Raw genomic sequence first — 57,671 nt, 5'->3', positions numbered from 1 at the left:
AAATGACACCCTAGCCATGGCGGATGTTGTACTTCCTGCTACAGGTTGGTCTGAAAAGAATGGCACAGTAACGAATTCAGAGCGTCGTATTTCTCGACAACGGAGCATTCTCTCAGCGCCTGGCCTTGCGAAACATGATTGGCAAATTATTTGTGATGTTGCCAAAGCTATGGGATTCGAGCAGGGCTTTAACTATGCCCATCCATCTGAAATATTTCGAGAGCACGCGGGCTTAACAGCTTATCAAAACGCCGGCAGTAGAGCCCTAGATTTATCTGCATTACAGAATATAAGTGAAAAAGAGTATGACAGGTTAAAGCCAATTCAATGGCCAATAACCCAAGACAATCCTGAGGGAACCGCTCGTTTATTTGCTGGTGGTGAGTTTTTTACCGCGTCTAAAAAAGCCCAATTCATAGCCTTACAACCTAAAGCGCCAGAAGTCACCACAAGTGAAGCCTTTCCTTTTGTCTTGAATAGCGGTCGAATTAGAGATCAATGGCATACCATGACGCGAACGGGCAAAACCGCAGAATTAACTGGCCATATTGATCGCGCTTTTGTACATATGCACCCGTTAGACGCTAAATCTAATGGCATTAGTGAAGGGGATTTTGTGGTACTAAGTTCCGCCATTTCCGCTAAGTACTTAGAAACTAACAGCACTCAAAAAGTCGTAATGCCCGTCAAGTTGCAGAAACAACAGCGCCGCGGAGAGTTGTTTGTCCCCATTCACTGGAGTGCTTCAAATTCATCTAGTTCAGCAGTTGCAGCGCTTTATTCCGATGCAACTGATGATATCTCAGGGCAACCCGAGTTAAAACACACTGCTGTTAACGTTGATTTATGTCACTTCTCCGCCCACGGCCAATTGTTTAGTCGTAATAAGCTGAATCATAATTTATTGAATCAGATAGCTGAATATTGGACTGAAGTCCCCATCGAGCAGGGGAGTTTAATTTATTTTGCTACAAACCATGCTGACGTGGCCTCTGAATTGCAAATAAACTTACCATTGTGCACGGAATGGTTTTCATCTCAGCACAAAAGTGATGGTGGTGAGATAAGAAATACGTTTGCTCTTCGTGATAGCGTAATAGATTTAGTTTTATTTGCGGATGCTAATGCTCCAATGATGGATGTAAATTGGATTAATAGCCTGTTACAGCAATCGACATTAGATGACCAACAAAAGTCTGCTTTATTGCGGGCAACACCTGATCCTGCATTTGCCCAAGGAAGGTTAGTTTGTAGTTGCTTTAAAGTCGGTGAAAACACCATAGTCGATGCCATAAAACAAGGTTGCGACTCGGTTGATAAATTAGGTGACAAGCTTAAGTGCGGCACCAATTGTGGTTCATGTAAAACTGAGTTAAAGCAGCTAGTCAAAAGTCATATTTTTGGGGAAAATATAACCATCCTCGATGCTGAACTTAAACCTTTGCAAACTGGCACATAACATGTATTTTACGCTCCTAAATTTAGACTCTTTGTCATCCCAGCACTCATTATAATAATCATAGCTGGCTAAGGTAGATTACTCGAATGAACGAACAACAGGACTTTAAACACTTTATCCGTATCATTGGCAGAGGCCAAAGAGCTGGACGCACCTTAACTCAGCAAGAAGCATTTGATGCCATGACTATGGTTATTGAAGAGCGCGTGACGCCAGAGCAAAAAGGTGCATTTTTGATGTTGCTGCGAGTCAGAGAAGAAACATCTGAGGAATTAGCGGGTTTTACTCAGGCGTTTAGACAACATACTATTGCTGGTCTAGATGCTTTACATGTTGATTTAGACATGGGCTGTTACGCGGGAAAAAGACGGCAGTTGCCTTGGTTTTTGTTAGCGGTATTAGTTTTAGCACAACAAGGAAAACGTATTTTTCTGCACGGCACTACAGAACCGGATTCAAAGCGACTGTATTTAAATGAAGTGTTGCCACACCTAGGTTTTGAAGTCGCAACTTCTCCACAAATGGTCGCTGAACAGCTAGCAAGTCACGGGTTTAGTTATATGGGATTAGAACAAGTTAATCCACAACTCGATAAGATCATTCAATTACGCGCACAATTCGGACTGCGTTCTTGTGCAAATACCCTAGCGCGAATTCTTAACCCGTCAAAGGCAGAGCATAGCCTTCAAGGGGTTTTTCATCGTCAGGTGGATGAGAAGCATCGACTAACATCGGCATTATTAAACGATCCAAATATGCTTTGTTTTCGAGGCGAGGGGGGGGAAATTGAATTTAACCCCGAGCGAGATGTAGCTTTACATATTTGTCGAAAAACTGAATCTAAAGTGGTCAATGTCGCCGCGTTTAATGAAACTCGAGTAACTAAACCTCGTCAACTTGTCCCTAGTGAGCTAATAGATTTTTGGCAAGGCAAAGAGAATACCTATGCACATGATGCGGTATTGGGTACTTTGGGGATTATGCTTGTGTTGATGGAAAATCTTGAATGGCCAGAAGCCCTTAATCAAGCCAAAGCTTTATGGTCAATGCGCAATAAGAGCTGGCCTGGCACCACTGAGCAAAAAACAGTTGCTAAGTCGTTATTTGATACCACAGGTAAACATTACGCTCATTAGTTGTGCACAAATTTGGTGCGTTTGCACAAATAATATTGGAATTTACGTTAGTTTATTAAATGAGTAACCCTAAGTGATTGATTCTAATGGTTGCATATTTATGGTGTGGAGATTGCTGTGATAATATTTACCCATAGTAATCCTTTCAATTTAAAGCTGGAAATGTGTTTTGGCGAGTAATAAAAATACTAAAAATTTAGCTCAAAGCGCAAAAAAATTACGAATTCTGTTAATTGATGAAAATACCCATCGTGCAGAAATTGTAACCTCTGCGCTGGGCAATTCTCGTTATGAAATAAGTCATTTAGCTAGTCCTTCAGGTACTTTATTAAGGCAAGTGGATCAACTACAACCAGATATTATCGTTATCGATATTGAGTCACCTAGCCGTGACATTCTGGAGAGTTTGCACACTATTAAAAATATTGATCCCAAGCCTGTAGTTATGTTTTCCAGTGAAGAAGATACCGATACCATCAATCAAAGTATTGAATCTGGCGTAAGTGCTTACGTGGTCGGTGATCTCGAGCCTCATAGGGTGAAACCTATATTAGATGCAGCTGTTGCTAGATTCCGTGAATTTCAAAAATTGAAAACCGAACTAAGTGATACTAAACAGCAACTTAATTCCCGAAAAAATATTGACCAGGCTAAACGTATACTCATGAAAAATAGAAATATCAGTGAAGACCAAGCGTTCCATACCATGCGTAAAACAGCAATGGATACTGGTCAGAAATTAGATGATGTGGCCAAAACCATAATATCGATGTTTAACTCGTTGTAATGTAAAGCATGATGAAACTTGAAAAAACACAATTAACCCTTGGGTTTAGCCCCCTAACTGATTGCGCGCCTTTTGTGGTCGCCAAAAATTTAGGATATTTTGAACACTGGGGATTGGACGTTACCTTGCAGAAGCAAAACTCATGGGCAACCTTACGTGACAAGTTGCACGCGGGTGTTTTGGATGCAGCACAGATGCTTGCGCCTATGCCTATTGCCAGTACCTTAGGGCTGGGAGTTGCACCGATTCATGTCGTCACCCCTATGGTTTTGAGTCAAAACGGTAATGGTATAACCTTGTCTGAAGCCTTGGTTCAAGAGCTTCTATCGGTAAACAAAATCTTTCAGCTAGAGTTTCCTTTAGATGCCAAGCTACTAAAAAATGTAATTGATTATCGAATTCAGCATAATAAAAGCAAACTCTCATTTGCAACGGTATTTCCTTACAGTTGCCATCATTATCAACTCAAAGATTGGTTATTAAGTGGTGGGATTACCTTTGACGATGTAAATATTAGTGTTGTGCCGCCAATCAATATGGTTGATACAATGCTAAGCGGCGATATCGACGGGTTTTGTGTTGGTGGACCTTGGAATGCGAAAGCCGTTCGTGGCAGTTTCGGCGCAACAGTGGTGACATCTTCTGATATATGGCAAGACTGCCCTGAAAAGGTATTGGGTTTTTTGTCGTCATTTGTGGAAACTAACCCTAATACAGTGTTAGCCGTTTGCGCCGCTTTAAAGCAGGCCTGTATTTGGCTTGACTCTGTGCCTAATCGTTTTGAAACCGCGGTAATGATGAGTCAACAAGGTTTCTTAGGTGAGCCTTTAGAAGTCATCACCCCTTCTTTGTTAGGTAGCTGTTTGACCCAAGCGAAACTTTCTCCACGTTCAGTGCCTTCGTATAATCAGTTTTCTACCACTGTCGATGGAAATGACGTGAATAATCCGGATGTTGAATATGGTCAGTGGCTGCTTCAAAAAATACAAAGCAGTGGACAGACACCCGACGGTATCGAAACCAACGGCTGTATTGAACGTATTTACCGAAGTGATATCTACGCTCAAATTGCGCCACTTTTAGAAAAACTTGATTAAAAGCTTCTCAAGATAAAAAGCTAAAAGTGGATGGAGAGCACTTTTATGAGGCAATAACATTGTGCAAAATGCACTACAATGGTTTTCTAGGAGTGCCACTTAATAGGTGATTTTCCCTAAGTTATTGATATTAATAAATAATAAAAGTTGGCACTAGTCGTGCTTTATATCGCTCGAGACAAAGGCTTAAAGCAAAAATAATAATCTAAGCGTTGTCCATCTAACATAATATCATTTGTCTGCACAGTCGCAGTTATTTGATACGGCAAAGTAGCCCACGTGAACTTCAAGTTTTTGGAGTTGACGTGGGTTTTTTTTTGGAAAAAATTCGGAGTGGATTATGTCTCGAACAAAATGGTCGGATACTGTTATTACGTTGCTATCGTCGATTCGTAAAACAATGATTTTAGCCCCAATAGCCGCAGTGATTGGTAGCGTTGGTTTGCATGCTCAAGAGGTGGGTTATCCAGAAAAAGAAGAACTGAAATTTGGATTTATTAAATTAACCGATATGGCTCCTCTTGCCATTGCTTACGAAAAGCAATTTTTTGAAGATGAGGGGCTATATGTCACTTTAGAAGCGCAGGCGAACTGGAAAGTTTTACTTGATAGAGTCATTGATGGTCAATTAGACGGTGCTCATATGCTTGCCGGTCAGCCCTTAGGTGCAACTATAGGGTATGGCACTCAAGCCGATATCATTACCGCTTTCAGTATGGATTTGAATGGTAATGCAATTACCGTTTCTAACGATATTTGGCGTCAAATGAAAGCCCATATTCCCCACGAAAATGGGAAACCTGTACATCCTATAAAAGCCGACGCCTTAAAACCTGTCATTGATAGTTTCAAAGATGCCGGTAAACCGTTCAAAATGGGAATGGTATTTCCGGTCTCAACCCACAACTATGAACTTCGATATTGGTTAGCCGCAGGTAATATTCATCCGGGGTATTATGCGCCCCATCAAGGTGATACTAGTGGACAGATTAATGCCGATGCCTTGTTATCAGTTACTCCGCCTCCACAAATGCCTGCCACTATGGAAGCCGGCACAATTGAAGGTTACTGCGTTGGTGAACCTTGGAATCAGCAAGCCGTATTTAAAGGTATTGGGGTGCCGGTCGTCACCGATTATGAGATTTGGAAAGATAATCCAGAGAAAGTATTTGGTGTCAGCAAAAAATGGGCTGAAGAGAATCCAAATACCCATATTCGTGTTGTCAAGGCGATGATTCGAGCTGCTATTTGGTTAGATGAAAACAATAATGCAAACCGTCCAGAAGCTGTGAAAATTTTAGCTAAAAGTGATTATGTTGGAGCTGATGCAGAAGTCATTGCAAACAGTATGGTTGGAACCTTTGAATATGAAAAAGGTGACAAGCGTGAGGTTCCCGATTTCAACGTATTCTTCCGTTACAACGCCACTTATCCATTCTACAGTGATGCCATTTGGTACTTAACGCAAATGCGTCGTTGGGGGCAAATTAGCGAACAAAAACCTGACTCTTGGTATAAAGATATTGCCAAGCAAGTTTATCGTCCAGACATCTATGCACAGGCTGCTAAAGCACTTATTGCAGAAGGCAAGGCTGACGCAAAAGATTTTCCTGAGTTTGCCACTGAAACTGGCTACAAATCCCCTCAGAAACACTTTATAGATAACATTGTTTATGACGGTACTCAGCCAAATGCTTATTTGGAAAAATTCACTATTGGGATTAAAGGTAACACTAAGCTGTAAGGCTTAGGTTAACCGGACGGAGAACGAAAATGTCTAAACAAGCCGCTATTCCCATGATCACTGAGAAGGAATCGAGGATTGATTTCGCGAAGCTAACTGGATGGCTGAAAACAATTATGTTGCCGGTAATTGGGCTAGTTGTGTTTATTGGCCTATGGAATGTACTAGCTAAAAATATTGATACGTCATTGGGGCAGTTCCCAGGTACCACCGCTGTCTGGCAACAGGCAAAAGTGTTAGTAGATGAACATTATGCGCAGCAAAATAAAGCCGAAGCTTTTTACGAACGCCAGCATAAACGTAATGCTGAAAGGGTGGCCAAAGATCCCAACTATCAACCTAAGATTCGCGCTTTCACCGGCGCACCCACTTTCTTTCAACAGATTTGGACAAGTCTTTATACCGTTATGATCGGTTTTTTAATGGCATCACTGATTGCGGTTCCCTTAGGTATATTATGTGGATTAAGCAGATCTTCCTATGCTGCAATCAATCCATTAATTCAATTGTTTAAGCCCATTTCGCCTCTTGCATGGTTGCCTCTAGTCACCATGGTTGTAAGTGCGGTGTATGTTTCCGAAGACCCAATGTTCGCGAAGTCTTTTATTACCTCAGCGGCAACGGTGGCTCTTTGTTGTCTATGGCCAACGCTAATTAACACCGCTGTAGGTGTGTCGAGTATCGATAAAGACCTTATTAACGTGAGTAAGGTACTGCGCTTAAACCCTTTGCAGCACGTGATAAAAATTGTCATGCCATCCTCAATTCCCGCTATTTTTACCGGCTTACGTCTTTCATTAGGCATTGGCTGGATGGTGTTGATTGCGGCTGAAATGTTGGCGCAAAACCCCGGGCTTGGAAAGTTTGTTTGGGATGAGTTTCAGAATGGAAGCTCTGAATCTCTAGCTCGTATCATGGTTGCCGTGCTCACTATTGGCATCATAGGTTTCATACTTGATCGATTGATGTTGCAACTTCAGAAATGGGTAAGTTGGGATAAATCAGCGACTTTACGCTAAGAGGAAATGAACATGACATTTAAACATCAACTTGAACTAACCCAAGTAGCAATAGATTTTCCCACGCCTAAAGGGCCTTTTACTGCATTGACAGATGTGAACTTAAAAATTCAAAAAGGCGAATTTATATCTTTAATTGGTCACTCCGGATGTGGTAAATCCACGGTATTAAACCTAATCGCTGGATTGTATCAGGCCACCACTGGCGGAGTGATACTTGAAGGACAGGAAGTGAATGAACCCGGTCCTGAAAGAGCAGTGGTATTTCAAAATCACTCGTTACTTCCATGGTTGTCAGCTTATAAAAATGTTGAGTTAGCCGTAAAGCAAACCCAGACCGGACGCTCTAAAAAGGAAATTAAAGAATGGGTCGAGCACAACCTTGAACTCGTTCATATGAGTCATGCTGCAGACAAACTACCGTCGGAAATATCTGGTGGTATGAAGCAGCGTGTGGGAATAGCCCGAGCATTAGCAATGGAACCTAAAGTTTTATTAATGGATGAACCTTTTGGTGCTCTAGATGCGCTAACCCGCGCACATTTGCAAGACTCAGTGATGGAAATTCACAGTCAGTTGGGCAATACCGTAATTATGATCACCCATGATGTGGATGAGGCGGTGCTTCTTTCAGATCGCATCGTGATGATGACTAATGGCCCAGCGGCAACTATCGGCGAAATTTTATCTGTAGATTTAGAGCGACCACGAAATCGAATTGAGTTAGCTGATAACCCTCAGTACAACCATTATCGACATGAAGTTCTCAAGTTTTTATACGAAAAACAAAGAAAGGTCGAGTCTGTGGAAGCCCATCGTAAAAGTAAAGGGGCCAACGGACTCGCTGGAAGCTTAAAAACAGGTTAAGACAAAATTTAAACACATCAACCTTTAAATACCATGTAAACCACGACCTAGGTTTGTGCTAATGAGCTTATTAGCCAGCCAAGGTCTCGGCAAAGTCATGTCTAAAATAAGAGAAACGACGATGAAATCTATAGCAAAAAAACCACTTAATGTTGCAATTACTCTAGCGTTAATGAGTGTATCTAGCCTGTCTGTAAATGCCGCAGAAACCGTGACTGAAGCTATGGCAAATGGCACAGCGAACGCTAATTTTCTATTGCGTTATGAATCGGTTGAGCAAGACAATGGGGTGGAAGATGCCAGTGCCCTTACCTTGCGCACTTTGTTGAGCTATAAATCAGCTAGTTATAAGAATTTTTCAGCCATGATTGAAGTGGAAGATACTCGTATAGTATTAGGGCAGGGCGATTATACGGTCGGACCAACAGGTTATAACTCGGGGATTTATTCCGTGATTGCTGATCCTGAGCATACCGAACTTGATCAAGGTTATGTCCAATATTCTACAGACGAATTTACCGCTAAGGTTGGGCGTCAGGTTATTACCATGGACAATCATCGTTTTGTAGGGCATGTGGGCTGGCGTCAAGACCGTCAAACATTCGATGGTTTAAGTTTCGATTACAACCCAACTAAAGGGGTCTCATTAAAATACGCTTATTTAACTCAGCGCAACCGAATTTTTGCTGAAGCCGCCGATTTAGATGCTAAAGACCATCTACTTAATGCCTCTTATCAGTCATCTATTGGAAAAGTAACGGCATATGGGTATCTACTTGAAGTTGATAACAATGTGGAAAATTCATTAGATACCTTTGGTATACGCTTTTCAGGTAATAGCTTAGTAGGTGATACCAAACTTATTTACACTGCTGAATATGCAACTCAAAGTAGTGATTCAGCCACTACTAGCTTTGATGCCGACTATTTGATGTTAGAAGCCGGCGCTGTCTTTTCAGGTGTTACAGCAAAAGTTGGTTACGAACTATTAGGGTCTGATGAGGGTAACTACGGATTTTCTACTCCTTTGGCAACCTTGCATAAATTTAATGGTTGGGCTGATGTCTTTCTAGGCACGCCTGCTCAAGGATTAGTTGATTTATCGGTATCTCTATCTGGCAAAGTGGCTGGTGGAAGCTTGATGGCAACCTATCATGATTTTGAAGCAGACGAAGCTACAGAGTCTGTCGACGATCTTGGTAACGAAATTGACCTACAGTATACCTACAAAGTGTCGGCTAATTATTCCATGGGAATTAAGTACGCAAGTTACTCTGGAGAAAGCGGTCGCGCAGATACAGACAAACTTTGGTTGTGGCTTGGTGCGAAGTTTTAATTAGAATGCACTCTTTTGTGAAAAAGTTAGTAATAGCCAATATCAAAATAATGCTTCTATCTAATTGTTATTAGGTTAATCTGGCTATACTAGTTGCTATTATAAATTACTGGCGCACCAAATTGGTTCATGTTGATCGCATTTGGTGCATTAAATCGCCGAGAATGAGTTGTTAATTCACCTTTTCAACGAAAGAACAGGCACTTTAGGGGCATCATGCATATGGCATGAAAATCGCTTAGATAAGCAACTAGTATTGCAAGTTTGAAAAATACCATAATCTTTGATTATATTCAGGAGGACACAATGTCAGTAGAAAAGGCTTTAGACCTTATCAAAGAAACCGAAGCGAAATTTGTTGATTTACGTTTTACCGATACCAAAGGTAAAGAACAGCATGTTTCAATCCCATCTCATCAAGTAACTGAAGACTTCTTTGAAGAAGGTAAAATGTTTGATGGTTCTTCTATCTCTGGATGGAAAGGCATTAATGAATCTGACATGGTACTTATGCCTGATCCAGAAACAGTCGTTCTAGACCCTTTTGCAGAAGAAACACAAATTAACGTTCGTTGTGACATACTTGAGCCTTCTACTATGCAAGGTTACGACCGTGACCCACGCTCTGTGGCTCGTCGCGCTGAAGAATATTTAAAATCTACTGGAATTGGTGACGAAGTTTATATCGGTCCAGAGCCAGAGTTTTTCTTGTTTGACGACGTGAAATATAGCACTACTATGTCAGGTTCTTTCTTCAAAATTGATGCTGAAGAAGCTTCTTGGAACTCAGGCGCTGAGTTTGAAGGCGGCAACATGGGTCACCGTCCAGGTATCAAAGGCGGATACTTCCCAGTACCTCCAGTTGATTCATCAAATGATACTCGTGCTGCTATGTGTCTTGTTATGGAAGAAATGGGACTAACTGTTGAAGCTCATCACCACGAAGTGGCAACAGCAGGTCAAAACGAAATCGCTTGTTTGTTTAACACTCTAGTTAAAAAAGCTGATGAAGTTCAAATCTATAAGTATGTAGTACACAACGTAGCTCATGCATATGGCCAAACAGCGACCTTTATGCCTAAGCCTCTAGTAGGCGATAATGGTTCAGGTATGCATGTTCACCAATCAATTAGCAAAGGCGGTAAAAACGTATTTGCTGGTGACAAATATGCTGGTATGTCTGAAGACGCCTTGTTCTACATTGGTGGTATTATTAAGCATGCTCGTGCTATTAACGCATTCACTAATGCTTCTACTAACTCTTACAAGCGTTTGGTTCCAGGGTTCGAAGCACCGGTAATGCTAGCATATTCTGCTTGTAACCGTTCTGCATCTATCCGTATTCCTCACGTGAACAGTGAACGAGCTCGTCGTATCGAAGTACGTTTCCCTGATCCTACAGGTAACCCATACTTGTCATTCACTGCAATGTTAATGGCTGGTCTTGACGGAATCAAAAACAAGATCCACCCTGGCGATTCTATGGATAAAGATCTATATGACCTACCTGCAGAAGAAGCGGCTGAAATCCCAACTGTTGCAAGTTCATTAGAACAAGCGCTAGAAGCTTTGGATAGTGATCGTGAATTCTTAACTGCTGGTGGCGTTATGACTGATGACATGATTGATGCTTATATTGAGCTTAAATCTGCAGAAGTTGAGTTACTTAACTCTTCTACTCACCCAGTAGAATTTGGCATGTACTACAGCTGCTAATTGCTATAGTTATTGTTTTTTATACGAGCCCGCATTATTGCGGGCTTTTTTTTGTTCTGGAAAAGGCTACACTCTAAGGTATGAAAAAGACTATTGTGATTCCGCTGTTGTTATTTACCGTCGCTGCGACGGGGGAGACGCTATACAAAATAGTAAACTCTGACGGTTCAATAACCTATACGGATACGCCGCAAAGTGGTGCACAGCCACTGGACTTACAGAATAGCAACAGTACAGTCATGCCTTCGTTAACAAATGGGGGAGCAAGGAAACAGACTAAAAGAACTAAGATAGAGTTTCCTGAGTATCAGCTTAAAATTTTATCTCCAGCTGATAAAGCTACTGTTCGTAATAATGCAGGTAAAATATCGGTTAGCGCACAACTCGAGCCAGTAGGTAATGGCAAATTCGAAATCTACTTAGATGGTGAGCTAGTGCAAACCAGTCCAGCCCCTTCTTTTCAACTACAAAATGTGGTGCGAGGAGAACATTCAATTCAAGTAAAATTTATTCACCATACAGGCAAGATCCTTGCATTGTCTAAACCTAGAGTGTTTTACATGCACCAGGCTTCGACGTTAATCAATCCAAATTAAACGTTTTAGAAGCCTGTAGCATGCTTCTTAATTGACATTGACTTTAACGGGTGAATGTTGTGCACTTATATGGTGCAATAATGTGATTGGGTGAAATTTCTTTGAGTGAACAATATAAACACCTTTTGGAAAGCTTAGCTACGGCCGTACTCGTATTGGATAAAAACCTATCTATCCGTTACGTCAATCTGGCTGCGCAGTCGATACTCGAATTTGGAGAAAATCAATTACTTGGTTTTCCTTTGACTCAATTTGTTTCTCATTCCAGCTTAACTTTTGCACGCTTGGAAGATGCAATTGAACGAGACCAAGGGTTTTCTGATGGCGAAGTTTTATTTGCTTTTGCCGATGGTCGACACGTATTAACTGATGTGACAGTTACATCATTTGAATTTGAACAAAATCCCGCTCTATTGCTTGAGATTAAAGTAATAGATCAGCAAAAACGAATTAGTCAAGAAAGTCAGCAGTGGGCTCAACTCCAAGCTGCTAGAGAGTTAATTAGAGGCTTAGCTCATGAAATTAAAAATCCACTCGGTGGAGTGAGAGGAGCAGCGCAATTACTCGAAAAAGAGTTACAAAGTCCAGATCTAAAAGAGTTTACCCAAGTTATTATTGGCCAATCGGATAGATTGCGAAATTTAGTCGATAGGTTATTGGGGCCGAATTCTTTACCGAATTTTGATTGGGTCAACATACATAAAGTTTTAGAGAAAATTCGCACCTTAGTAAAACTGGATGCAACCCATAATATTCACATAGAACGAGATTACGACCCTAGTATTCCCGATCTGTACTTAGACCAAGATATGTTGCAACAAGCGGTTTTAAATATTGTTACCAATAGTATTCAAGCTTTGGAAGGAAGTGCTGAAAAGCCCGAGATTATTATTCGAAGCCGAATCAAACGTCGATTTACAATACATGGCGTAAAGTACCCGTTAGTTGCACAAATTAAAATTATCGACAATGGACCTGGTATCCCAGTAGAGCTTAAAGACACCCTGTTTTACCCAATGGTAACTGGGAAATCAAATGGCACAGGCTTAGGACTATCCATTGCACAATCTTTGGTGGACCACCATAAAGGCAAAATTGATGTCGAAAGCTGGCCCGGTCATACCGCATTTAAAATTTATTTACCGATAGATAAAAAGGACGTAATTTAATGAACGCTGAACCAGTATGGGTCGTAGATGACGATAGCTCGATTCGTTGGGTATTACAAAAAGCGTTGCAATCGGCGCAGATTCCTTGTTTTAGTTTCGAGAATCCAGAAGATTTACTTTTGCAATTACATTCTGGTCAACAACCAGAAGTCATCGTTTCTGATATTAAAATGCCGCAAATGGATGGAATGACTTTGCTGCAAGAAGTGCATCGCCATTTTCCTGATATTCCAGTGATTATCATGACCGCTCACTCCGATTTAGATAGTGCGGTAAATGCCTATCAAAGTGGCGCTTTTGAGTATTTACCTAAACCTTTCGATATTGATGAGGCGGTGAACTTAGTACAGCGCGCTTTAGCGCACTCAAGGGAACAAAATTCACAAAGGCAGGCAGAACCTGAGGCAAAAGATACCGAAATCATTGGCGAAGCACCGGCAATGCAAGAAGTCTTTCGTGCCATTGGTCGCTTATCACGCTCTAGTATTAGTGTGTTAATCAACGGTCAATCCGGTACTGGTAAAGAACTAGTCGCTCAAGCATTGCACCGTCATAGTCCACGTAAAGCGAATACCTTTATCGCCCTGAATATGGCGGCCATTCCCGCTGATCTTATCGAGTCTGAATTGTTTGGCCATGAAAAGGGGGCTTTTACCGGTGCGCAATCTGCTCGGCAAGGTAGGTTTGAACAAGCAGATGGTGGCACACTATTTTTAGATGAAATAGGTGATATGCCTCTGGATGTGCAAACGCGACTATTGCGCGTGTTAGCCGATGGACAGTTTTACCGAGTTGGTGGTCACAATCCGGTAAGTGTTAATGTTAGAATTATTGCCGCAACCCATCAAAACTTAGAACAACGAGTTGTTGATGGAAAATTTCGAGAAGATCTCTATCACCGTTTGAATGTGATTAAAATTCACATTCCTACCTTAGCGCAACGTCGTGAAGATATTCCTCTGTTGGCTAGGCATTTTCTTAGTAGTGCGGCGAAAGAATTAGAAGTTGATGCCAAGTCTTTGAGTAAAGAAGCGGCTAATGTACTTTCGCAGTTATCCTGGCCTGGTAACGTAAGACAATTGGAGAATATGTGCCGCTGGTTAACCGTAATGGCCAGTGGACAAGAAATCTTAATTAATGATTTACCACCGGAAATTAACACCCAGCCTGCAAACACCCAATCAGCCAATCAAGAAGGTGATTGGAAAACACTACTTGCTAGTTGGGCTGATAAACAACTGCATTCGGGTCGTCAAAATATCTTAGATGAAGCCACCCATGAATTTGAAAAAATTATGCTAGAAAGAGCACTGCAATATACCAATGGGCATAAACAAGATGCCGCTAAAAAGCTAGGTTGGGGCAGGAATACCTTGACGCGTAAGTTAAAAGAACTAGACCTTTAACTTCGAGGGTTTTCAACAAAAACTAAAAAAGGCGCTTTCAAAAAGCGCCTTTTTAATCGAGCAAACTAAACCAGATAACCTAACCTTATTTACCGATTAAGCGCAAAAACTCGTTTCGAGTGGCTTGGGAGGTTCTAAATGAGCCTAGCATGACTGAGGTAATCATTGATGAGTTTTGCTTTTGCACGCCACGCATCATCATACACATGTGCTTACCTTCCATGACAACACCCACACCTTTCGCACCGGTAACTTCCAAAACTGCATCAGCAATTTGTTTGGTCAATCCTTCTTGTATCTGTAACCTACGAGCAAACATATCTACAATTCGTGCAAACTTCGATAACCCAAGTACTTTACCATCCGGTAAATAAGCAATGTGACAGCGGCCGATAAACGGTAGCACGTGGTGTTCGCATAATGAATAGTATTCGATGTCTTGGATGATGACCATTTCGTCTGTATCGGCTTCGAAAATGGCTCCGTTTACCACGCCATGAATGTCTTTTTCATAGCCATCGGTTAAGAACTGCATAGCTTTCGCCGCTCTTTTGGGAGTATCAATCAAACCTTCTCTGGCGGTGTCTTCTCCTAAAAGTTGGAGAATGCTTGCATAATGATCTTGTAGTTCTTGTGACATCTATTCGTGGTCTCGTTTGCATTATTCTGACTTGTTCAGAATGCCGAATTTCGTTAGGTAGCCCAGCATCATAACATTATGTGGATGCTAGAAAAACCAAATACATTAAGTAACTTTCACCCAGCTGAACCCAAGTAGGGTAATTACAATGCGACCTTAGAAAAGGATTTGTATTTAGGTTATTCGCTACTTAACTCAGTTTCAGGCAAGTCATAATGGGGGAGTTGTTTGTTTGGCTTTGACTTATTTTGTTGAACAATAAAGTGCTCCATCCAGCGCATCAATCGCATGCTGTAGTCTAATTTTGCAGGTGCTAACGCCAACCCATGGGCTTCATTAGGGTACAAAACAAGCCTTACTGGGGCATTCGCATTCGACTTAAAATAGCGATAAAGTTCTTTTGATTGACTCGGTGAAACTCTTGTATCTTCACTACCGTGTAATAGCAAAAGAGGCGTTGTTGCATTTTTAGTATGATAAATTGGACTGCGCTCTAAATACCATGTCCAGTCTTCCCAAGGTGCAACTAACGCGTGTAGTTTAAGCATTTCTGTTGGAATGTCCGTAGTACCAAATTTTGAAATTTGATTGGATACACCCATTCCCGAAACACTAGCGGCAAAATAATCATGCTGCTTGGTTGCTGCCCAAGCAGCAGCGTAGCCACCGTAAGATGTGCCTGTTATGCCTACGCGCAAAGGATCAACATCGTACTCTTCGATTAAAAAGTTGCGAGCATCTAATAGGTCGTCAAATTCAGCTCCAGCATAGTCTCTTTGACCCAACTTAGTAAAAGCAACGCCTTTTCCCGTTGACCCTCTGTAGTTAGGTAAAAAACTATAAAACCCTTTGCTTGCAGCATAAGCGACAGGGTAGGAGTAACTATTATTCCATCCCAAAGAAAAATGCGCCTCTGGACCACCATGTACAAAAATAATGGCCGACGATGTCGGTCCAGAATCATCTAATGGAGCAACTAAAATCCCATCGATAATGGTGCCATCTCTACCTGTATAATAGACTTCAGTCTGTTTTGGCAACGCCCTATCTTTCAACCAAACATTCGAATTTGTCATTCTTTTATTGCTATGTTTGGTCTTAATAAATAGCTCGTTTGGGTGCTCTGGAGAGTCGGCTAAGTAGGCAATATTGTATCCTTTGCTATCAACACTTATGGCACTGATTTTACCTTCGTGTTTCACTCTTACTCTATATGCCTTCTTCAGATCTTCGATATCTTTGTTGGCAATAAAAGTGCTTAGATTTTGAGCCCCAATAAAACCTATAGTTGTTGGATTAAACCAATTAATTGCAGTGACGTGTCCTTCAAAGTTAGGCAGTATATTCACAGGGTTAGGAGATGATATTTGGCTTAACCAAAGCCGACCCTCTGCGGGGTCAGACTGATCTTCTGCGCCAATAAATGCATAGTGGCTTCCATCTGGAGAGACACTAATTTCGCCCACTTTACCACGATGGTGATTGGTAATCTGAATTTGACCACTTGGTTTCAATACTGAAATTGCACTCTCCATCACTACGTCATCAGCAAACGGACTAGGGGAGTGATGTAATAATATTTGTTCAGTTTGAGGGATCCATTTTGCACTCAGAACGTGACTTTGGTTGTAAAGTAACTGAGCATTTTTGTTTTGATTGAGTAAACTCACTCGCCACAAAGAAGCGTTTTTAGCAGACTCACCAAATACGTTTGCGTTGAATCCTGCTTTGCTTAACTGCTTTTGCTGTTTCTCTTCAGACGGGTACCCCCAGACAAGTGCCACATCATTATTTTGGTTTATATCAAACCCTTTAATATCGGTTTCACCGGCATAAACTTTTACAGGCTCATCGTCACCTATTGCAATACTGTATAAGGATACGGTCTTATCGTCTTGCATTTTTCCTAAGAAATATAAAGCGTCACTATCTTTATTCCACTTTACATGACCTAATTGTCTGCCACCTGATATTACAGGTGAGATTCTTCCTCTTTTAGAAACGACATAAAGCTCTCTTAAACTGACTAAATCAATGCCATCATAGCTGTCATCTGGCAAATTTAAAGTGATCGCCGTCAAACGCCCATCGGGGGAAAACGCCACAGTCTTCACTTTACGTATCTGGTTTAAGTCTTCTAATGACAACGGGCTTTTTGCGCTTACAGGGAAAGCGCAAGATAAAATAACAAACAAAAAAACCAACTGTTTCAAATTCACTCCATGACTACTTTAAGTTTTAGGCTTAAAACTAAGCGCTAAAAACGTTAACTATGTTAACAGGTTGTTAATCTGGTTAACATTGTAGAAGTTGAAACTGGAGTTTGTAAATTAAAAATACATAGTATTTTGTTATAGGGATATATTCGTAAACCCTATACGACAGGGATTAAGTCGCTAATTTGTGGCGAAATTGAGTCAGTGTGGAGGTTAAAAGTCTTTGTATTTTTTCTTTAGTGAATCGCGGATGTTGTGAAGGTAGTAGTCAAGTTCTTGTTTAGCTTCTTCGTAAGCATTGTTATATTCAACCGAATCAGGGTTATCACGAAGTAACTTAAACGCAGAATCCGTTTTATTTAAAAGCATAGTGAGTTGCCGATTGCTGACATCCATTTTGTCTTAATTCCAATCCTCTATTACTAACTGTCTATATATTGGCTAATGAAACAGCGTAAAGCAAATATAATCGATAGTTTACATTTCCCCAATATTAGAATGCTTTTAGCACCGCTAAAGCCACTATGGCAAATAACACCAACACTGGAGCTTCATTTAAAAACCGATAAAAACGAGATGAGTGAGGGATAATATCTTTGGCAAATTTTTTCAACTGTAAATAGAGATACCCATGATATCCATAAATGAATATGACTAAGGTCAATTTAACGTGTATCCACATTGATGCCGCAAACCAAGCTCTACCATGCATATAAATTAAAATAACGCCAAAAATCAGAGTTAGCACCGCAAAAGGGGTAACAAAAAACCATAGTCTTCGTTCCATGATCTTAAATTGATCGCGTACGTCTTGGTTGTTAGTTTGTGCATGATATACGAATAACCTAGGTAAATAGAAAATCCCAGCCATCCAAGCAATCATAAAAAAAATGTGTAACGCTTTTATCCAAAAAAATAACATCTTATGCCTTCTTAAACTTGTTAGAACTTTTCCTGATGTAAATATGTACGCAGGCTGTTCCAGGTAATTACTCCGACAATACTCGAGGGGGTAGTCTCGTATACATATACTGCGCCATCTCGATTAACTTGCAATATTTCGTAAACTTCGGCCAACGTCGATTGACTTGGAACGCCTTCCATATCGAAGTACGCTAATGGAGCACTATTGTGGTTTAAACTTAATTCGTATTGTACCAATGAATACTGCACATCAATTTCGAACGAAGATCGCAGCACCACTGGATGATTAGGAGAGGTGTCTAAGAACTCCATTATGTGCTTGTCTGGTGCATCGATAAATAATTTATATTCAGTGTCCATTACTGCCAATACACCGGTTTTCTGTAACGCTTCTCTGATGGGAGAAATACTATATGGTAACTTTTGATATTCTAACTGACGGATAAATATTGAACGGTTTCCGAATAGTTGCGTAGAGGTTACATAAGCAGGCACAATGACCAACATCGCGGGTAATATGATATCTGCATTGTAAGCCAATTCCATAATCGAAGATAAGGCTGCAAGTGGTGCGTGCAGAACAGCGGTTAACATGCCAGCGATACCAAGTAACGCAAAGCTATTATTGTAATCAATATTTTCTGATAAAACGAAGCCCAATGGAATGGCAAATACTGCACCAGCAAGCATGCCAATCACATAAACTGGACCAATCAGCCCGCCAGGGACACCTAGGCCAATGGCCACCAATGCGAGTATAAATTTGGCGACTAAAATAGCCACTAGCATGCTTGTGGTTTCACCGCTTACAAAGGAGTGGGTAGTGTCTAAACTTGCGCTTAGGGACTCAGGCAAAAAATAGCCAAATATTGCTGTGATAACCGCTGCTATCAAGATCCGCCATATCATTTTGACAGGTCTAAACAGGCGAATTACGTTCATCAGTTGGTTATTGAATACAGTGGCCAGACAGCCTAGAGAAATTCCCAGAATAATTAAATAGGGGTAATGCCAGTGGTTAATATATTGAAAAGATAAAAAAGATAACTCGTGAACTTGCCCAAATACCACCCGGGTCATCAGTGAACCGCATGCTGCGGCTAACATTACCGGTATAAACAAATGGATACGGTATTCTCTTAATACTACCTCCATTACAAAAATAACGGCGGCAAAAGGTGTGTTAAAAGATGCGGAAATTCCAGCAGCGATACCGCAACCGGATAAAATACGAATACTATTGTAGGGTAGTTTCAAGCCGTGTCCGATAAAACTACTGCCAGCGGCGCCTAAGTGCACAGAAGGACCTTCTCGACCAACAACAAACCCACTGGCTAAAGCAATCATGCCGCCGAAAAATTGATTAATGGTTGTGCGAAAGGGGATATGTCCGTAGCGCTGCTTGAGTCGATGGATTACAAAGGGGATGCCCATTCGGTAGTGTTTAAAGCCAGTTAAAAAGGCAAATAAGATTATTAGCAGCGCACCGCCAATGGGTAAAGCAAAGCGTAGGTAAGGATTTAGATCAGAGAAACGGTTTAATTCGTCTAAAAAACTTAACTGTAACCATTCAACACAAAGCCGAAATAAAATGATTAATGACGCAGCACTCATCCCGCCCACTATGCCCAATATACATAGTTGAATTGATGTGCGAGGATTCGCTAATTCCTGTCTGAAAGATTTTAATGTCATTATGTGTTGGGCTTATACTTTCAATGGGTAATAATGGTGTTCGGTATTCATTTTAAGATGCACCCTTAGGCCAAAATTAGCTTACCACAAGTGCTTGTAAACAATGATAAAATTATTTTAGGAAATTTACCTTTTGATACCAGATGAAATTCGTAAAACTTGGAGCGCATTTAAATTTTATTCAGTTTTGCTGATCTTATTTATTTGTACCGCTTATTTTGCATTTACCTATGGCAATACTCACTTCGAGAGTCAAAATGCAAAAATTAGTACCCTTGAACACACAATTGAGAACCTATCACTGGATAATCAACGTTTAAATAAGCAGTTAAACATTCTTGGCGTGGAGTTAGAGGTACAAAGGCTTGCAGTGAAAAAATCTCAACTTACCCTTGAGCAGGGGTTGGCAAAAGAAGCAAAACTAAAAGAGGAAATTAAATTTTATCAAAGAGTCATGGCTCCAGAATTGGAACAAGATGGTTTTGTGATTGAAGCTTTCGAGGTTAAGAAATCAATAAGTGAGCGAGCTTACTGGTTTGAATTGGTGTTGATGCAACAAAACAAAATTAAAAATGTGGTAAAAGGCTCCATTGACGTCACAATTATTGGTAGTGAAGACGGCGAACCTAAGCAATATAATTTGTCTGATCTGGTCACTAAAGAGTCTTCTAAATTGAGCTATAGCTTTAAGTATTTTCAAACCATTCAAGGCGAGCTTATTCTACCTAAGAATTTTTCAGCTGAGAAAGTGTTAGTAAAAACCCAGGTTTTTCAATTTAAGCGAAAGCGTGGCGAGTTAGAAAAAACCTTTGACTGGAACATTGAAAAAGCACAAAGCAGCACAGAATAGTTGATTAGATTAGTCAGGTATTAGATAATTAACCCATAGATAGGGTATTTCCCCTGTTAGTAAAGGTAGAGGTAATATATGTCGGTAGAAATGGCGGTGCCAATTGAATTTTCTGAAGCCGCTTCCGCAAAGGTTCGTACATTAATAGAAGAGGAAGAGAATCCTAATCTTAAATTACGAGTCTATGTAACTGGAGGAGGTTGCTCTGGCTTTCAATACGGTTTTACATTTGATGAAAAAGTAAATGAAGGCGATATGACTATCGATAAAAACGAAGTCACATTGGTTGTCGATCCCATGAGTTTACAGTATTTGGTAGGCGGAACTGTAGATTACGTTGAAGGCCTTGAAGGTTCACGCTTTTTAGTGAACAACCCTAATGCAACAACGACTTGCGGCTGTGGTTCTTCATTTAGCGTTTAATCCCAAAGCAAATTAAATTAACAAGCCAGCATTAAGCTGGCTTTTTTGTGTGCACAAAGAAACTATCTAACCTAGAACTTAAGTGCGTCGCAGGAAATGAGTCATTAAGCATATTTATATGGGGATGTTGGGCTGCTGCAGGTTTTAGGTTTTCATTTTTGCCGATGGCCATAAACCTTTTCAGTCAATTCCGTTTCAATTCTTTCTCAATATCCACTCTATAAAGCACAGAGCAAACCTTAGTCTTCTTATTCTTCGCGGGCTCTCATCTTATTCATTTCATTAAAACTTTTTAAAATAGATTGTTAGGTGAAAAGTTTAAGCTAACTATGAAATTTTTTTATCTAAAATTAGTTCTAAATACACTGTTCTGTTTTACAAATATCAATTCGATGTTGATTAATTTGTGTTAAAAACAATAACTTACTTTTTATTGAGTTGTTTAGCTTAGTGTGAGCTAAAATTTAGGTTACGAAGCATCTTTGTTGTTTGAGCCAAAAGGTGACTTGATATTCATTTTAGAAGTCGGAGAGTTAGATATGTCAAAAAGCAAGTGTCCAGTTATGCATGGTGGGGCAACAGAGAGCAATATGTCAGTGATGGAGTGGTGGCCTAAAGCCCTAAACCTAGATATTTTACATCAGCATGACTCTAAAACGAATCCTTTAGGGGAGGAGTTTGATTATAGGGAAGCCGTTAAAACCCTCGATGTTGAAGCCCTTAAAAAAGATATGCATGCATTAATGACTGACAGTCAAGCATGGTGGCCCGCAGACTGGGGACACTATGGTGGTTTAATGATAAGAATGACATGGCATGCGGCAGGAACATATCGAATCGCCGATGGTCGCGGTGGCGCAGCTACTGGTAATCAGCGTTTTGCACCATTAAATTCATGGCCCGACAATGCTAATTTAGATAAAGCTCGCCGCTTACTGTGGCCGATTAAGAAAAAATATGGCAACAAACTAAGCTGGGCTGACCTAATTGCCTATGCAGGTACTATCGCTTATGAATCTATGGGATTAAAAACCTTTGGTTTCGGTTTTGGCCGCGAAGATATTTGGCATCCAGAGAAAGACATTTATTGGGGAGCTGAAAAAGAATGGTTAGCGCCTAGTGGAAGTGAAGGTTCTCGTTACTCGGGGGAACGAGATCTAGAAAATCCTTTAGCTGCCGTAATGATGGGATTAATTTATGTTAACCCTGAGGGAGTTGATGGTAATCCTGATCCATTGAAAACAGCTCATGATATGCGCGTTACCTTTGAGCGCATGGCAATGAACGATGAAGAAACCGTTGCCCTAACTGCCGGTGGGCATACTGTCGGTAAAACCCATGGCAATGGCGATGCTGCAATCTTAGAAGCGGATCCTGAAGGCGCTGGTTTTGAAGAGCAAGGCTTTGGCTGGATGAATAATACCAAGCGCGGCATTGGTAGAAATACAGTAACGAGTGGTATTGAAGGGGCTTGGACTACTCATCCAACGAAATGGGATAATGGCTTTTTCAAGTTGTTACTGAATCACGATTGGGAGCTGAAAAAAAGCCCAGCAGGTGCTTGGCAGTGGGAGCCTATTGATATTGCAGAAGAAGATAAGCCAGTTGATGTTGAAGACTTGACCACTCGTTTAAATCCAATCATGACAGATGCTGATATGGCGTTGAAAATGGATCCTGCGTATCGTGAAATTTCAGAAAAATTCAGTAAGGATCAAGCCTACTTTTCAGAAGTATTTGCCCGTGCTTGGTTTAAATTGACCCACCGTGATTTAGGGCCTAAAACGCGTTACATTGGTCCGGACGTTCCCAAGGAAGACTTACTTTGGCAAGATCCTACCCCTGCAGGTTCAACTGATTATGATGTTGATACGGTAAAAGCAAAAATCCTTGAAAGTGATTTAAGTGTTAGCGATATGGTGTCTACTGCTTGGGATAGTGCCAGAACCTACCGAGATTCAGATAAACGTGGTGGTGCTAATGGCGCTAGGATTCGACTTTCTCCGTTTAGAGATTGGCAAGGAAATGAGCCTACACGGTTAGCAAGTGTACTTAGTGTGTTAGAAGGTATCGCGGCTGAAACAAGTGCCAGCGTTGCTGATGTCATTGTTCTTGCTGGTAATATTGGCGTTGAGCAGGCAGCTAAAGCCGCCGGTTATGATGTCGAGGTACCATTTTCGCCAGGCCGTGGTGATGCAACCTTAGAAATGACAGATGTTGACTCTTTTGACGTGCTAGAGCCGTTACATGATGGCTTTCGTAATTTCTTAAAAGCAGATTATGTAGTTACCCCTGAAGAGTTACTGCTCGATCGTGCTCAACTACTAGGTTTAACTGCACCTGAAATGACAGTGTTAGTTGGCGGTATGCGAGTAATGGGTACAAACTTTAATGGCACTAAGCACGGTGTGTTTACTGACAATGAAGGTGCCCTAAGCAATGACTTTTTTGTTAACTTGACCGACATGAATTATGCGTGGAAGCCGAGTGGTAAAAATACATATGACATCTGTGATCGTCAAACCAATGCTGTGAAGTGGACAGCAACAAGAGCTGATTTAGTCTTTGGCTCAAATTCGATTTTACGTTCTTATGCAGAGGTTTATGGGCAAGATGATAGCAAAGAGAAGTTTGTGAAAGATTTCATTAGCGCATGGACGAAAGTTATGAATGCCGACCGTTTTGATATTTTAAGTTAGTATTTAATTTTTATTGTTAAGCCCCAATGCTTTTGCATCGGGGCTTTTTTTGTTCCTCAAAGCTGGCAAAGCACTTAGATTAAACGAAACTTGAAGTGTCTTTTTTAGAACTTTTATTGTCTACGAAACGTAAAAGCGTAATTAGATGAAAATAAACTGAGTTAAAACAGTGGTTGTTGATTTCGTACATATTTCGAAACGATTTATAATTGGTAGTATCTTTTTCAAAGTAGTAACGTTAGCGCCAATGGACAAGGAGGTAAAATGTCAAACCTGCTAACTAAAATTCGACGCCAACCGGCGTGGATAGCGTTGTTTATTTTCATACTTTTATGCTTGTGGATTGCCTCAGGGCACCTTTCTGCTCAGCAGGATGAAGGCAAAAAAGCAGTGCGTGAAGAATCGCTTACTAAAGTAAAGGTAGATACCCTATATGCCGAGCATGTTAACCGAGAAGTTAGCATTTATGGACGTACAGAACCTGATCGTATAGCAACACTGCGTTCTGAAGTTAAAGGTCAGGTAGTGGACATTTACGTTCAGGAGGGGCAAGCAGTCAAACAAGGGCAAAAGATTTTGCGCATGGATGGAAATGATCTGAATGCCTTGTTGCGATCAGCAAAATCGATTCTTAAACAGCGTGAAATTGAATTAGGTGCTGCCCAATCTTTGGGAAAAAAGGGTTTTCAATCACAATCAGCTTTAGCCCAAGCTGAAGCCAATGTTGAGCTAGCAAAAGCTGAAATAGAACGCTTAGAATTAGCTATCACCAAAACAACCATAGTTGCGCCTTTTGATGGTGTACTAAACAGCCGTGAAGTGGAAATTGGCGATTTACTTAGAGACGGCGATACCATTGCGACTGTAGTAGATTTAGACCCTCTCATTATTTCCGCCGATGTAACAGAAAACTGGATTCAAAAGATTTACCTTGGGCAAGCAGCAAATGGCCGATTGACCACTGGGCAAACCCTTACTGGCAAAATTCGATATATCTCCAGTATTTCAAACCAAGGCACCAACACCTTTAACCTGGAAGTGGCAGTGGCTAACCCCGAAGGGGCGTTGTTGGCTGGAATGAGTACTGAATTAAACATTCCCTTGCAACAAGAGCGTGCAATTAAAATTACTCCTGCGGTAATGGCCTTGGATGAAGAAGGTAACCTAGGTGTCAAAATAGTTGAAGGTGACATCGTTAAGTTTGTGCCCATTGATATTGTAAAAAGCGATAGTCAAGGGGTTTGGTTATCAGGGTTAGGCGAACAAGCGCGCATTATTACTCGCGGGCAAGGATTTGTCCGTGATGGTGATAAAGTTGAAATTGTCGATGACATAACATCTGAAAAGTAGCAGTACTATTTTCCCATGAAAAATATCATAACGGCTTCAATCGACCATACGCGCACTGTATTAATGATCTTTGTATTGTTATTAGTTTCTGGTGCAGTCACTTATTTAAATATTCCTAAAGAATCGAATCCGGATGTACCGATTCCATTTATTTACGTTTCTATCGTCCATGATGGTATCGCCCCTGAAGATGCTGAACGCATGCTTGTTAAGCCGATGGAAAGAGAGTTGCGCTCCATTGATGGCCTAAAAGAAATGAAAGCCACCGCTGGCGAGGGATTTGCCAGTATAACCATGGAGTTTGTTGCTGGTTTTGACTCCAAAGAAGCCCTAGCGGACGTTCGTGACAAAGTCACTGTCGCACGGGCTAAATTACCCGATGAGACTGAAGAGCCAACGATTCATGAAATTACCATGGCGGGTCAACAAGCCGTGTTAACCGTGGTGCTATCTGGTCCAGTGTCGGAAAGAGCGTTAATTACTACGGCTCGTGAATTACAAAATGGACTCGAAGGCATATCTGAGGTGCTCGAGGTCGACATCGGTGGTGATCGCGAAGATCTAGTCGAGATTATTGTCGATCCCTTGTTATTAGAGTCTTACGGCCTTGACCAAACTGAAATCTTAACGCTCTTATCGCGTAATAATCGCTTGGTTCCTGCAGGGACTATGGATACCGGTGTGGGCAGTTTTGCAGTGAAAGTTCCTTCTGTATTCGAAAGTGTTAAGGATGTATTAGAGCAACCCATCAAAGTGGATGGTGACAGAGTAATTACCTTTGAGGATGTGGCTCAGGTGCGCCGTTCCTATAAGGATCCGTCGGGATTCGCACGCTTAAATTCCCACCCTTCAGTTTCAGTGGAAGTCAAAAAGCGCCCCGGTGAGAACTTGCTGATTACCGTAGAAAAGGTAAAAGCCTTTGTTGAGCAAGCTCAAAACTCTTCAGTTTGGCCTAACAGCGTGTCGGTAACCTACACAGGTGACCAGTCAATTAATATTAATATGATGCTGGGTGATTTACAGAATAATGTCACCAGTGCCATCGTTTTAGTGGCGATTGTCATCGTTGCTATATTGGGAGTGCGCACCGCCATCCTTGTTGGCGTATCTATTCCGGGTTCATTTCTCACCGGTATTTTAGTCATTTCTTTGTTCGGTTATACCTTGAATATGGTTGTGCTCTTTTCGTTGATTATGGCCGTGGGCATGTTAGTGGATGGTGCCATAGTTGTAACCGAATATGCCGATAGGTGTATGAGTGAAGGTCAGGATAAAAAAACGGCTTATAAAAGTGCTGCACTACGCATGGCTTGGCCGATAATCGCCTCTACAGCCACTACGTTGGCCGCATTTGCGCCCTTAATGTTTTGGCCGGGCATCATGGGTGAGTTTATGAAGTACTTACCTTTTACTTTGATTGCTGTTTTAACCGCGTCATTGCTAATGGCGTTGGTATTTGTTCCTACTTTAGGAGCAGCTTTTGGTAAACCAAGATACATCAGTAGCAAAACTAGACAGCAACTTGAGCAAGCAGAAAATGGTGACATTAGTACCCTCGAAGGTTACACCGGTCGTTACATCCGTTTCCTTTCAGTAGCTATCGCTCATCCCCTAAAAAGCGTATTAATTGCGGTTGTCTTTGCGGTAATCACTTTTATTCTTTATGCATCATCGGGTTTAGGTGTGGAGTTTTTCCCCAAGGCGGATAGCCAAGGCGTGAATATCACAGTGCGTTCCATTGGCGATTATTCGGTTTACGAAAAAGACAGTATTATCAAAGAAGTGGAAGCAAAATTAATTGATATGCCAGAAATCGAAACCTTGTACTCACGCTCAGGTGGACAAGATCAAATTGGTACCCTTAGGTTGAACTTAGTGGATTGGCATTTGCGAGTACATTCTGATGAGGTATTGAAAGAAGTTCAAAACCGCATTGGCAATATGGCTGGACTTGATATGGAAGTTGCTCCCGATCAAGAAGGGCCACAATCAGGTAAAGATTTACAAATCGAAATTTCCTCTCGGTTCCCTGAGTTACTCAATGATGCGGCAGTCAAAATTCGCAAAGCCCTAGATGCAAATGATAAATTTACGTCCATTGGCGACACCACTGCAAAACCTGGTATTGAGTGGCAATTAAAGGTAAATAGAAGTGATGCTGCGCGATTTGGGGCGGATGCAACCTTGGTGGGAAATACGGTGCAATTTGTGACGACAGGTTTACGAATTGGTGAGTATCGACCCGATGACGTCGACGATGAATTAGATATTCGTGTCAGGTTTCCCCGCACTGACAGATACATTGGAAAGCTCGATGAATTAAGACTCAAAACGGCAAATGGTCTAGTTCCCATCAGTAATTTTGTTGAGCGCACAGCGCGCCTGAAAACCGACTTAATACGCCACGTTGATAGTAAACGAGTACTGCGGGTTGAAGCCAATATGGTACCGGGTGAATTATTAAGTATTGCCCTGCCTGAACTGCGAGAGCAGTTACCTACACTGAATTTAGATCCTAGAGTAGAGATAACCATTAAAGGTCAAAATGAGCAACAAGATGAATCTCAAGCCTTTTTGATGAACGCTTTTTTGATAGCTTTGTTTGTAATGGCTATTATCCTGGTAACTCAGTTTAATAGTTTCTATCAGGCGTTTTTAATTTTAAGCGCAGTTATATTTTCAATTGTTGGTGTAGTGCTGGGCCTGCTCATATTCCAAAAACCTTTTGGCATTGTAATGTCTGGTGTGGGGGTTATCGCGCTGGCTGGTATAGTGGTGAATAATAATATTGTACTTATTGATACTTACAATATATTGAAAAGCGAAGGGCTGAAATCCACTGAAGCTATATTGCGAACAGGGGCACAACGTTTAAGACCAGTAATGATGACGACAGTAACAACTATCTTAGGTTTATTACCTATGGTGGTAGGAGTTAATATCGACTTTATTGGCCGTAATGTTGATATTGGTGGGCCTTCTACCGAATACTGGTCTCAGTTGGCTACTGCTGTTGCTGGTGGATTGGCTTTTGCTACTGTACTTACTTTAGTGTTGACTCCATGCATGTTGGCGTTTAAAGATAATCTTCGTTTATCTTCTAACAAACCCCAGAATTAAATTCGAAAAAGTTATCTTGAGTCGGCGGAGTATTGTTCTTTAGAGCAGGTAAAGTGAGGTGTAACACCTCACTTTTACAGTAGGTTTGAGCTAAAATTCTCTTAGTTTAATTTAGACTGGTTTCTTTCTTTGAGTTCACTGTCGAAAACGTCAGGAAAAACCACAATTCCTTCTTCATCTGGATTTGGGAATACCGCAATATTGACCCCATCTCCCTCTAATCCTCTGGTCCAGCGTTCAAACCAGTCTGACAAGGTAATTGCTTTAGGTGTGCAATCGGCCCAATCTCCGGTAGCCCAATATTTAGCAAACTCTTCTGATGGCCAAACGGGTACACAGTCTTCATCTTCACTATTTAACATGACGCAACCGTGCTCGTCAGTGAGGATCCAAATTTTTTGGTTAATCGTTGCCTGAGTTAATAGATAGGCATGGCGTTTTTCTGGGGACATTTGAATAACATCGTGAAATTGCGAAGGCATAAATATTTCCTTTTTTAAGGCAGAAGTTAGCTACAAGAAAAATTCAAATTGATGATAAATAATTAAAACAGGTCAAACAGAATCAATGGATTAAGTAGCATTATGAATATGCAAAGACTTATATCACTAAAACCCATAGTGATACTAGTATTTAGGCTTGGAATTATGCACCTATATGCGCGGCTATTATTAGGCTATGAGGTGGGGTTGGGGGGTAATCAAGCGGTGTGATGCAAGTTAATTGGTTAAAGCTTTAATATGGTAGTTATTTTTAAATTAGTTTATTGATAGTAAGCGCTAACTACTGGATGGCTTTGAGGGATTATTTTCGTTTATGTTTTTGTCCTGCTCCCCAACCTATTATACCGGCTCCAATAATCGCACCTATCCAAGCAAACGGCATTATTTGCGGGTTGAGCTCTTTAGCAAATACGATTGTGAGCATTGACGATGCACATAACAGCCAGCCAAATAACTCTATTTTATTGAAATATTTAGTGACGAAGTTGGGTTTGTTGTCTGGTGGTTGGGTCATCTGAGTTACTTAGTTAGGACAAATAGAAGTTGAGAGAGGGAATATGCCATATTTTCCCCCTTAGAATAACACTTTTGAGTAGATTAATTTTAGGCAACGCAGCAATTATTGCGGCCTAATTCTTTCGCTTGATACATTGCACGATCTGCACGACCAAGCCATTCGAAGGCGGTTTCATGGGGAGCATATTTAGCGGTCCCAACCGATATAGTGATGTTATGCTTTGCTAACCAGCCTTCATTTTCAATGGAAAAACGGAATTCTTCGGCTAATTTTATGGCTTCTTTTAGGGGCGTGTTGTCGGCAATAATGACGAACTCTTCTCCGCCAAAACGATATAGTTTGTCGGTCGAACGAATACGCTTTTCGATGGTCTCTACAAATACCCTTAAAATGTCATCACCTTTAGCATGACCATAAGCGTCATTAACCTTTTTAAAGTTATCTAAATCCATCAATATTAACGATACAGGCAAACTTTGCTCTCTTCTTTGAAAAGCAATGACCTCCAGCAATTTTTGCTCCATAGCTCGTCTGTTACCAGCACCTGTTAAAGGATCGCATGTCGCCAATTCTGTTAATTGTTGCTGCTGTTTACGCATTCTATCTGAAAATGCATAGCTAAATAGCAATGTCGCTGTGGCAGTAACATAGAATTCTAAGGCTAAAAATATAGTAAGTTGCTCGCGTAGCACATATCCAATGGAGAGTAGAATCAAGATACTGTAAATAGCTGCCATGTTGGCGGGTAATAAGAAAAACACCGCAGTGAGAGCCGGAAAAATCCACATCAATTGACTGATACCTTTGAGCAAGACAGTCACAAAAACAACAAACATGGATACAAAGGCGAGGATGCGGCCAGGTAATTGGGTTTTATGGGTTCGATAGACATAAACAAAAAGAGAGCCCAAAGCGAGAACCGCAAATAAATCTAAGCAAGCGACTGCCCAATCTGACTCCATGATTCGATAGATGGCAAAGGGCAGTACGCCGATGGAACTTGCGCCGCTAAGTGTCAGAATAATGCTTTCTTCAGCACTACGCTTTTTAATGGGGGCCGAATGCGTAATCATAATTTATTGCATCCTCCGTAATGCTTAACCCATTTAATGATTCTTTGCTTAAATTTAACACAGCATAACAAAGTATCAGACGACTACTTATGATTATTTACACTAAATTAGATAACTTTAATAACTATCTATAAGGGGAATGGTGCATATATGAGCAATTAAATACGCCATTAATAACCTTTACTCCATTCCACTAGATTCTGGAGCTTTTGCTTGGTTAAAAATAAATGCAAATTTTGTAGAAAAACATTAGAAATTTCCTGCGGTTTAGAGACTGCAGCAGTATGCTGAGTGATATACAGGTTGTCTAGCTGCCAAAATGGATGTTCTTTTGGCAATGGCTCTTCAGTAAATACATCTAGAACCGCAGCCTGTATCTGATTTTGCGTAAGGGCATTATACAAAGCATTTTCATCAATAACTTGCCCTCTGCCGGCGTTAATTAATATGCACTGGGGATTAAGTGAAGTTAAGCACTCCTGGTTGATTATATTTTCAGTTTTGTTGGTATGGGGCAGCAATACAACTAAGTAATCCAAGCGATGGGCAAAGGTTTTTAGATGTTTAAGTGAATAAAATTCATCAACACAATCAAGACTACGAGGGGTTTGAGCGATTCCAAAGACCTCCATTCCGAAGTGCTTTGCCGTTTTGGCAACTTCTATTCCAATCGAGCCCATTCCAAGAATGCCAATGGTTTTGCCCTGTAACGGAGTACAGTTTGGTTGAAACCAATTCTGCTGTGATTGCAATTCTTTAAAGGTTTGAATTTTTCGCGAAAAATACAACAAATAACTAAAAACATATTCTCGCATTTGCGAACCAAAAACATTTTTTATACCGGTTAATTCAAAGGTTTGCGGGGCTTTATCGATAAAAGGTTTAATGCCAGCCCAAGTCGACTGAACCCATTGTACATTCGGACAATAGGGAAGTGCAGCGATACTTAGTTCAGGTTCGCCTAATATAATGTCAACCCTGTGACCATTGGCAATTAAGGCGGGGTCTTTTGGACAAATTTGCAGGTTAAGATCGGTTATTTTGGCCAGTTCAATTTGTTCTACATAATCCATTGCGTCTCGGCTACAGATCAATATATCAGTCATTTTGTCGTCCTATAGTAAACTTAACTTTCCTATTTATATACAATTTACTCAAAATTATATTTGGAGTTGTGTTTATTTTGCCTTATAAAATTACTTATTATTCGTCCAATGGAAATAAATAACAGCTTGGTACGCTGTTAGATAAAAGGTAATCTTATGAATAGTGAACAACAAGCAAAACAAGCCAAATTACTTTCTCCAAGACGCAATACCAGTGAAGCAGTCAGTATTGATGAACTTGCCAATGAACAATTAGCGCATTTTGGTATAAAGCCTAATTCAGACTATGGTAAAGCATTGTTTGCCGTCGCCAAACATCTTTACTTAGCGCAAGTTGATGTCAATAATCTTTGGACCATAACCAATGAGACCTTAGACGGTTTAAGCAAAGAAGATAAGTTAGCCTATTTTAATGCTAAAAAGTTTCTTTCATTTCAAATAGCTAAAATACTCGATACTCTACAAAACCCTTTTAGGGCGACTTATCAGAGCATGACTCAGCAATCTGGCTCGCAAGTTTCTAAAAGCCACTATCCATTGTTCGATAATATTCCGGCACTATTTTCAGCCACGCCGGTAATCGTTCGTACTGCGACTTATGTTTATGCTTGTACAGAATGGGTGGATGATGCTTTTCACGGCAAAGAGTTTACCCATCAAATATATTCAAGGTTACTCAATCCTACCAATATATCATTAGCTAATGCCATCGTTGATTTAGAAGCGGGTCCGTATTCAACAGATTATTTAGCGTGGAATTTCAACTCTGGTATGGCAGCTATAGACGCACTGCTTTCCAATGTCCTTTCCCATTCGGATATTTTAATTGTTTCACGCAACGTTTACGGCGGGGTTTATCAACTGCTACATGACTATTTTGCCCGTGAAAATAGACTGGATATTCAGCTTGAGTGGTTTGATGGTTATAGTGCAGAAGACTTTTCTATGTTTATTGAGCAGGTGAAATGTAAACATAAGCTCAGACTAGAAAGCCATAATTTACACGTTTATTTGGAGTCACCCTGTAACCCCCATGGCCTGATACTAGATGTCGCTGGCATATGTGAAATAGCTCATCAAAATAATCATTTAGTAATGTTAGATGCAACCTTGGCGACGCCCATTTTACACCAACCCCTGCAACAAAAAGACAAAAGTAAACGACCCGATTATGTGGTGCACAGTTATACCAAAGATATATGTGGCACAGGAGCAACTACCGCGGGAGTTGTGATTGGCGAAGGCTATCGCATGTTTCAACCCAAAGGTAGTAGCGTTGATGGATTTGACTGGTCTCAGACGATGTTTTGGGACGTGTATTATATTAAAGGTGCGTTTCTAGATTCGGAAAAAGCCTTTGATGTATTAAGTGGTATGAAAACCTTAGAGCAAAGAATCATGAATAAGGTGATCAATACTCAAGTGTTCAGTCAGTTTTTAGCCGCTCACCCGTTATTTAATGTCAATAGCCATGCATTGCCGGATCATCCCAATGCTGCATTACGTGAAGAGCAAATGCGACACGGTTGGCCATGTGCACTATTCACTATTGATCTTGAAAAAGCAGGCTTGAGTAGAGAAGTATTTGTACGCTTCTTCGATGCTCTGGAGCCGGCTTTTAGTCATCAGGTAAGTATTGGCCAAAACAACACTATTATTCTGTGTCCAGCATTGACCTCTCATTCGGAGTTATCTGCAAAGGAGCAGAAAAAAGGAGGTATTCATCCCACAACCATGCGCATTGCCATGGGAACCGATAATGTAAAAGCGCTGATTGCGCATATGATAAATAGTGCCAAATTACACATAGATCCTAGTGTGGCTAATTTTAGTCAGCAATTTATGAGCGCAGATAAAATCGATGAATTGTATATGCAAATAACAACTAAAGTGTGCCAACAACACTACGCTTCAGGGCCTAAAATGCAGGCGTTGATTGATCAATAATGGCAGTTAGGGAGAGGTATGGTTAACGGTAGCTTTACCTTTTCCTATGTAAAATTAGGCAAGGTTTGACTGACTTGGTGTTCGTATACCAGAGCGGTTTCCACATGACTCACCTCTTGTCTTGCGGTAATCGCGTTAAATATGAAGTCTCTAAGGTGAATGGAGTCTGCAACTGTGACATGCACAAAAAAATCATTTTCTCCTCCCATATGAAATACATTTAACACTTCAGGCATTGGGAGCAGAGATTTCTGGAAGTTATCCACTGTAGCGCGGTTATGATCTTTCAAACGCACCGAAATCATTGCTTGAATATGTCCACCAAGGGCATTTAAGTTAACTTGCATATTCATGGTTTCGATAATGCCATCTGACTGTAACTTTTTAATCCTTTCCAAACTTGAAGACGGTGCTAATTTTACTTTCATGGCGATGTCTTTATTGGTTAAACTAGGATCCGCATACATGGCAGCCAAAATGTCTAAGTCTATTTTATCTAAAGTTCGTTTTGGGTTTTTCACGTTATATCTGCAACTTAGTTGAGAGTGGTTAATGGGCAGGAAAATAGCCGCCTAAAACAGCAGGGCGACTAGCGCCGGTAACCGAAGGCAAATTCCCTGGCATATCTTGATTGAAGGCATAGGCTAGCCAAGCAAACGCCACGGCCTCAACACTATCTGCGGAGATGCCTAAATCGTCTGTTGTATATAGATCAGTTTCAACTAATTCGTTTTCTATACACTCCATTAAGAAGTCATTCCTTGCACCACCGCCACAAACGAAGACTTCTTCAACGCCTTGAATTTGATTAACTTGTTGTGCAATAGAACAAGCTGTCAGCATGGCAAGGGTGGCTTGTACACATTCACTGGAAACATTTTTAGCGTAGTCAGCAAGGTGTTGCTCTAACCACTGCAAGTGGAATAATTCTCTGCCGGTACTTTTCGGTGCCGGTAAAGTAAAAAATGGTTCATTAAGTAATTTTCGCAAAAGTTGTGCGTCGTGACTTCCTTTTGCTGCCCAAGCTCCATTAGCATCATAGGCCTGATTCAGGTGTTTTTTACACCATGCATCCATTAACGTATTGCCAGGTCCGGTATCAAATCCCACTACAGGTTGCGTAGCATCATTTGGAATATGGGTAATATTCGCAATGCCACCAATATTAAGAATGACCCTTGAATGATGAGAGTGACGAAATACGGCTTGATGAAATGCTGGAGTTAAAGGCGCACCTTGGCCGCCTAGCGCAATGTCTTTGCGTCTAAAGTCAGCAATAACATCGATACCTGTTAATACGGCTATACTATTTGGATCGCCGATTTGTAGAGTAAAACCATGATTACCACTGGGATGATGTCGAATGGTTTGTCCGTGGGAACCAATGGCTGCGATTTTGGAGGCTGGTATTTCGTTTTTTAACAAAATATCATTGACTGCATGGGCGAAAACTTCTGCCACTTCGCGGTCTGCGTGTCCCATAGCTACTATTTCATTGGTAGCACTGGCGCACAATGAGTTTAATGTGCGCACCAACTCAGGAGGATAGTCATAGGTTTGGCAATCTATGATAGTGGGTTTAATTTTAGAAAAGTCTACTAGCGCTACATCAACACCATCCATACTGGTGCCAGACATCAAGCCTACATAAAGGTTTGACATAATGCTCCTAATCCTAACGGTTCATTGCAAGCATAATTCGTTTTGTGTTGTTTAGTTGACTCACTCGTTTTTCTGCAATCTTTGCAAATTGCGCCGCTTCCGATTTTGCGATTGGCTGCGCTTTAGGTAAGGTAACAGTGCGCGGGTTCCTATGTACTCCATCCACCAAAAATTCATAATGTAAATGTGGGCCTGAAGCTAGTCCAGTTGAACCTACATAACCAATTACCTGTCCTTGTTTCACTGTTTGCCCTTTTTTTACGGCTCGTTTGGTGAAGTGCAAGTATTTGGTCACATATTTTTCACCGTGCTGAATAAACACGTGATTGCCATTGTATTTGTCATAGGTTGAACGAATTACTTTACCGTCACCTGCGGCAATGACAGGCGTTCCTTTGTTAGCAGCATAATCAACACCTCTATGCGCTTTCCAGCGTTTCTGAACTGGATGGAAACGTCGTTTCTTAAAACTTGAACTTATGTATTTAAAATTGACGGGGGCACGCAAAAAACTCTTGCGCATGCTTCGTCCTTCAGGAGTGTAGTAGTTACCATCGTCATATAATATGGCAGTGAACGCTTCACCCTGATTGATAAATTCTGCAGCAACTATTTTTCCGCTTTCAACATATTCGCCGTCGACAAAATGTTCTTCGAATACCACGTTAAAGCTATCACCTTCACGCAAGCCTAAAGCGAAGTCGATATCCCAACCAAAAATACCCGCTAAACTCATAATATGTTTTTCAGATAAGTTGGCTTTTACTGCAGCATTCCAAAAGTTATTTTTTATTTCACCCTGGGCATAATTTAAACGTGTGTCCAGCTGTTTAGTATCAATGCTACTTGCAAAACTATTGGTTTCTTGACGTTTAATATTTAAGGTTTGCGTAGAAGAAAGCTCGTAGCTTAAAGATTCAAGTTTTCCTTGATCGTCGATTAATAATTGCAAACTTTGACCGGGGCGCATTTTCAGTAGTCTTTTCGCGTCTTTGCCTGCATTACTTACATAATAGGTTTCTTGAGGCGTGAGTTTAGCGCGTTTAAAGATTTTCGCTAGGGTGTCGCCTTTAGTCACTTTAAATGTTTGCCATTGCAAAGGCTCATCATCTAAAGCTTGTGCTAATTGTTTCGGGGTATTAATAGTAAGCGGCACGTCGTAGCGTTTGCCCACTTCTAAAATTTGACTGTTTTTGGATGCTTTAGCGGATTCAGTCGGAATGAATAACAAGAGTAAGAAGAATAACGCAAAGCCAGATAATAAGGCTTTGTGCTTGGTTGGTAAGCGTTTTAAAGTTCTTTGTACCACTGTAACGAATGTCTCTGATTAGTTAGCTAAGTTGAGAATATAACGATTTTAGTTACTTTTCTAGTTTGAGGTCAAAAAATAACCAGTTATATGAGCATGTTACAGGATACATGATTATATAAAAATATACAGAATTCCTTTCACTATCGACTCTGCATGGGTAAAATGCGCGGCTGATAAAAACTAATGTGTGAAAATTGAGGTAGCAAAATGACAAATTGGCAGGACGCAATTCGTGAGATTAAGCGCGGAGCGGACGAAATTTTGATCGAAGAAGAACTCATTGCCAAGTTAAAAGAGGGCAAACCTCTAAAAATTAAAGCTGGCTTTGATCCTACTGCACCTGATTTGCATCTAGGTCACACCGTCTTAATCAATAAACTTCGAACGTTTCAGGAGCTAGGTCATGAGATTATTTTCTTAATCGGTGATTTTACCGGCATGATCGGTGATCCAACTGGTAAGAATGTAACCAGAAAGCCACTGAGTCGAGAAGATATTATCGCCAACGCGGAAACCTATAAAGAGCAAGTGTTTAAAATTCTCGACCCTGAGAAAACCACTGTAAGGTTTAATTCAGAGTGGATGGATAATTTAGGCGCAGCGGGTTTAATTAAGCTGGCCGCAAGACAAACTGTCGCTCGCATGCTAGAAAGAGACGACTTTAAAAAGCGTTACAATAATGGCCAACCTATCGCAATTCATGAATTTTTGTACCCACTAGTACAAGGTTGGGATTCAGTGGCATTGCAATCTGATGTAGAGCTAGGTGGTACCGACCAGCGATTTAATTTGCTGATGGGACGCGAGCTACAAAAATCTGAAGGTCAGTCACAACAGACAGTATTAATGATGCCATTACTTGAAGGTTTGGATGGCGTACAAAAGATGTCGAAATCATTAGGGAATTATATTGGTATAACCGATACACCTAACGATATGTTTGGCAAAATCATGTCTATCTCCGATGAACTCATGTGGCGTTATTTTGATTTGCTAAGTTTTAGACCCCTTGGGGATATTGCACAATTGAAGGAGTCTGTTGAGGCTGGAGCTAATCCAAGAGATATAAAGATTGAGTTGGCCAAAGAAATTATAGCCCGCTTTCACTCTCAGGAAGCTGCCGAAGGAGCTCATCAAGACTTTATCCAACGTTTCCAAAAAAATGCCATTCCTGACGATATTCCCGAAGTTACTGTAGCTGGTGAAGGCGAAGGCATGCCCATCGCTAATCTATTAAAAGAAGCGAACTTAGTGGGCTCTACGTCTGAAGCTATGCGTATGATTAAACAAGGTGCTGTTAAAATTGATGGTAATAAAGTCGAAGATACGCGCTTATTAATCTCTCGCAGTAGCGAAGGGGTTTACCAGGTAGGTAAACGCAAATTTGCGAAAGTAACCGTAGATTAAATTTTAGCTACCTATTACTAGGCATAATCGCTAATTAGGCACTCACTAGTAACATCATTATTGTTGTTAGCTAGTGAGCGCTGAGTTATCTAATCTCTAAGTGAAGCGAAAGCGTAGTAAGCGCCGAGTCCAGCCCGTCGAAATTTAGCAAATGGAAACTTTGGAAGCTGGCTTTGCCAAAATGGCAAGTCTGGCAGACTTTCAGGTTCACAAATACTTTGAGCTAAACGTTTTCCAGCCAATGTGGAAAAGGCCAGTCCAGAACCACAATATCCCATTGAATAATAAATACCTTTGTCGTCACTGTGATTGATTCGAGGATAATTGTCGTAAGTGGCGCTAACCCAACCACTCCAAAAATGTTCAACCTCAATTGTACTTAACACTGGAAAAGTATTCTTCAGGCCGTCTAACAAACGCTTTTTGAAGGTGGGTTTATCGGCATTCTTACCTTGAATAGCGCCACGACCTCCAAATAGAATTCTATTGTCCGGTAATAGTCGATAGTAATATTTCATTCTGCGTGTATCCATTGCCATCAAGCCAGTTTTAAGACCAATACTGCTAAGCTCAGAGTCGGTTAGGGGGCGAGTTACAATGATGCTAGATAGCACCGGGAAGTGACGTTGATTAACGAGCTTGTGCATTTTAGTGCCAGTATACCCATTAGTGGCAATAATCACCTTTTCAGCGGTCACTCGACCATTTTGAGTATACAGGCAATGATGATTAGACTTCTGTTGCCACTTTTTGACCGGCGAGTTTGAGAAAACTTTAACACCGGCTTTACTTGCCATTTCATAATAGCCTAAAACTAATTTCATGGGGTTAACGGCAAAGCTTTTGTCAAAATAGATACCACCATACATGTTGGCACTTCTCAAAAATGAGTTACTGACATCTTGGCTGCAAATAAACTGAACGGACTCACCATAACGTTCACTTAATTTATCGGCCTGCTTCCTTAATGTTTCAACTTTGGTTCTCTTGTGGGCCAGCTTTAAGTAGCCGCCAGCGGTTTTGTCACAGTCTATGTTTCCCTGTTCGATAAGATCGTTAACAGTGTCAATGGAAGTCATGTATTCCTGGAAAACACCTTGAGCTGTGGCTTCCCCCCATTTATTTTCCATATCGAATAAAGATAGCCGACCTGTTCCAGGCAAAACAAAACCTGCGTTGCGACCACTGCATCCCCAACCAGGATCATTGGCATCAATTACTACCACTGATTTGCCATAGTTTTTAGCTAAGTGATATGCGGAAGAAAGGCCGGTATAGCCTGCGCCGATAACCGCAATATCAGCTTGTATATCATTGACTAAAGGTGTGGTTTCTGGAAATTTTTCGATACTGTTTGCCCAATAGGAATCTGGGTATTGTTGATAAGATTTGGGATATGGTTCAACGATAGGATCATACATATTTGATTAAATACTTATTGTCATGTGTCGTTTACAAAAAATTGAGTTTCAAACTACTAGGGAGAACACGTACATTAAGATCAAATTATTTGTCTTATTTTTACGTGTCAGCAAACTCAAGAATAAAAGTGCTAGAAATTTAAAAGCATCTCAGCGGCAACGCATTCACAGGAGTCGTTGCAAATTGGACATATGTAGCCATCTTCAATACAGCTAGATTGCCATTTTCCAGGATGCCGCTTAATTAACTTTCCGCCACATTTAGAAAAATACCTAAATGCGCTATTGCCTGGGCTTGCAAGCCAAATGTGTGCCAGACCGGCCGAAGCTCCTTGTTCTTGTGCTTTTTGAATGGATAAGGAAAGTAATTTTGAACCAATACCTGCCCCACGGTAGTTGCTATCTACGGTATTGCACTTGAAGTAACAAACTTGCTCTGCAGGAGTATTCCATTGTTGTGGTGTACACCATTCATCAGGTTGCCAATTGTTTGCAGCTATTGTTAGTCTGAATCCAATTAGTTTGTCTCCTTTTAGAGACACGAAGCTTGCGTTTACGTTATTTTGAAAGGATTGAGTGAAGAGTTTTTCTAAGCCTTCCTCATTGAGATAATTGTCTCCATGAACGTGATTACCTAATGCTAAAACGCGTTCGAAGTGACAGGGTTCTAGGGAACAAAATTGAATATCATGGTTATTGATTGGTTTCACTGGTGGACTCTAATTGTTTTAACACTGAGTGAACGAAACTGACACATTGTTGATAATCATCAAAAATTCTATCGTCTAACGATGTTGGATTATTAGCATCCTCGCGAATACGTCGAATTTGTTCCCTTGATAAAGCGGTTCCCATGCAATAAGCATCTACTACGCAGCCCGCTTGTTCTGTCTTTTGATGAGTTAAATGGACGACGCCAGTGGCATCATCGGTGTAGGCCTGACACGCCGAAAAGTCGCCGACATATGCAAAATATTTATCCGGTATGGAATCTAAGATTTTGCTCAGGTCACGGTCGTACTGAGTAGCTAATTGAACGCCAATGGGGCCAGTGACAACACCAGTTAATATCCTGTCTTTGTAGGATAAGCTGTAACTCGCATATCTATCTCTTCCTGAGTATACCGTCATCATTTCTCTTTGGGTTATAAGTTTCAGATTTCAGTATGCTAATAATAGCACTTAACAAGAGTTTTCAAATAGGGGATGTATGGAATTAGACTAAAGTTGGTTAATAACTGACTGTTATTTAGTGTTGCAAATAACAGTCAGTCGGCGTGTTCTTATGTTCAAAACCCTTAAAGCTGAGATTAATAACGGTAAGCATCGCTTTTATAAGGGCCACTCTGGGGAACATTGATGTAATCTGCTTGTTGTTGGGTTAGTTTGGTGATTACCCCACCAAAACCTTCCACCATATATCTGGCGACTTCTTCATCAAGATGTTTCGGCAGGACCTCTACCCGTAATAGTTGAGCTTTTTCAGTATCGTCTAGGTTTGCATAACCTTGTTCAAACAACAGAATTTGGGCTAACACTTGGTTCGCAAAAGAGCCATCCATGATCCGAGAAGGGTGACCGGTGGCATTACCTAAATTAACCAATCGTCCCTCAGATAATAAAATCAGGTGATCGTGTTCGTCGTCGCTTCTAAAGACTTTATGAACTTGTGGTTTAATTTCATCCCAGCGCCAATTTTTACGCATAAACGCAGTATCGATTTCATTATCAAAATGCCCGATATTGCAAACCACAGCACCAGATTTAAGAGATTGTAGAATGTTGGAGTCACATACATTCACATTGCCCGTGGTAGTGACGACTAAATCGATGGTAATGAGTAACGAAGTGTCAATATCTTCAATTTTACCGCTGTTGTTACCGTCAATATAAGGAGAAACCAGCTCAAACCCATCCATACAGGCTTGCATGGCACAAATTGGGTCAATTTCGGCTACTCTTACTATCATTCCCTCTTGCCGAAGAGACTGGGAAGAGCCTTTGCCTACATCACCATAGCCGATGACCAGTGCTTTTTTACCCGCCATTAAATGGTCTATTGCTCGCTTAATGGCGTCATTTAGACTATGCCGACATCCGTATTTATTGTCATTTTTTGATTTGGTGACGGAATCATTCACGTTAATGGCAGGGACTTTAAGGGTACCGTCCTCTAACATTTCTAATAAGCGATGAACCCCAGTGGTGGTTTCTTCTGTGATGCCATGAACATTATTTAACACCTCTGGATACTTATCGTGGAGCATTTGGGTTAAATCACCGCCATCATCCAGAACCATGTTCGCTTTCCAAGGTGAACCATCTTTTAAAATGGTTTGCTCTAAACACCACTCGTATTCTTCTTCTGTTTCACCTTTCCAAGCGTATACCGGTACCCCCGCAGCGACAATCGCTGCTGCCGCTTGGTCTTGAGTAGAAAAAATATTGCAAGAAGACCAACGGACATTGGCACCTAAATCCACTAAGGTTTCGATGAGCACACCGGTTTGAATCGTCATATGAATACAACCAAGGATATTGGCCCCTTTTAACGGCTGCGTAGAGCGGTACTTTTCACGGATCTTCATCAATGCAGGCATTTCACTTTCTGCAATGGCGAGCTCTTTGCGTCCCCAATCAGCTAAATTAATATCTGCGACTTTATAATCGCCGGTGACCATGACATGATTTTCTTGATTCATATAAACTTCCGATTTTACTAAAGTGAAAGATAAGTCGTTTCTAGAATACAATAATTAAAGTATAGGCTTTTATTGTTAACTGGTTAATTAAACTACAGCCTGTTTAATTGTGTTAGCTAACATTATAGGAAAGGAATTCGTAAAAAGAGCAGTTAATTTAATTTATAGATGACAGCCAAGATTAAGCCAATGACGGTTAATAATATCAATAAGCTTTGATTGATTGCTTGCCAGCTTCGTTGTAAGTCGGCGTAACGGACTTCTCGACTTGCACCAACCCGGGGAGAGCGAAATTTGATGCTTTGGTAGATAGCTGGGCCACCTAGTTGTACACCCAAACCACCACCAATAACCCCTTTAATATAACTATTGATGTCCGCTTTTTGGGGAACGGACTTAGCGCCTTTATATACCCCGACCGGGTTAGACGAGACTAAAAAGATCAAGCTGAAGATGAGCTGGGGTAGAAAAAAAAATAACTGCGTCACTAATGCGATTGGGAGACCAAACTGACGGTTTTTGGGGAGCTTCATATTCCAAATTTGACTTAATTCAAAAAACATACGAATGATTAGGGCTAGTAGTCCTCCCCCTACTAAGTACCAAAATATGATGGCTAGTTGTTGATATATAAATCGCTGATTTAACGATTCTATAGCAGCTTTTGCAATTCCCATGGGCGAAAGGGTGCCTGTATCGCGCAGCACAATCCCATTCAAATGGTGCCTTGCCAAGTTCTTTTTTTCAGACTTTAAAGCTTTTTGTAGCCCTTTAAAATTGCGTCGCACGGGTTGAAACTGAATGGCCACAAGTAACATCACGGCGTCGAAAAAAAGCGGATATTCGGCAAGAAATAATGGTATCGAAATGATAACCAGTATTGGAGCCAACAATACGATAATAGCCAAACTACCAGAAATACGCTGCTGTGCAGGACTTCTGGGAGCTTTAGGGTTGACTCTTGCAGCTAGGTTGGTCGCCATCAGCCGCAATAAAGTCAAGGGGTGTGCTTTTTCTGGCCATGGAATCAACCACTCCAATAGCAAGGCGGTTATGATTACCAATAAAGGTAAAAAACCGGATTGCTGAAGGGCTTCATACATAGCCATCATAGGATTAGCTCTGCTGTTGAGCCAATTCTGCAATCATACTCATCACCAACTCTGCAGAATTTTTGGCGGCTTGATCAATGTATGATTTAAAAGAAACCGATGAGGTTTGTCCTGCAATATCGGATAGGGAACGAATCACTACAAAGGGCGTATCTAGCATGTAGCAGGTCTGGCCGATGGCGGCACCTTCCATTTCTACCGCTCGCATGTCAGGAAAAAGATCGCGTAAACGCGATGCAGCATCATCACAACCAATAAATGAGTCACCAGTACAGATTAAACCTCGTTTACTTTTCACATGAACCACGTCTTTAGCAGCATGCTCCGCAGCTTCGATCAAACGTTGTTCGCATGGGAAGATGGCAGGCATACCATAGGTTTGTCCACGTTCATAACCAAAGTGAGTCAGGTCTACATCGTGGTGTTGAACACTTGTGCCTATTACTAGGTCGCCAATACTGAGATCTTTATCAAATCCTCCAGCAGAGCCGGTGTTTACAACAAAGTCAGGAGCGAAACGGTCTATTAGTATAGTTGTGGCAACGGATGCGGCAACTTTGCCTATTCCGCATTTTGCAACTACAACATCGACGCCATTTAACTGGCCAGAATAAAAATTAAGGTGTGCGTACTCAGATACTTCTACGTTTTCAAGAGTTTCTTTTAGCAATGCTACTTCTTGATCCATAGCGCCTAGAATTGCTATTTTCATGATACTTCTAGTTAGTTGAATTTGCGCGGATTTTAATATTTACCGACTCAAAATGCGAGGGTTGAGGCAAGATAATATAAAAAGAAAATAATTCGTGGATTGAAAACCGCCCTTTGTTGATTTTTTATCCAAAGGGCGTATGTAGCAACAGCTAAAAATAATGTTAACGTTTAAGCTGCCACAGGGCGGTTGGAACGAACAGGTCTTTTCGGTTTATCCGCTCGAGGATTATCTGGATTGTTAGTTCCCGGCATAAGAGGTTTCGGCGTTTTGCGTTGAACTGTCGCAAGCTTAGCGTCGATACATTCTTTAACTTCTGCTTTCGTGTATCCTGATTTAACTTTCATACGCAGGTGTGGGATACGAGCTGCATCCAATGCACTGCTAACGTACCAATCACGCTGGGTTTTATAGCCATCTTTGCCGCCATTGTGTACTAAATCTATTGCCATTACTGGGCTCATGTCGGATTTGTTACACAACACAAAATCCAGCTGACGACTAGAGGCTTTTAAAAAGGCATGTTTGGCTGCACGTTTGTCAGTATTTTGACGCAGAGCAACAATTTCAGACAATCTTGTTCTACACAGGACGCGGTAACGCTGGCCCATGGCATTTTCGATTAAATCTAAAAACTTCAATTCAGTCTGGGTCAACAAAGATGCTTTGCGTTTAAATGGGAATGATAAACCATTGTCACTCAACTTAAGCGCAGCTATTGCTACTATGATTAACATCATCATTAAAATAATGGCTAGTTCCATAAGGGCTTCCTCATAAAATAGACAAAAAATTGACGGTTTAATCAATTTTTTGTCAAATTCGTAAACGTTAATATGGAATAGCAAAGACAGTGCCACAAGGTAGTTGCACTATTGAAGATTTGAAAATAAAAATGAAAGCTTAGACGGGAGCTAGTTATCTAGCAGTGAAGGCAACTAGGACTTCACCAACACATCGATTTGTGTACCCGCGCCATCTTTAGAAAGTATGATGATTTTTTTGGCGTTATCATATTGCATCATAATCCGACCTTTTAGTGTTTTAACATGATCTGCTTGCCCTAATTTCTCGGTATAAAAACCTAATGCACTTTGTTGGTCGGTAGAGGCATGATAAGTCAGGCTAGCAGGCAGTTCAGGCGCGAAAACTTGACACATTTTCGGATCTGGAAATAACGGCAATGAATAAAATTCTTGGGGGCATGCTTGTGATGTCATTTGTGCGGAAACATCATTTTGGGCGTGAATTTTCATAGAAAATATCGTCATGGCAGATAAAACTGCAACAAACGGGAGCCTTTTTGCGGTTAAACTAAACTTCACTGCTTTTTACCTGTCGTAATTATATGTCTTGCCACACTATAGAAGTTGGTGGGGTTGGGAGCAAGACGATCGACTTTTTTTAACGTATGCAATTGAGTAAGTCAGTATGTTCAGATGGTTACTACGACAATTAGCGGATTATCTGCGACTCTTTTTGTTCGCCAGTGGCGTGCTGCTCGGCGTGCAAGCTCCCGGATATATGCAACAATACCAACAGCGAGTTGATGCTCATCTTATCGAGGCTAAACACAACCTCTCGGGGTTTCAAGTTACAGCAGACAGGTATTTTAATGGCAATATATACAAACTCATTGCTCACTATAAGCAAAGTAATGACCCTGTGTTTAAACAAGATGCAATTAGTATTGGCGCAATTTACCAACGTGTTGAATTGTTACAAGCAGAGCATTTGGCGATGTCTCAACATCCCATACAGCAAGCTTGGCACTTGTTTCACAATGCAAACGAACAACTTAGGTTAGAGGCCTTCCATGCATTTAACTTTACAGTACCTTTGAGCCCCTTTGCTATCTTGTGGGGGATAGGTTTTGCGGTGATATTACTGCTAAGTATTGATACTACTGCTTTTACTTGCCGTAAGTGCGTGAGTAAACTCCGGGGTCATAGGCATAGCCATAGTTAAGTTATACCTAGTTATTTAATAAGGATTAAAAATTGAAAAACATGCAAATCGACATAGTTTCCGATGTATCGTGCCCTTGGTGCATTATCGGGTATAAATCACTTTCCAAAGCCATTGAAAATTTGGCCGGAGAGATAACGGTTAACATTGACTGGCAACCTTTTGAACTTAATCCTCAGATGCCAGCCGAAGGCCAAGAAATAGGCGAACATATAACTCAAAAATATGGCATTAGTCAGGAACAAGCAGATCAAAACCGAGAAGCCATTAAACAACGAGGCTTAGATGTGGGCTATGAGTTTGGCAATCGGGGAGGGGGACGAATATTCAATACCTTTGATGCCCACCGCTTACTGCATTGGGCTCATGAATGTGGCAAACAGACTGAATTAAAGCTAGGGTTGTTTGATTTATACTTCAAACAATCTGGTAACCCAAGTGACCATCAACAATTGTTAGAGGTGGTTGAGCAGGTTGGTTTAGACCGAGAAAAAGCGGCAGAAATTTTAAGTAGTGACATGTTTGAACAAGATGTGCGTAAAGCCCAAGCTCACTACCAACAAGCGGGTATAAGCTCGGTTCCAGCCGTTATTGTGAATAACAAGCATCTCATTAGTGGCGGCCAACCCGTAGAGATTTTTGAGCAAGCCCTTAAACAAATTGCCAAAGAAGGCTAAATTTAAGGGACAGTGACTTCTTGGGAGTATTTGACCTAAAAGGTGTCATCGAACTAAATAAATAAAAAAGGGCCTTTCGGCCCTTTTTTTATTTTTTATTTAGCTGTTAATTAGAACTAATTACACACCTAGATAATCCATGATACCGTCGGCAGCCTTGCGGCCTTCGTCAATCGCGGTGACCACTAAGTCTGAACCACGCACCATGTCTCCACCCGAGAATATTTTCGGATTAGAGGTTTGGAATGGGAATCGCCCTTGTGCTGGCGCGCGAACTCGACCTTTTTCATCCAAAATGATGCCATAGTCAGCGAACCAATTGGCTGGACTAGGTTGGAAACCAAAGGCAATAATAACCGCGTCGGCTTCTAACACATGCTCTGAGCCTTCAACCACAACTGGACGTCTGCGCCCTTGTGCATCAGGTTCACCCATTTCAGTTTTCACCAACTTAACACCACAGGCTTTGCCTGATTCGTCCACTGCGATATCCAGTGGTTGTAAGTTAAATTGAAATTGTACGCCTTCTTCCTTCGCATTCACCACTTCGCGGCGAGAGCCTGGCATACTTTCTTCGTCACGGCGATAGGCACAAGTTACTGAGCTGGCCCCTTGACGAATAGAAGTACGTACACAGTCCATGGTGGTATCACCACCACCTAAAACTACCACTTTCTTGCCTTTCATATCGATAAAGTCAGAGACTTGTTTTTCGATACCCATGACACGATTAATATTGGCAATGAGGAAGGGAAGGGCTTCATGTACACCTTCGACACCTTCATTCTCAAATCCACCTTTCATGGAGTTGTAGGTTCCCATACCAAGGAATACTGCATCGTAATCGTCCATCAATTGTTGGAATTCAATATCTTTACCAATTTCAGTGTTTAAAACGAATTCAACACCCATGTTGGTGAATATTTCACGACGCAATTTAATTACGTCTTTTTCCAATTTAAATGAAGGGATACCGAAGGTTAACAGTCCTCCAATTTCTTCATATTTGTCGTAAACAACCGGCGTGATACCGTTACGCACAAGAACATCTGCACAGGCAAGACCTGCTGGACCTGCACCAACAATGGCGACTTTCTTGTCAGTTTTAATGACACCTGACATATCAGGACGCCAACCCATTTTGAACGCAGTGTCGGTGATATATTTTTCAATACTACCAATAGTTACTGCGCCAAAATCGTCGTTTAGTGTACAAGCACCTTCACAGAGTCTGTCTTGGGGACATACGCGACCACAAACCTCTGGCAAACTGTTGGTTTGATGTGACAGTTCTGCTGCTTCTAAAATTTTTCCTTCATTAGCTAGTTTTAGCCACTGGGGAATATAGTTATGAACCGGACATTTCCACTCACAATAAGGGTTACCGCAGTCCAAACAACGATCTGCTTGTCCTTCAGTTTGAGATTGAGAAAGTGGTTGATAGATTTCACCAAACTCCTCTTTGCGCATAATAATGGGCTTTTTCGGAGGATCAATTCTTTCTACATCTACAAATTGGTATACATTTTTAGCCATTTTTTAACCCTACCTCTACTGAGCCTGAACACGTAATTCTGCTGTTGACCGACTGATGTGGCCAAGCAAATTTTTCACGTCGCTAGTCTTAGGTTTTACTAATCTGAATTTTTGCAACTGTTGTGCAAAATTAGTTAATAACATAAGCGCATGCTCGCTACCCGTTTCTTCGTAGTGTTGGTTAATCAAACCACGTAAATGCTCAGACAGGATGCCCTTCTCTTCAATTGACATGATATCGACTAACTCACCATTTACACGGTGTTCGATATCGTCGAATTCATCGTACAAATAAGCGAAACCACCGGTCATGCCTGCGCCAAAGTTCACGCCCACACTACCTAGAATCGCTACAATACCGCCGGTCATATATTCACAACCGTTGTCCCCAGCGCCTTCGATTACAGCGATGGCACCTGAGTTACGTACGCCAAAACGCTCACCGGCTTTACCAGCAGCAAACAGCTTTCCGCCTGTTGCGCCGTACAAGCAAGTATTCCCCATAATGGTACTGACATGTGGGTCAAAGGTAATGTTACGCGGTGGGAAAATAACTAACTTACCACCAGTCATGCCTTTACCAACATAATCATTCGCATCACCACAAAGGGTAAGTTCTAACCCACCGGCATTCCACACGCCGAAGCTTTGACCTGCGGTACCAGTAAGATGCACTTTAATAGGGTCATCTTGCATGCCTTGGTTACCATGCTGCTTAGCTATTTCGCCAGAGACAAGAGCACCAACAGAACGATCCGTATTACGAATAGGGAAGGACAAATTCGCCCCAGACAACTTGCTGATTGCCGCTTGTGATGCCGCTAAAATTTGTTTGTTTAATAAACCTTCATCCAGCGGCGCGTTGGCGTCTTCGGAACAAAATAGTTTAGTATGTGAGCCTTCTTTTGGTTTCACTAACAATGGACTTAAATCTAACTTTCTTTGGCGAGCAGTAAGACCATCAATCACTTTTAACAGCTCAGTGCGACCTACTAAATCTTCAAATTTAGCCACTCCTAAAGATGCCATGATTTCACGTACTTCTTGAGCGATAAACTTAAAGTAGTTCATCACCATTTCAGGTAAACCAATAAAGTAGTTGTCCCGTAATTTTTCATCTTGAGTTGCAACACCTGTTGCACAGTTATTCAGATGACAAATACGTAGGTATTTACAACCTAAAGCAACCATAGGGCCGGTTCCGAAACCGAAACTTTCAGCACCTAATATACCTGCTTTGACCACATCTAATCCGGTTTTCAGACCACCATCAGTTTGCACACGTACTTTATGACGTAAGCCATTTTCTACCAATGCTTGCTGAGTTTCTGCAAGACCAAGTTCAAACGGACTACCTGCGTATTTTACTGAGGTTAGTGGACTTGCACCTGTACCACCGTCGTAACCTGATACTGTGATTAAATCGGCGTAGGCTTTAGCCACACCAGTTGCAATAGTTCCAACTCCTGGTTCGGAAACCAGTTTCACTGAGATAAGCGCTTTAGGATTAACTTGTTTTAAGTCAAAAATAAGCTGTGCTAAATCTTCGATAGAATAGATATCGTGATGAGGAGGTGGTGATATCAATGTTACACCTGGCACTGAGAATCTCAGTTCAGCTATGTAATTATTCACTTTATCACCAGGTAACTGACCGCCTTCACCAGGCTTAGCACCTTGAGCAACTTTAATCTGAATAACATTAGCGTTAACCAAATAATGTGGTGTTACCCCAAAGCGTCCCGATGCCACTTGTTTGATTTTCGAATTTTTCTCAGTATTGAAGCGCGCTGGATCTTCACCACCTTCACCAGAGTTAGATTGTCCACCTAATCGGTTCATGGCAATAGCTAGAGCTTCATGGGCCTCTGGGCTTAGTGCCCCGATTGACATTGCCGCGGTGTCGAAACGAGGAAATAATTTCTCCGCTGGTTCTACTGCATCAATTTCAATAGGGTCAGTATCTGGATTTAAGGCTAGCAAATCACGGAAATGTGATGGCGAGCGTCCATTTACTAGCGCGGAATAAGCTTGGTAATCTTCATAGCGTCCGGATTTAACCGCCACCTGCAAAGTAGTTACAACATCTGGGTTATAAGCATGATACTCACCACCATGTACGTACTTTAATAGGCCGCCATGAGACATTGGCTTACGTTTCAACCAAGCTATTCGATTCAAGTTTATTTGATCTTGTTCGAAGTCTTCAAAACCGGTGCCCTGAATACGACTTGGAATTCCTTTGAAGCAAAGCTCAGTCACTTCTTTGTTGATACCAATAGCTTCAAACAATTTTGAACTACGGTAACTGGCGATGGTACTGATACCCATCTTCGACATGATTTTATACAGGCCTTTATTAATTCCCTTACGGTAATTTAAAGTGGCTTGCATGGCTGTGAGCTCAATTTCACCTTCATCGACCATTTGTTCAATGGTTTCGTAGGCTAAAAACGGATAAATCGCAGTTGCACCTAGACCAATCAACACAGCAAAGTGATGAGGGTCACGAGCGGACGCAGTTTCAACAATTATGTTGGCGTCACAGCGCAGAGATTTTTCGATTAAACGACGTTGCACAGCACCAACAGCCATTGCTGCTGGAATAGGCAATCTGTTTTGTTTGATATTGCGATCTGAGAGTATTACAAACGCAGCGCGTTTCTGTTTTACAACATACTCTACTTCATTACAAATACGCTCTATGGCCTTTTTGAGTCCTTCTTCTGGAGGATAATTCAAATCGATAACTTCTGAATAATAGTATTCAGAATCATATTCACGTAATTGTTTCAGGTCGGTATACATTAATACCGGAGAGTTGAATAACACCCGATTTGCATAACCTGAAGTTTCGCTAAAGACATTCTGTTCACGACCTACACAAGTCGCCAACGACATAACATGATTTTCACGCAAAGAATCTATTGGTGGATTCGTTACTTGAGCAAATTGCTGACGGAAATAGTCATATACTGTGCGCTGCTTAGATGACATCACGGCCATAGGTGTATCATCACCCATTGAACCCACCGCTTCTTGTCCATCATTGGCAAGCACTTTAATGATTTGCTGATTTTCTTCATAGCTGTAATTAAACAGTTTATGATAAGTGCCCATCATGTTGTCATCAAAAGCACGCTGGCCAATTTGACTGGCATCACACTCTTCGATGGGCTTAAGGTGTTTGATATGTTGATCAATCCACTCTTTATACGGATGGCGAGTTTTGAGCTCTTCATCAATTTCATTGGAGCGCCAAATCTTACCTGTGTAGGTATCAACGGCCAGCATTTCTCCTGGTCCGACACGACCTTTTTCAACTACGTCTTCAGGCTTGTAGTCCCAAATACCAATTTCTGATGCTAGGGTAATGAAACCATCTTTAGTTAATACATAACGAGCTGGGCGAAGACCGTTTCTGTCGAGGTTACAAGCAACATGACGACCATTGGTCATTACTATACCCGCAGGCCCGTCCCAAGGCTCCATATGCATGGAGTTAAACTCGTAGAAGGCACGTAGATCGTCGTCCATGGTGCTGTTGTTTTGATATGCTGGTGGCACAAGTAAGCGCATAGCTCTAAACAAATCCATGCCGCCGGCCAAAAATAACTCCAACATATTATCTAAAGAAGAGGAGTCTGAACCTTCGGTATTAACAAAAGGTGCAGCATCTTGCAGATCAGGTAACAAAGGCGTGATAAATTTTTTCGAACGCGCTAGTGCCCAGTCTCTATTACCACGAATGGTATTGATTTCACCGTTATGGGCTAAAAATCTGAATGGTTGCGCTAAAGGCCACTTCGGCAATGTATTCGTTGAAAAGCGTTGGTGGAATACACAGATAGCCGATTTCAAGCGTTCGTCGGCAAGATCCAAATAAAAGTTTGGTAAATCTTTAGGCATTACCAAACCTTTATAAATCATCACTAAAGCAGACAAACAGGCGATATAAAAATCTTCGTCCTCTGCTAGTATTTTTTCTACTCGTCTTCTAACCATAAATAGGCGGCGTTCTAAATCTCTTTTACGCCAGCCTGGAGGTGCATTAACGAATACTTGTTCAATTTGTGGCACACCTTGGGCTGCAAGGTCACCTAAAACCGAATGGTCAACTGGCACTTCGCGCCATCCAACCACTGCTAAGGTTTCTTTTGATAATTCTTCTTCAATGGTTTGGCGAGCAATCTGCGCTTTTTCAGCATCTTGATTGAGGAATATCATTCCTACGCCGTACTTTTTACCTAATTTCCAACCATTTTCAGCTGCTATCAGATTGAAAAACTCATCTGGTTTTTGCAACAACAGCCCACAGCCGTCTCCGGTTTTACCATCCGCAGCGATACCGCCACGATGCTGCATGCGATCGAGGCCTTCAATTGCAGTGGTTACCAGTCTATGACTAGCGTCACCTTCGGTGTGCGCGATTAATCCAAAACCACAGTTGTCTTTTGAATCATTTGGGTTATACAAACTCATTAACGTAACTCCTTCAACCTTTGGCTGAGAAAGGTTGTACATGCCAACTTAAACGTTGGAATTTAGCTGCACTGAGCCTGACTTCTGTGGTCAGTTTTGCTTGTGCCGGTTATATGTTGTTTTCTTGTCGTTTGTTTGAGGGTACCAGCCGGTTATCGAATTTTTATGAATTTTTAGCCGAGCAGCCTGACAAAATACCGACATTAAAGGTAGAAATCAATGTGCACAACAAGCGAATCATTTAATTTTTTCGATGTTTAGCAATTAATGGTAATAAAGTAAAATTAAATCAAATAGTTAAAAAATTTATTTTAAGCAAATAAATCATTCCAAAAAGCCTGAAATTAGATAAAGATTTGTTAATAAAACGTTTATTATTTGATTGTTATTGTAACAATCTATTTTGTTGGTCCTTTCTAACAGCATAATTATTTAATTAAACTGCATAACTGTAAAGAACTAGCTAAGAATAATTTATATCTAATTGTTTCGGTTATTAATTAAATAGCCTTTGCAAACCGTTTTGTATCGAGTCGTATAAATATTCAATTGATTGCTTCATCAGGGTGACTAAGCCCGAACTTTGTTGTTGTGAATTTTGAGCTAAGAACTTTAATTATACTCAGATTAAGTTAAAAGGCGCTTAGTTTTTGTTCTTTTTAGTAGGTAATGAATACAAATTCAGTTTATTTAACATTAATTTAATTGAAACATTCACCTAAGGTAGTGTTTCTTGATAGCATTAGTTTTCTACTCATTCAGAGATTTCAAAAATGCATTCAAAAGCTCCAATTGAATCTTGGGCAATCGGCGTCGCTCGATTTGTAATCCGTTTCGGTACACTCAAAATAAGCATATTTTTTGTCTTACTCACCTTGGCTTTCACTATTTGTGGATCCTATGTGATTCGCATGATTATGAGTGGTGAAGTAGAGATTGAAGACTTTATTAGCGCGATTATTTTGACCATGTTGAGTGCGCCCTGGGTGCTCATTATTTTTATAAAGCTTGTAAAACAATTGGAGCAATCAAGGGATAGTTTATCAGAAGCCGTTCATCAACTTGAATTAATGCGCGAAGAAGACGTGTTGCGCAATCATGAACTGCAATTAAGTGTACAAAAACTTAATTATGAAATCGAACAACGAAAGAATGCACAATTAGAACGCGAGATTGTATTTCACGATTTGGAGCGCGAGATAAGTAAAAAATCTGAACAAGAGTCTCAAGCTAAACGTTTATCAACATTACTTCGTTCAATAATAGATGCCTCTCCGGATTTAATTTATTACCGAAATGAAGAAGGTCAATTTGCCGGCTGTAATCGAGTTGCAGAGCAAATGACTGGGAAAACAGAAGAAGAGCTAATCGGCTTAACGCCTCATCAAGTATATGATGAAGATCTTGCTAGACAAGTTGTCGCTAGTGACCATGAAGTATTAGAAACCAACGCAAGTATTACCGAAGAAGTGTGGTTGCGATTTGCTGATGGCCGCCGTCGTTATTATGAAATGCGTAAGGTGCCTTTTTACGATAAAAAAGGAACGCGTTTGGGTTTACTCGCTTTTGGTCGCGATATTACCGAACGTAAACAAGCTGAAAATGTGGTGACTAAAGCGAACAAAGATAAAACCGCTTTCATTGCAACTATAAGCCACGAGTTACGAACGCCTTTGAACGGAATTGTTGGACTCAGTCGGATGTTGCGAGATACCAATTTATCTGACGAACAATATGCTTGGGTAAGTACCATTTATGCTAGTGGTATCACATTAGGCAATATCTTTAATGACATTGTTGACCTAGACAAACTTGATCGTGATAGGTTGGAATTGTCCCTTAAAACTGTTTCTTTGAAAGAGTTTACTAATGAATTAGGCAGCATTATTCAATTACTCGCGGCGGATAAAGGTCTGCGTTTTGAAACCCAAATTATTGAGCCCTTGCCGTTTCAAGTTGAAGCCGATGGCACACGCCTACGTCAGGTATTATGGAATTTACTGTTCAATGCAGTGAAATTCACTCAAAAAGGTAAAGTTAATTTAACCGTTGAGGCAACTGAAGAAAAACCGGGTATCAGCTCCGTTAAGTTTACTATTAAGGATACTGGTGTCGGTATTCCTAAGACCGAATTAGACAAGATATTCGCCATGTATTACCAAGTGAATCATCCGGATCATCAATCTGCCACGGGCACCGGTATTGGCTTGGCCATATGTAAAGAAATGGTCACCTTAATGAAAGGCGAGATCAAGGTGAATAGTGTGGTTGGAGAAGGCACCTGTTTTACCGTTGAATTGCCTCTTACAATTAATAACAAACCACTGCAATTACAAGAACTTCTAGTACATGGTTTGAAGATACTTCTTGTCGAAGATATTGAGCTTAACGTGATGGTCGCTAAGGCTTTATTAGAAAAGCTTGGGCAAACTGTGGAAGTGGCTATGACTGGGCAAGAAGCGCTAAAAATGGCCCGCGAGACGCAATACGACTTAATATTGCTAGATATTCAGCTACCCGATATGACAGGGTTTAATGTTGCTTCGGTATTACATGAGGAAGGGCTGGTAGAGCAGACTCCCATAGTGGCATTAACCGCTAACGTCATTAAAACTCGACAAGAATATTTAAATAACGGTATGGATGATGTTATCGCTAAACCGATTAAAAAGAGTCGGGTAATTGAAGTATTTAATAACTTGTTTGTAGATCAAAAAGATATTCCGCAGTTTTCAGTAGAAGAAGCTAAACCAAGTGAACTAGAGTCCATTTTAGACTTGGATTTACTCGAAATGTTGGTTGATACCATCGGCCATGAAATGGTGCGCACTAGTGTTGGTGTGTTTCAGGAAAACATGCCTGATTACATGGAAATATTGAATATCAATTTGAGTGCAAATGATAAAGAAGAAGTGTGTTCTCAGGCGCATAAAATTAAAGGTGCAGCCGGTTCAGTGGGCTTAGCTCGAGTGCAAAAAATCGCTAATCGTATCCAACAAGGTGATCATCCTACTTGGTGGGAGAACGTCCATGATTGGGTAGAAGAACTAGAAATGGCTGAAAAGCAGGATACAGCGAAACTAAATGATTGGCTTAACTCGAAAAATATAGATGATTAATCTTACCGATTAATCATCTATTCCCCTTTTGTAAAGTTGGGGTTATTTCGCTTCTTGCTGTTTACCGTAAATGACCAAGCCAATACCGCCCAGTATTGCACCACTGGACATTAGCATTTTTAAGGTAAGCAGCTCATCTAATAACAGTAAACCTCCTATCGCCGCTATCGCGGGCACACTGAGCTGTAAAACCGCAGCAACGCTCGAACGAATGTGTGGAAGTACTTTATACCAAATGGCGTATCCGACACCTGAGGTAAGCATACCTGATGCTAAGGCGTACACAACGCCCATAACTTCTAACTGATTTGTATCTATAAACAACATAGGCACCAGCAGTAAACAAATAAGTGAAGCCCTTAAGAAATTTGAACTGGTATCAATTAAAGGGGTCGCGGAGCGGCTGCCAATAATTGAATAACATCCCCAAGCTATGCCGGCACAAGCCATTAAGGTGACACCCAATATTGAAGGTGAGTTGACTCCAGGGGACACAAGATAGATGAAACCAGCAAATGCAACAAACACACCCAATGACTCAATTAAAGTTAGGCGTGCGCCATAATACCAACTGATGATTAGCATGGTAATTTGTACACAGGCAAATAGTATTAACGCACCTACACCTGTGTCTAATTCAATATAAGCGTAGGAAAACCCAGCCGCATAGATGAAAAGCGCCAAGCTAGCAGGCCAGCTGCCTTTGGTTTTGAGTTGTTTTATATTTCCCTTTAACAGCAAAATAAAACAGAGCATCACCGCGCCGGACATTAACCGGATTAGGGTGAAAGACGTCGCATCAATACTTGAATCAGCTAAGGCCAAACGACATAGAATTGAATTCCCCGCGAAAGCAAGTAAAGCAATACAGATATAAAAAACGAGTTGTACGGGAGAGTTAATGGTTTTACTTCCTAAACTAAACAAGCATTAAGGTAGCGGTGCCTAAAAAGGCAAAAATACCTACTACGTCAGTGATCGTGGTTAAAATTACACTGCCAGCTAGTGCTGGGTCGATTTTTAACTTTTTCATCACCAGTGGTAACGTTGCCCCAGCTAACCCCGCAGCAACCATGTTTATCATCATTGCAAAAGCAATAACTCCGCCTAACATCCAATCTTGTTTCCAAATTGCAATGACAGAGGCAATTAATATTGCCCAGATAGCACCATTTAAAAAACCAATGGCTAATTCTTTACTGATTAACCATCTAGAGTTATCCGTACTAACATGACCTAGGGCCATACCCCGTATAACCAGTGTTAAGGTTTGATTGCCTGCGACACCACCCATACTAGGAACAATGGTATTTAAGATAGCTAACACTGCCATTTGGCTTAGAGTGGCTTCAAAGAGATCACTTACCGCTGCAGCAAGCAGTGCAGTAACTAGGTTAACAGTGAGCCATACAGAGCGACGTTTGGTACTTTGCAGTACTGGCGCAAAGGTATCTTCTTCGTCATCTAAACCCGCCATACTCATCATCGAGTGTTCGGCGTCTTCACGAATAATATCTACCACATCGTCTATGGTGATCCGTCCTAATAACTGTCGATTTGAATCCACTACAGGTGCTGATAGCCAGTTATAGCGTTCAAACAATTTGGCTACATCCGTCTCTGGCATATCAACAGGAATAGCCTCAGCTTCCTCATCCATAATATCTTCGATACTGGAGTCTGGCAGTGCAGTAAGGAGTTTAGTGACGGGCACCGTGCCAATTAAAGTGTCATTGCGACTCACTACATAAAAGGTGTCTGTGCTTTCTGGGATTTCACCTTTAAGTCTTAAATAACGTAAAATAACATCAATATTGACGTCAGAACGCAGGGTAATGGTATCGGTATTCATGATGAAACCGGCAGTGTCTTCACCGTAAGATAGGGCTTTTTCAGCTCGCTGACGGTCCTGCTCATCCATGGATTTGAGTACGTCTTTTGAGACTGATTGCGGCAAACTACTTAAGGTTTCCGCTAAGTTATCAATCTCCATGTCTTCTAAGGCATCTACCACCTTGTCGGGAAGCATTTGGCCAATGATGCCGTTACGTACATCTTCCGATAATTCTTCAAGCACGTCGCCATAGAAATCAGCGTCTAACATTTCCCAAAGTTCGGTTCTTGATTTACTTGGAGATGATTCGAGAAGTAGGGCGATATCACATG

46 protein-coding genes (2 of these 46 cut by a window edge) are annotated in these 57,671 nt (G+C 41.1%); 22 read left to right on the top strand and 24 right to left on the bottom strand.

Going from position 1 to position 57,671, the window contains the following annotated elements:
• The 12 genes from ABJV04_RS09105 to glnG form a co-directional block, all read left to right on the top strand.
• A protein-coding gene (locus ABJV04_RS09105) for a molybdopterin-dependent oxidoreductase (RefSeq protein ID WP_348491206.1) crosses the window boundary here: on the top strand, positions 1–1,459 show its 3' portion. It extends 1,364 nt beyond the left edge of the window; the window shows 1,459 of its 2,823 coding nt (coding positions 1,365–2,823); the start codon falls outside the window, past its left edge; its stop codon occupies positions 1,457–1,459.
• A gap of 86 nt (positions 1,460–1,545) precedes the next feature.
• Positions 1,546–2,595: a glycosyl transferase family protein gene (locus ABJV04_RS09100; RefSeq protein ID WP_348491205.1), complete on the top strand. Its 1,050-nt coding sequence runs from the start codon at positions 1,546–1,548 to the stop codon at positions 2,593–2,595.
• A 169-nt stretch (positions 2,596–2,764) separates the two neighbouring features.
• Positions 2,765–3,382, top strand: a complete 618-nt coding sequence (locus ABJV04_RS09095) for an ANTAR domain-containing protein (RefSeq protein ID WP_348491204.1) — start codon at positions 2,765–2,767, stop codon at positions 3,380–3,382.
• Between the two features lie 8 nt (positions 3,383–3,390).
• Positions 3,391–4,479: a CmpA/NrtA family ABC transporter substrate-binding protein gene (locus tag ABJV04_RS09090; protein ID WP_348491203.1), complete on the top strand. Its 1,089-nt coding sequence runs from the start codon at positions 3,391–3,393 to the stop codon at positions 4,477–4,479.
• A gap of 400 nt (positions 4,480–4,879) precedes the next feature.
• Complete coding sequence (locus ABJV04_RS09085) at positions 4,880–6,223, top strand: CmpA/NrtA family ABC transporter substrate-binding protein (protein WP_348491220.1); 1,344 nt, start codon at positions 4,880–4,882, stop codon at positions 6,221–6,223.
• Between the two features lie 53 nt (positions 6,224–6,276).
• A complete protein-coding gene (locus ABJV04_RS09080; protein ID WP_348491219.1) occupies positions 6,277–7,242 on the top strand; it encodes an ABC transporter permease in 966 nt (321 codons plus the stop codon).
• A gap of 12 nt (positions 7,243–7,254) precedes the next feature.
• Positions 7,255–8,109, top strand: coding sequence for an ABC transporter ATP-binding protein (locus ABJV04_RS09075; protein WP_348491202.1), 855 nt, complete (start codon positions 7,255–7,257; stop codon positions 8,107–8,109).
• Between the two features lie 172 nt (positions 8,110–8,281).
• Entirely contained in the window at positions 8,282–9,445 is a 1,164-nt protein-coding gene (locus tag ABJV04_RS09070; RefSeq protein ID WP_348491218.1) for an alginate export family protein, read from the top strand.
• 306 nt (positions 9,446–9,751) lie between these two features.
• Positions 9,752–11,161 carry a glutamate--ammonia ligase gene (glnA, locus tag ABJV04_RS09065; RefSeq protein ID WP_348491201.1) on the top strand — a complete coding sequence of 470 codons (1,410 nt, stop codon included), beginning with the start codon at positions 9,752–9,754 and terminating at the stop codon, positions 11,159–11,161.
• An 80-nt stretch (positions 11,162–11,241) separates the two neighbouring features.
• Positions 11,242–11,757, top strand: a complete 516-nt coding sequence (locus tag ABJV04_RS09060) for a DUF4124 domain-containing protein (protein WP_348491200.1) — start codon at positions 11,242–11,244, stop codon at positions 11,755–11,757.
• 101 nt (positions 11,758–11,858) lie between these two features.
• Entirely contained in the window at positions 11,859–12,926 is a 1,068-nt protein-coding gene (gene glnL, locus ABJV04_RS09055; protein ID WP_348491199.1) for a nitrogen regulation protein NR(II), read from the top strand.
• Entirely contained in the window at positions 12,926–14,332 is a 1,407-nt protein-coding gene (gene glnG, locus ABJV04_RS09050; protein ID WP_348491198.1) for a nitrogen regulation protein NR(I), read from the top strand. The genes glnL and glnG overlap by 1 nt, the downstream gene beginning before the upstream one ends.
• A gap of 85 nt (positions 14,333–14,417) precedes the next feature.
• Here glnG and folE read toward each other — a convergent pair whose 3' ends face one another.
• From folE to ABJV04_RS09025, 5 genes are all read right to left on the bottom strand, one after another.
• A complete protein-coding gene (gene folE, locus ABJV04_RS09045) occupies positions 14,418–14,972 on the bottom strand; it encodes a GTP cyclohydrolase I FolE (protein WP_348491197.1) in 555 nt (184 codons plus the stop codon).
• A 179-nt stretch (positions 14,973–15,151) separates the two neighbouring features.
• Positions 15,152–17,185: a prolyl oligopeptidase family serine peptidase gene (locus ABJV04_RS09040; protein ID WP_348491196.1), complete on the bottom strand. Its 2,034-nt coding sequence runs from the start codon at positions 17,183–17,185 to the stop codon at positions 15,152–15,154.
• Positions 17,186–17,401: 216 nt separating this feature from the next.
• Positions 17,402–17,584, bottom strand: coding sequence for a hypothetical protein (locus ABJV04_RS09035; RefSeq protein ID WP_348491195.1), 183 nt, complete (start codon positions 17,582–17,584; stop codon positions 17,402–17,404).
• Between the two features lie 97 nt (positions 17,585–17,681).
• Entirely contained in the window at positions 17,682–18,110 is a 429-nt protein-coding gene (locus ABJV04_RS09030; protein ID WP_348491194.1) for a CopD family protein, read from the bottom strand.
• A gap of 20 nt (positions 18,111–18,130) precedes the next feature.
• The gene (locus ABJV04_RS09025; protein ID WP_348491193.1) at positions 18,131–19,807 is read right to left on the bottom strand and encodes a chloride channel protein; all 1,677 of its coding nucleotides are present in this window, start codon (positions 19,805–19,807) and stop codon (positions 18,131–18,133) included.
• A gap of 133 nt (positions 19,808–19,940) precedes the next feature.
• On the opposite strand from ABJV04_RS09025, the gene ABJV04_RS09020 reads away from it, so the two are divergent.
• The 5 genes from ABJV04_RS09020 to ABJV04_RS09000 all read left to right on the top strand — a co-directional run bounded on the left by ABJV04_RS09020 (position 19,941) and on the right by ABJV04_RS09000 (position 28,249).
• Complete coding sequence (locus ABJV04_RS09020) at positions 19,941–20,657, top strand: DUF6776 family protein (protein ID WP_348491192.1); 717 nt, start codon at positions 19,941–19,943, stop codon at positions 20,655–20,657.
• 78 nt (positions 20,658–20,735) lie between these two features.
• Entirely contained in the window at positions 20,736–21,080 is a 345-nt protein-coding gene (gene erpA, locus ABJV04_RS09015) for an iron-sulfur cluster insertion protein ErpA (protein ID WP_216049693.1), read from the top strand.
• A 539-nt stretch (positions 21,081–21,619) separates the two neighbouring features.
• The gene (katG, locus tag ABJV04_RS09010; protein WP_348491191.1) at positions 21,620–23,779 is read left to right on the top strand and encodes a catalase/peroxidase HPI; all 2,160 of its coding nucleotides are present in this window, start codon (positions 21,620–21,622) and stop codon (positions 23,777–23,779) included.
• A 264-nt stretch (positions 23,780–24,043) separates the two neighbouring features.
• Positions 24,044–25,129 (top strand): efflux RND transporter periplasmic adaptor subunit, encoded by a 1,086-nt coding sequence (locus tag ABJV04_RS09005; protein WP_348491190.1) that lies wholly within the window; start codon positions 24,044–24,046, stop codon positions 25,127–25,129.
• Between the two features lie 15 nt (positions 25,130–25,144).
• Positions 25,145–28,249: an efflux RND transporter permease subunit gene (locus tag ABJV04_RS09000; RefSeq protein WP_348491189.1), complete on the top strand. Its 3,105-nt coding sequence runs from the start codon at positions 25,145–25,147 to the stop codon at positions 28,247–28,249.
• Between the two features lie 101 nt (positions 28,250–28,350).
• Here the strand turns inward: ABJV04_RS09000 and ABJV04_RS08995 are convergent, their stop codons facing one another.
• From ABJV04_RS08995 to ABJV04_RS08980, 4 genes are all read right to left on the bottom strand, one after another.
• Complete coding sequence (locus ABJV04_RS08995; protein WP_348491188.1) at positions 28,351–28,731, bottom strand: DUF2750 domain-containing protein; 381 nt, start codon at positions 28,729–28,731, stop codon at positions 28,351–28,353.
• Positions 28,732–29,053: 322 nt separating this feature from the next.
• Complete coding sequence (locus tag ABJV04_RS08990; RefSeq protein WP_348491187.1) at positions 29,054–29,266, bottom strand: hypothetical protein; 213 nt, start codon at positions 29,264–29,266, stop codon at positions 29,054–29,056.
• Between the two features lie 89 nt (positions 29,267–29,355).
• Positions 29,356–30,342, bottom strand: a complete 987-nt coding sequence (locus ABJV04_RS08985; RefSeq protein WP_348491186.1) for a GGDEF domain-containing protein — start codon at positions 30,340–30,342, stop codon at positions 29,356–29,358.
• 170 nt (positions 30,343–30,512) lie between these two features.
• Complete coding sequence (locus ABJV04_RS08980; RefSeq protein WP_348491185.1) at positions 30,513–31,448, bottom strand: D-2-hydroxyacid dehydrogenase; 936 nt, start codon at positions 31,446–31,448, stop codon at positions 30,513–30,515.
• A gap of 156 nt (positions 31,449–31,604) precedes the next feature.
• On the opposite strand from ABJV04_RS08980, the gene ABJV04_RS08975 reads away from it, so the two are divergent.
• Entirely contained in the window at positions 31,605–33,395 is a 1,791-nt protein-coding gene (locus ABJV04_RS08975; protein WP_348491184.1) for a PLP-dependent transferase, read from the top strand.
• 44 nt (positions 33,396–33,439) lie between these two features.
• Here ABJV04_RS08975 and ABJV04_RS08970 read toward each other — a convergent pair whose 3' ends face one another.
• The 3 genes from ABJV04_RS08970 to ABJV04_RS08960 are packed head-to-tail and all read right to left on the bottom strand — an operon-like array spanning position 33,440 to position 36,366.
• On the bottom strand, positions 33,440–33,916 hold the full coding sequence (locus ABJV04_RS08970) for an Lrp/AsnC family transcriptional regulator (RefSeq protein ID WP_348491183.1): 477 nt from the start codon (positions 33,914–33,916) through the stop codon (positions 33,440–33,442).
• A 28-nt stretch (positions 33,917–33,944) separates the two neighbouring features.
• Positions 33,945–35,057 carry an anhydro-N-acetylmuramic acid kinase gene (locus tag ABJV04_RS08965; RefSeq protein ID WP_348491182.1) on the bottom strand — a complete coding sequence of 371 codons (1,113 nt, stop codon included), beginning with the start codon at positions 35,055–35,057 and terminating at the stop codon, positions 33,945–33,947.
• 13 nt (positions 35,058–35,070) lie between these two features.
• Positions 35,071–36,366 (bottom strand): peptidoglycan DD-metalloendopeptidase family protein, encoded by a 1,296-nt coding sequence (locus tag ABJV04_RS08960; RefSeq protein ID WP_348491181.1) that lies wholly within the window; start codon positions 36,364–36,366, stop codon positions 35,071–35,073.
• A 210-nt stretch (positions 36,367–36,576) separates the two neighbouring features.
• Here ABJV04_RS08960 and tyrS point away from each other — a divergent pair, with 210 nt between their 5' ends.
• Positions 36,577–37,776 carry a tyrosine--tRNA ligase gene (tyrS, locus tag ABJV04_RS08955; protein WP_348491180.1) on the top strand — a complete coding sequence of 400 codons (1,200 nt, stop codon included), beginning with the start codon at positions 36,577–36,579 and terminating at the stop codon, positions 37,774–37,776.
• 89 nt (positions 37,777–37,865) lie between these two features.
• Here the strand turns inward: tyrS and ABJV04_RS08950 are convergent, their stop codons facing one another.
• From ABJV04_RS08950 to ABJV04_RS08915, 8 genes are all read right to left on the bottom strand, one after another.
• On the bottom strand, positions 37,866–39,197 hold the full coding sequence (locus tag ABJV04_RS08950; RefSeq protein WP_348491179.1) for an FAD-binding oxidoreductase: 1,332 nt from the start codon (positions 39,195–39,197) through the stop codon (positions 37,866–37,868).
• A 131-nt stretch (positions 39,198–39,328) separates the two neighbouring features.
• Positions 39,329–39,907, bottom strand: a complete 579-nt coding sequence (locus ABJV04_RS08945) for a GNAT family N-acetyltransferase (RefSeq protein WP_348491178.1) — start codon at positions 39,905–39,907, stop codon at positions 39,329–39,331.
• Positions 39,891–40,328, bottom strand: a complete 438-nt coding sequence (locus ABJV04_RS08940) for a hypothetical protein (protein WP_348491177.1) — start codon at positions 40,326–40,328, stop codon at positions 39,891–39,893. Before ABJV04_RS08940 ends, ABJV04_RS08945 begins: the two co-directional genes overlap by 17 nt.
• A 179-nt stretch (positions 40,329–40,507) precedes the next feature.
• A complete protein-coding gene (gene ahcY, locus ABJV04_RS08935; RefSeq protein WP_348491176.1) occupies positions 40,508–41,899 on the bottom strand; it encodes an adenosylhomocysteinase in 1,392 nt (463 codons plus the stop codon).
• Between the two features lie 152 nt (positions 41,900–42,051).
• Positions 42,052–43,011 carry a cobalamin biosynthesis protein gene (locus ABJV04_RS08930; protein ID WP_348491175.1) on the bottom strand — a complete coding sequence of 320 codons (960 nt, stop codon included), beginning with the start codon at positions 43,009–43,011 and terminating at the stop codon, positions 42,052–42,054.
• 4 nt (positions 43,012–43,015) lie between these two features.
• Positions 43,016–43,723, bottom strand: coding sequence for a 5'-methylthioadenosine/adenosylhomocysteine nucleosidase (locus tag ABJV04_RS08925; protein ID WP_348491174.1), 708 nt, complete (start codon positions 43,721–43,723; stop codon positions 43,016–43,018).
• Between the two features lie 170 nt (positions 43,724–43,893).
• Positions 43,894–44,487: a DUF2726 domain-containing protein gene (locus tag ABJV04_RS08920; protein ID WP_348491173.1), complete on the bottom strand. Its 594-nt coding sequence runs from the start codon at positions 44,485–44,487 to the stop codon at positions 43,894–43,896.
• Between the two features lie 174 nt (positions 44,488–44,661).
• Positions 44,662–45,048 carry a hypothetical protein gene (locus ABJV04_RS08915; protein WP_348491172.1) on the bottom strand — a complete coding sequence of 129 codons (387 nt, stop codon included), beginning with the start codon at positions 45,046–45,048 and terminating at the stop codon, positions 44,662–44,664.
• Positions 45,049–45,154: 106 nt separating this feature from the next.
• Between ABJV04_RS08915 and ABJV04_RS08910 the strand changes: the two genes are divergently transcribed.
• Both ABJV04_RS08910 and ABJV04_RS08905 read left to right on the top strand, forming a co-directional pair.
• Positions 45,155–45,691 carry a DUF2937 family protein gene (locus ABJV04_RS08910; RefSeq protein WP_348491171.1) on the top strand — a complete coding sequence of 179 codons (537 nt, stop codon included), beginning with the start codon at positions 45,155–45,157 and terminating at the stop codon, positions 45,689–45,691.
• Positions 45,692–45,732: 41 nt separating this feature from the next.
• Positions 45,733–46,368: a DsbA family oxidoreductase gene (locus tag ABJV04_RS08905; RefSeq protein ID WP_348491217.1), complete on the top strand. Its 636-nt coding sequence runs from the start codon at positions 45,733–45,735 to the stop codon at positions 46,366–46,368.
• Positions 46,369–46,488: 120 nt separating this feature from the next.
• Here ABJV04_RS08905 and ABJV04_RS08900 read toward each other — a convergent pair whose 3' ends face one another.
• Together ABJV04_RS08900 and gltB are read right to left on the bottom strand one after the other, a co-directional pair.
• Positions 46,489–47,904, bottom strand: coding sequence for an FAD-dependent oxidoreductase (locus tag ABJV04_RS08900; RefSeq protein ID WP_348491170.1), 1,416 nt, complete (start codon positions 47,902–47,904; stop codon positions 46,489–46,491).
• Between the two features lie 15 nt (positions 47,905–47,919).
• Positions 47,920–52,386 (bottom strand): glutamate synthase large subunit, encoded by a 4,467-nt coding sequence (gltB, locus tag ABJV04_RS08895; RefSeq protein ID WP_348491169.1) that lies wholly within the window; start codon positions 52,384–52,386, stop codon positions 47,920–47,922.
• A 773-nt stretch (positions 52,387–53,159) separates the two neighbouring features.
• Here gltB and arcB point away from each other — a divergent pair.
• Complete coding sequence (gene arcB / locus ABJV04_RS08890) at positions 53,160–55,505, top strand: aerobic respiration two-component sensor histidine kinase ArcB (protein WP_348491168.1); 2,346 nt, start codon at positions 53,160–53,162, stop codon at positions 55,503–55,505.
• 42 nt (positions 55,506–55,547) lie between these two features.
• Here arcB and ABJV04_RS08885 read toward each other — a convergent pair whose 3' ends face one another.
• Positions 55,548–56,432, bottom strand: a complete 885-nt coding sequence (locus ABJV04_RS08885; RefSeq protein ID WP_348491167.1) for a DMT family transporter — start codon at positions 56,430–56,432, stop codon at positions 55,548–55,550.
• Positions 56,425–57,671, bottom strand: partial view of a magnesium transporter gene (gene mgtE / locus ABJV04_RS08880; RefSeq protein WP_348491166.1) — the 3' portion only. Its footprint extends 112 nt past the window's final position; the window shows 1,247 of its 1,359 coding nt (coding positions 113–1,359); the start codon falls outside the window, past its right edge — the gene reads right to left on this strand; it ends in the stop codon at positions 56,425–56,427. Before mgtE ends, ABJV04_RS08885 begins: the two co-directional genes overlap by 8 nt.

Source organism: Aliiglaciecola sp. (assembly GCF_039982535.1).
Lineage (GTDB): Bacteria > Pseudomonadota > Gammaproteobacteria > Enterobacterales > Alteromonadaceae > Aliiglaciecola.
This window is presented reverse-complemented; position numbering and strand designations above follow the sequence as displayed.

Excerpts from the sequence above, each read along its gene's own strand:
- ahcY (WP_348491176.1), bottom strand. The coding sequence starts at position 41,899 with ATGAATCAAGAAAATCATGTCATGGTCACCGGCGATTATAAAGTCGCA.
- ABJV04_RS09060 (WP_348491200.1), top strand. The coding sequence starts at position 11,242 with ATGAAAAAGACTATTGTGATTCCGCTGTTGTTATTTACCGTCGCTGCG.
- ABJV04_RS09070 (WP_348491218.1), top strand. The coding sequence starts at position 8,282 with ATGAGTGTATCTAGCCTGTCTGTAAATGCCGCAGAAACCGTGACTGAA.
- ABJV04_RS08925 (WP_348491174.1), bottom strand. The coding sequence starts at position 43,723 with ATGAAAATAGCAATTCTAGGCGCTATGGATCAAGAAGTAGCATTGCTA.
- ABJV04_RS08910 (WP_348491171.1), top strand. The coding sequence starts at position 45,155 with ATGTTCAGATGGTTACTACGACAATTAGCGGATTATCTGCGACTCTTT.
- glnG (WP_348491198.1), top strand. The coding sequence starts at position 12,926 with ATGAACGCTGAACCAGTATGGGTCGTAGATGACGATAGCTCGATTCGT.
- ABJV04_RS09030 (WP_348491194.1), bottom strand. The coding sequence starts at position 18,110 with ATGTTATTTTTTTGGATAAAAGCGTTACACATTTTTTTTATGATTGCT.
- ABJV04_RS09085 (WP_348491220.1), top strand. The coding sequence starts at position 4,880 with ATGATTTTAGCCCCAATAGCCGCAGTGATTGGTAGCGTTGGTTTGCAT.
- erpA (WP_216049693.1), top strand. The coding sequence starts at position 20,736 with ATGTCGGTAGAAATGGCGGTGCCAATTGAATTTTCTGAAGCCGCTTCC.
- ABJV04_RS08965 (WP_348491182.1), bottom strand. The coding sequence starts at position 35,057 with ATGTCAAACCTTTATGTAGGCTTGATGTCTGGCACCAGTATGGATGGT.
- ABJV04_RS09035 (WP_348491195.1), bottom strand. The coding sequence starts at position 17,584 with ATGGATGTCAGCAATCGGCAACTCACTATGCTTTTAAATAAAACGGAT.
- ABJV04_RS08900 (WP_348491170.1), bottom strand. The coding sequence starts at position 47,904 with ATGGCTAAAAATGTATACCAATTTGTAGATGTAGAAAGAATTGATCCT.
- ABJV04_RS08940 (WP_348491177.1), bottom strand. The coding sequence starts at position 40,328 with ATGACGGTATACTCAGGAAGAGATAGATATGCGAGTTACAGCTTATCC.
- arcB (WP_348491168.1), top strand. The coding sequence starts at position 53,160 with ATGCATTCAAAAGCTCCAATTGAATCTTGGGCAATCGGCGTCGCTCGA.
- ABJV04_RS08985 (WP_348491186.1), bottom strand. The coding sequence starts at position 30,342 with ATGATTACGCATTCGGCCCCCATTAAAAAGCGTAGTGCTGAAGAAAGC.
- gltB (WP_348491169.1), bottom strand. The coding sequence starts at position 52,386 with ATGAGTTTGTATAACCCAAATGATTCAAAAGACAACTGTGGTTTTGGA.
- ABJV04_RS08975 (WP_348491184.1), top strand. The coding sequence starts at position 31,605 with ATGAATAGTGAACAACAAGCAAAACAAGCCAAATTACTTTCTCCAAGA.
- ABJV04_RS09100 (WP_348491205.1), top strand. The coding sequence starts at position 1,546 with ATGAACGAACAACAGGACTTTAAACACTTTATCCGTATCATTGGCAGA.
- ABJV04_RS08920 (WP_348491173.1), bottom strand. The coding sequence starts at position 44,487 with ATGGAACTAGCCATTATTTTAATGATGATGTTAATCATAGTAGCAATA.
- ABJV04_RS08930 (WP_348491175.1), bottom strand. The coding sequence starts at position 43,011 with ATGATGGCTATGTATGAAGCCCTTCAGCAATCCGGTTTTTTACCTTTA.
- ABJV04_RS09075 (WP_348491202.1), top strand. The coding sequence starts at position 7,255 with ATGACATTTAAACATCAACTTGAACTAACCCAAGTAGCAATAGATTTT.
- tyrS (WP_348491180.1), top strand. The coding sequence starts at position 36,577 with ATGACAAATTGGCAGGACGCAATTCGTGAGATTAAGCGCGGAGCGGAC.
- ABJV04_RS08950 (WP_348491179.1), bottom strand. The coding sequence starts at position 39,197 with ATGTATGATCCTATCGTTGAACCATATCCCAAATCTTATCAACAATAC.
- ABJV04_RS09005 (WP_348491190.1), top strand. The coding sequence starts at position 24,044 with ATGTCAAACCTGCTAACTAAAATTCGACGCCAACCGGCGTGGATAGCG.
- ABJV04_RS09000 (WP_348491189.1), top strand. The coding sequence starts at position 25,145 with ATGAAAAATATCATAACGGCTTCAATCGACCATACGCGCACTGTATTA.
- ABJV04_RS08905 (WP_348491217.1), top strand. The coding sequence starts at position 45,733 with ATGCAAATCGACATAGTTTCCGATGTATCGTGCCCTTGGTGCATTATC.
- ABJV04_RS09090 (WP_348491203.1), top strand. The coding sequence starts at position 3,391 with ATGATGAAACTTGAAAAAACACAATTAACCCTTGGGTTTAGCCCCCTA.
- ABJV04_RS09025 (WP_348491193.1), bottom strand. The coding sequence starts at position 19,807 with ATGACATTAAAATCTTTCAGACAGGAATTAGCGAATCCTCGCACATCA.
- ABJV04_RS08980 (WP_348491185.1), bottom strand. The coding sequence starts at position 31,448 with ATGACTGATATATTGATCTGTAGCCGAGACGCAATGGATTATGTAGAA.
- katG (WP_348491191.1), top strand. The coding sequence starts at position 21,620 with ATGTCAAAAAGCAAGTGTCCAGTTATGCATGGTGGGGCAACAGAGAGC.
- ABJV04_RS08990 (WP_348491187.1), bottom strand. The coding sequence starts at position 29,266 with ATGACCCAACCACCAGACAACAAACCCAACTTCGTCACTAAATATTTC.
- glnA (WP_348491201.1), top strand. The coding sequence starts at position 9,752 with ATGTCAGTAGAAAAGGCTTTAGACCTTATCAAAGAAACCGAAGCGAAA.
- folE (WP_348491197.1), bottom strand. The coding sequence starts at position 14,972 with ATGTCACAAGAACTACAAGATCATTATGCAAGCATTCTCCAACTTTTA.
- ABJV04_RS09080 (WP_348491219.1), top strand. The coding sequence starts at position 6,277 with ATGATCACTGAGAAGGAATCGAGGATTGATTTCGCGAAGCTAACTGGA.
- ABJV04_RS08995 (WP_348491188.1), bottom strand. The coding sequence starts at position 28,731 with ATGCCTTCGCAATTTCACGATGTTATTCAAATGTCCCCAGAAAAACGC.